62 protein-coding genes (1 of these 62 running past the window's edge) are annotated in these 57,671 nt (G+C 38.9%); 17 read left to right on the top strand and 45 right to left on the bottom strand.

What is annotated here, in order from left to right; translation table 11 throughout:
• From AAG807_RS15525 to AAG807_RS15505, 5 genes are all read right to left on the bottom strand, one after another.
• On the bottom strand, positions 1–1,436 hold the 5' portion of the coding sequence (locus AAG807_RS15525) for a PKD domain-containing protein (protein ID WP_341905867.1). Its footprint begins 1,987 nt before the window's first position; the window shows 1,436 of its 3,423 coding nt (coding positions 1–1,436); the start codon lies at positions 1,434–1,436; its stop codon lies off the left edge, out of view.
• Positions 1,437–1,632: 196 nt separating this feature from the next.
• Complete coding sequence (locus tag AAG807_RS15520; RefSeq protein ID WP_341905864.1) at positions 1,633–2,109, bottom strand: RNA methyltransferase; 477 nt, start codon at positions 2,107–2,109, stop codon at positions 1,633–1,635.
• Positions 2,106–3,083 (bottom strand): succinylglutamate desuccinylase/aspartoacylase family protein, encoded by a 978-nt coding sequence (locus AAG807_RS15515; protein WP_341905861.1) that lies wholly within the window; start codon positions 3,081–3,083, stop codon positions 2,106–2,108. Before AAG807_RS15515 ends, AAG807_RS15520 begins: the two co-directional genes overlap by 4 nt.
• 3 nt (positions 3,084–3,086) lie before the next feature.
• A complete protein-coding gene (gene rimK / locus AAG807_RS15510) occupies positions 3,087–3,965 on the bottom strand; it encodes a 30S ribosomal protein S6--L-glutamate ligase (RefSeq protein ID WP_341905858.1) in 879 nt (292 codons plus the stop codon).
• A 46-nt stretch (positions 3,966–4,011) separates the two neighbouring features.
• Positions 4,012–4,458 carry a RimK/LysX family protein gene (locus AAG807_RS15505; protein ID WP_341905854.1) on the bottom strand — a complete coding sequence of 149 codons (447 nt, stop codon included), beginning with the start codon at positions 4,456–4,458 and terminating at the stop codon, positions 4,012–4,014.
• 176 nt (positions 4,459–4,634) lie between these two features.
• On the opposite strand from AAG807_RS15505, the gene rplS reads away from it, so the two are divergent.
• The 11 genes from rplS (at position 4,635) to AAG807_RS15450 (ending at position 12,154) form a co-directional block, all read left to right on the top strand.
• Complete coding sequence (gene rplS / locus AAG807_RS15500; RefSeq protein ID WP_294858624.1) at positions 4,635–4,994, top strand: 50S ribosomal protein L19; 360 nt, start codon at positions 4,635–4,637, stop codon at positions 4,992–4,994.
• 101 nt (positions 4,995–5,095) lie between these two features.
• The gene (locus tag AAG807_RS15495; RefSeq protein WP_341905848.1) at positions 5,096–5,878 is read left to right on the top strand and encodes a hypothetical protein; all 783 of its coding nucleotides are present in this window, start codon (positions 5,096–5,098) and stop codon (positions 5,876–5,878) included.
• Positions 5,879–6,021: 143 nt separating this feature from the next.
• Complete coding sequence (locus AAG807_RS15490) at positions 6,022–6,924, top strand: M28 family peptidase (protein WP_341905846.1); 903 nt, start codon at positions 6,022–6,024, stop codon at positions 6,922–6,924.
• A gap of 11 nt (positions 6,925–6,935) precedes the next feature.
• Entirely contained in the window at positions 6,936–7,145 is a 210-nt protein-coding gene (locus AAG807_RS15485; protein WP_341905845.1) for a Kazal-type serine protease inhibitor, read from the top strand.
• 94 nt (positions 7,146–7,239) lie between these two features.
• Positions 7,240–7,641 carry a ketosteroid isomerase-related protein gene (locus AAG807_RS15480; RefSeq protein ID WP_341905841.1) on the top strand — a complete coding sequence of 134 codons (402 nt, stop codon included), beginning with the start codon at positions 7,240–7,242 and terminating at the stop codon, positions 7,639–7,641.
• A gap of 3 nt (positions 7,642–7,644) precedes the next feature.
• On the top strand, positions 7,645–8,235 hold the full coding sequence (locus tag AAG807_RS15475) for a GNAT family N-acetyltransferase (RefSeq protein WP_341905838.1): 591 nt from the start codon (positions 7,645–7,647) through the stop codon (positions 8,233–8,235).
• A complete protein-coding gene (locus tag AAG807_RS15470; protein WP_341905835.1) occupies positions 8,226–9,161 on the top strand; it encodes a carbon-nitrogen hydrolase family protein in 936 nt (311 codons plus the stop codon). Before AAG807_RS15475 ends, AAG807_RS15470 begins: the two co-directional genes overlap by 10 nt.
• Position 9,162: 1 nt before the next feature.
• Entirely contained in the window at positions 9,163–9,711 is a 549-nt protein-coding gene (locus AAG807_RS15465; protein ID WP_341905834.1) for an STM3941 family protein, read from the top strand.
• A gap of 60 nt (positions 9,712–9,771) precedes the next feature.
• Positions 9,772–10,257, top strand: a complete 486-nt coding sequence (locus tag AAG807_RS15460; protein ID WP_341905831.1) for an MCE family protein — start codon at positions 9,772–9,774, stop codon at positions 10,255–10,257.
• Positions 10,258–10,347: 90 nt separating this feature from the next.
• Positions 10,348–11,712, top strand: a complete 1,365-nt coding sequence (locus tag AAG807_RS15455) for an aldehyde dehydrogenase (RefSeq protein WP_341905828.1) — start codon at positions 10,348–10,350, stop codon at positions 11,710–11,712.
• A gap of 145 nt (positions 11,713–11,857) precedes the next feature.
• On the top strand, positions 11,858–12,154 hold the full coding sequence (locus tag AAG807_RS15450) for a hypothetical protein (protein WP_341905825.1): 297 nt from the start codon (positions 11,858–11,860) through the stop codon (positions 12,152–12,154).
• A 64-nt stretch (positions 12,155–12,218) separates the two neighbouring features.
• Here the strand turns inward: AAG807_RS15450 and AAG807_RS15445 are convergent, their stop codons facing one another.
• The 6 genes from AAG807_RS15445 to AAG807_RS15420 all read right to left on the bottom strand — a co-directional run bounded on the left by AAG807_RS15445 (position 12,219) and on the right by AAG807_RS15420 (position 16,265).
• Positions 12,219–12,776, bottom strand: a complete 558-nt coding sequence (locus tag AAG807_RS15445; RefSeq protein ID WP_341905822.1) for an AraC family transcriptional regulator — start codon at positions 12,774–12,776, stop codon at positions 12,219–12,221.
• Between the two features lie 320 nt (positions 12,777–13,096).
• The gene (locus AAG807_RS15440) at positions 13,097–13,210 is read right to left on the bottom strand and encodes a lmo0937 family membrane protein (protein WP_341905819.1); all 114 of its coding nucleotides are present in this window, start codon (positions 13,208–13,210) and stop codon (positions 13,097–13,099) included.
• 216 nt (positions 13,211–13,426) lie between these two features.
• Positions 13,427–13,864 (bottom strand): peptidase M23, encoded by a 438-nt coding sequence (locus AAG807_RS15435; protein ID WP_341905816.1) that lies wholly within the window; start codon positions 13,862–13,864, stop codon positions 13,427–13,429.
• Positions 13,865–14,129: 265 nt separating this feature from the next.
• Positions 14,130–14,480: a hypothetical protein gene (locus AAG807_RS15430; RefSeq protein ID WP_341905815.1), complete on the bottom strand. Its 351-nt coding sequence runs from the start codon at positions 14,478–14,480 to the stop codon at positions 14,130–14,132.
• Between the two features lie 133 nt (positions 14,481–14,613).
• A complete protein-coding gene (locus AAG807_RS15425) occupies positions 14,614–15,462 on the bottom strand; it encodes a thioredoxin family protein (protein ID WP_341905812.1) in 849 nt (282 codons plus the stop codon).
• A gap of 131 nt (positions 15,463–15,593) precedes the next feature.
• Positions 15,594–16,265, bottom strand: a complete 672-nt coding sequence (locus AAG807_RS15420; RefSeq protein WP_341905810.1) for a hypothetical protein — start codon at positions 16,263–16,265, stop codon at positions 15,594–15,596.
• Positions 16,266–16,409: 144 nt separating this feature from the next.
• Here AAG807_RS15420 and AAG807_RS15415 point away from each other — a divergent pair, with 144 nt between their 5' ends.
• A complete protein-coding gene (locus AAG807_RS15415) occupies positions 16,410–18,143 on the top strand; it encodes a VWA domain-containing protein (RefSeq protein WP_341905808.1) in 1,734 nt (577 codons plus the stop codon).
• A gap of 147 nt (positions 18,144–18,290) precedes the next feature.
• On the opposite strand, the gene AAG807_RS15410 is transcribed toward AAG807_RS15415, so the two are convergent.
• From AAG807_RS15410 to AAG807_RS15400, 3 genes are read right to left on the bottom strand one after another with little or no spacing between them, the layout of a single operon-like run.
• On the bottom strand, positions 18,291–18,998 hold the full coding sequence (locus AAG807_RS15410; RefSeq protein ID WP_341905806.1) for a hypothetical protein: 708 nt from the start codon (positions 18,996–18,998) through the stop codon (positions 18,291–18,293).
• Entirely contained in the window at positions 18,998–19,840 is an 843-nt protein-coding gene (locus AAG807_RS15405; RefSeq protein WP_341905803.1) for an ABC transporter permease subunit, read from the bottom strand. Before AAG807_RS15405 ends, AAG807_RS15410 begins: the two co-directional genes overlap by 1 nt.
• Positions 19,840–20,754 (bottom strand): ABC transporter ATP-binding protein, encoded by a 915-nt coding sequence (locus tag AAG807_RS15400; protein WP_341905801.1) that lies wholly within the window; start codon positions 20,752–20,754, stop codon positions 19,840–19,842. The genes AAG807_RS15405 and AAG807_RS15400 overlap by 1 nt, the downstream gene beginning before the upstream one ends.
• A 234-nt stretch (positions 20,755–20,988) precedes the next feature.
• Here AAG807_RS15400 and AAG807_RS15395 point away from each other — a divergent pair, with 234 nt between their 5' ends.
• Positions 20,989–23,166, top strand: a complete 2,178-nt coding sequence (locus AAG807_RS15395) for a T9SS type A sorting domain-containing protein (protein WP_341905798.1) — start codon at positions 20,989–20,991, stop codon at positions 23,164–23,166.
• A gap of 87 nt (positions 23,167–23,253) precedes the next feature.
• Here the strand turns inward: AAG807_RS15395 and AAG807_RS15390 are convergent, their stop codons facing one another.
• From AAG807_RS15390 to AAG807_RS15360, 7 genes are all read right to left on the bottom strand, one after another.
• Positions 23,254–23,652: a hypothetical protein gene (locus tag AAG807_RS15390; protein WP_341905797.1), complete on the bottom strand. Its 399-nt coding sequence runs from the start codon at positions 23,650–23,652 to the stop codon at positions 23,254–23,256.
• Between the two features lie 361 nt (positions 23,653–24,013).
• Positions 24,014–24,634: a response regulator transcription factor gene (locus AAG807_RS15385; RefSeq protein ID WP_341905794.1), complete on the bottom strand. Its 621-nt coding sequence runs from the start codon at positions 24,632–24,634 to the stop codon at positions 24,014–24,016.
• Positions 24,631–26,625, bottom strand: coding sequence for a tetratricopeptide repeat protein (locus tag AAG807_RS15380; RefSeq protein WP_341905791.1), 1,995 nt, complete (start codon positions 26,623–26,625; stop codon positions 24,631–24,633). Before AAG807_RS15380 ends, AAG807_RS15385 begins: the two co-directional genes overlap by 4 nt.
• 515 nt (positions 26,626–27,140) lie before the next feature.
• Positions 27,141–27,560 carry a hypothetical protein gene (locus tag AAG807_RS15375; protein WP_341905788.1) on the bottom strand — a complete coding sequence of 140 codons (420 nt, stop codon included), beginning with the start codon at positions 27,558–27,560 and terminating at the stop codon, positions 27,141–27,143.
• 275 nt (positions 27,561–27,835) lie between these two features.
• Entirely contained in the window at positions 27,836–28,582 is a 747-nt protein-coding gene (locus AAG807_RS15370; RefSeq protein ID WP_341905786.1) for a response regulator transcription factor, read from the bottom strand.
• A complete protein-coding gene (locus tag AAG807_RS15365; protein WP_341905783.1) occupies positions 28,569–30,293 on the bottom strand; it encodes a tetratricopeptide repeat-containing sensor histidine kinase in 1,725 nt (574 codons plus the stop codon). Before AAG807_RS15365 ends, AAG807_RS15370 begins: the two co-directional genes overlap by 14 nt.
• A gap of 47 nt (positions 30,294–30,340) precedes the next feature.
• On the bottom strand, positions 30,341–30,811 hold the full coding sequence (locus AAG807_RS15360) for a hypothetical protein (RefSeq protein WP_341905780.1): 471 nt from the start codon (positions 30,809–30,811) through the stop codon (positions 30,341–30,343).
• Between the two features lie 505 nt (positions 30,812–31,316).
• Between AAG807_RS15360 and AAG807_RS15355 the strand changes: the two genes are divergently transcribed.
• From AAG807_RS15355 to AAG807_RS15345, 3 genes are all read left to right on the top strand, one after another.
• Complete coding sequence (locus AAG807_RS15355; protein ID WP_341905777.1) at positions 31,317–32,117, top strand: tetratricopeptide repeat protein; 801 nt, start codon at positions 31,317–31,319, stop codon at positions 32,115–32,117.
• 81 nt (positions 32,118–32,198) lie between these two features.
• Positions 32,199–32,558 carry a hypothetical protein gene (locus AAG807_RS15350; RefSeq protein ID WP_341905774.1) on the top strand — a complete coding sequence of 120 codons (360 nt, stop codon included), beginning with the start codon at positions 32,199–32,201 and terminating at the stop codon, positions 32,556–32,558.
• 774 nt (positions 32,559–33,332) lie between these two features.
• Positions 33,333–33,923, top strand: coding sequence for an HD domain-containing protein (locus AAG807_RS15345; RefSeq protein ID WP_341905771.1), 591 nt, complete (start codon positions 33,333–33,335; stop codon positions 33,921–33,923).
• Positions 33,924–34,010: 87 nt separating this feature from the next.
• Here AAG807_RS15345 and AAG807_RS15340 read toward each other — a convergent pair whose 3' ends face one another.
• From AAG807_RS15340 to AAG807_RS15325, 4 genes are all read right to left on the bottom strand, one after another.
• A complete protein-coding gene (locus AAG807_RS15340; protein WP_341905770.1) occupies positions 34,011–34,835 on the bottom strand; it encodes an AraC family transcriptional regulator in 825 nt (274 codons plus the stop codon).
• Between the two features lie 23 nt (positions 34,836–34,858).
• Positions 34,859–35,860, bottom strand: a complete 1,002-nt coding sequence (locus AAG807_RS15335; protein WP_341905767.1) for an SDR family NAD(P)-dependent oxidoreductase — start codon at positions 35,858–35,860, stop codon at positions 34,859–34,861.
• Between the two features lie 134 nt (positions 35,861–35,994).
• Entirely contained in the window at positions 35,995–36,963 is a 969-nt protein-coding gene (locus tag AAG807_RS15330; protein ID WP_341905765.1) for an alpha/beta hydrolase, read from the bottom strand.
• Positions 36,964–36,971: 8 nt separating this feature from the next.
• A complete protein-coding gene (locus AAG807_RS15325; RefSeq protein WP_341905761.1) occupies positions 36,972–37,418 on the bottom strand; it encodes a nuclear transport factor 2 family protein in 447 nt (148 codons plus the stop codon).
• 155 nt (positions 37,419–37,573) lie between these two features.
• On the opposite strand from AAG807_RS15325, the gene AAG807_RS15320 reads away from it, so the two are divergent.
• Positions 37,574–37,714: an HD domain-containing protein gene (locus tag AAG807_RS15320; protein ID WP_341905756.1), complete on the top strand. Its 141-nt coding sequence runs from the start codon at positions 37,574–37,576 to the stop codon at positions 37,712–37,714.
• A gap of 210 nt (positions 37,715–37,924) precedes the next feature.
• On the opposite strand, the gene AAG807_RS15315 is transcribed toward AAG807_RS15320, so the two are convergent.
• The 20 genes from AAG807_RS15315 to AAG807_RS15220 form a co-directional block, all read right to left on the bottom strand.
• On the bottom strand, positions 37,925–38,596 hold the full coding sequence (locus tag AAG807_RS15315; protein WP_341905754.1) for a hypothetical protein: 672 nt from the start codon (positions 38,594–38,596) through the stop codon (positions 37,925–37,927).
• 153 nt (positions 38,597–38,749) lie between these two features.
• Complete coding sequence (locus AAG807_RS15310; RefSeq protein WP_341905752.1) at positions 38,750–38,941, bottom strand: cold shock domain-containing protein; 192 nt, start codon at positions 38,939–38,941, stop codon at positions 38,750–38,752.
• Between the two features lie 238 nt (positions 38,942–39,179).
• Positions 39,180–39,605 carry a DUF1801 domain-containing protein gene (locus AAG807_RS15305; RefSeq protein WP_341905749.1) on the bottom strand — a complete coding sequence of 142 codons (426 nt, stop codon included), beginning with the start codon at positions 39,603–39,605 and terminating at the stop codon, positions 39,180–39,182.
• A gap of 75 nt (positions 39,606–39,680) precedes the next feature.
• Positions 39,681–40,373 (bottom strand): hypothetical protein, encoded by a 693-nt coding sequence (locus AAG807_RS15300; protein WP_341905746.1) that lies wholly within the window; start codon positions 40,371–40,373, stop codon positions 39,681–39,683.
• A gap of 121 nt (positions 40,374–40,494) precedes the next feature.
• A complete protein-coding gene (locus tag AAG807_RS15295; protein ID WP_341905744.1) occupies positions 40,495–41,298 on the bottom strand; it encodes a LytTR family DNA-binding domain-containing protein in 804 nt (267 codons plus the stop codon).
• A 313-nt stretch (positions 41,299–41,611) separates the two neighbouring features.
• Positions 41,612–42,421 (bottom strand): DUF4249 family protein, encoded by an 810-nt coding sequence (locus AAG807_RS15290; protein ID WP_341905742.1) that lies wholly within the window; start codon positions 42,419–42,421, stop codon positions 41,612–41,614.
• Positions 42,421–45,426 carry a TonB-dependent receptor gene (locus AAG807_RS15285; RefSeq protein WP_341905739.1) on the bottom strand — a complete coding sequence of 1,002 codons (3,006 nt, stop codon included), beginning with the start codon at positions 45,424–45,426 and terminating at the stop codon, positions 42,421–42,423. Before AAG807_RS15285 ends, AAG807_RS15290 begins: the two co-directional genes overlap by 1 nt.
• 133 nt (positions 45,427–45,559) lie before the next feature.
• Positions 45,560–46,276 carry a response regulator transcription factor gene (locus AAG807_RS15280; RefSeq protein ID WP_341905737.1) on the bottom strand — a complete coding sequence of 239 codons (717 nt, stop codon included), beginning with the start codon at positions 46,274–46,276 and terminating at the stop codon, positions 45,560–45,562.
• Positions 46,273–47,382 carry a histidine kinase gene (locus AAG807_RS15275; RefSeq protein WP_341905736.1) on the bottom strand — a complete coding sequence of 370 codons (1,110 nt, stop codon included), beginning with the start codon at positions 47,380–47,382 and terminating at the stop codon, positions 46,273–46,275. The genes AAG807_RS15280 and AAG807_RS15275 overlap by 4 nt, the downstream gene beginning before the upstream one ends.
• A 233-nt stretch (positions 47,383–47,615) precedes the next feature.
• The gene (locus tag AAG807_RS15270) at positions 47,616–47,996 is read right to left on the bottom strand and encodes a Rid family detoxifying hydrolase (RefSeq protein WP_341905735.1); all 381 of its coding nucleotides are present in this window, start codon (positions 47,994–47,996) and stop codon (positions 47,616–47,618) included.
• Between the two features lie 122 nt (positions 47,997–48,118).
• Positions 48,119–49,024, bottom strand: a complete 906-nt coding sequence (locus tag AAG807_RS15265) for an alpha/beta hydrolase (RefSeq protein WP_341905733.1) — start codon at positions 49,022–49,024, stop codon at positions 48,119–48,121.
• 36 nt (positions 49,025–49,060) lie between these two features.
• Positions 49,061–49,882, bottom strand: coding sequence for an alpha/beta hydrolase (locus AAG807_RS15260; protein ID WP_341905730.1), 822 nt, complete (start codon positions 49,880–49,882; stop codon positions 49,061–49,063).
• Positions 49,883–49,996: 114 nt separating this feature from the next.
• On the bottom strand, positions 49,997–50,470 hold the full coding sequence (locus AAG807_RS15255) for a DNA starvation/stationary phase protection protein (protein ID WP_341905728.1): 474 nt from the start codon (positions 50,468–50,470) through the stop codon (positions 49,997–49,999).
• A 164-nt stretch (positions 50,471–50,634) separates the two neighbouring features.
• Entirely contained in the window at positions 50,635–51,465 is an 831-nt protein-coding gene (locus tag AAG807_RS15250) for a helix-turn-helix domain-containing protein (RefSeq protein WP_341905725.1), read from the bottom strand.
• Between the two features lie 168 nt (positions 51,466–51,633).
• The gene (locus AAG807_RS15245) at positions 51,634–52,758 is read right to left on the bottom strand and encodes a TlpA disulfide reductase family protein (RefSeq protein ID WP_341905723.1); all 1,125 of its coding nucleotides are present in this window, start codon (positions 52,756–52,758) and stop codon (positions 51,634–51,636) included.
• A gap of 101 nt (positions 52,759–52,859) precedes the next feature.
• A complete protein-coding gene (locus tag AAG807_RS15240) occupies positions 52,860–53,615 on the bottom strand; it encodes a LytTR family DNA-binding domain-containing protein (RefSeq protein ID WP_341905721.1) in 756 nt (251 codons plus the stop codon).
• Entirely contained in the window at positions 53,612–54,643 is a 1,032-nt protein-coding gene (locus AAG807_RS15235) for a histidine kinase (protein WP_341905719.1), read from the bottom strand. Before AAG807_RS15235 ends, AAG807_RS15240 begins: the two co-directional genes overlap by 4 nt.
• A gap of 39 nt (positions 54,644–54,682) precedes the next feature.
• Positions 54,683–55,567 (bottom strand): CPBP family intramembrane glutamic endopeptidase, encoded by an 885-nt coding sequence (locus tag AAG807_RS15230; protein ID WP_341905716.1) that lies wholly within the window; start codon positions 55,565–55,567, stop codon positions 54,683–54,685.
• 248 nt (positions 55,568–55,815) lie between these two features.
• Positions 55,816–56,706: an aspartyl protease family protein gene (locus AAG807_RS15225; protein ID WP_341905713.1), complete on the bottom strand. Its 891-nt coding sequence runs from the start codon at positions 56,704–56,706 to the stop codon at positions 55,816–55,818.
• Between the two features lie 67 nt (positions 56,707–56,773).
• Positions 56,774–57,671 (bottom strand): AraC family transcriptional regulator (locus AAG807_RS15220; RefSeq protein WP_341905711.1); only part of this gene is annotated, 898 nt, incomplete at its 5' end.

The following is a 57,671-nucleotide window of genomic DNA, read 5'->3' as shown; positions in this document are numbered from 1 at the left end:
GATCCGTACCCATTACTCGACCAAGCACCTGTCACTGCGCCACCTCCGACACCTCCATACAAGGTGTAACTTACGTTTGCACAAACAGTATCATCCAATCCTGCATTTGAATATGCCGTTGCATAAAAATCCGTGTTGAAAGCATAGGAAGCTCCAGAAGTTGTGCCGCCTCCGGTGATTGTCGCCATGGTAAAAATGTCCGACAAGTTCACAATCATATTGTGACTGTTAACAGGAATTTCAGCTGTACTGAAGAAAATCCGGGCAGCCGTATATTGTCCCATTGTACCAGGAACAGGTTGGAACATTCCGGGAGTAATGATACCCGAACTTCCATTCAAATAGAAATTTCCTTCGAAACCGGCGCGTGTTATTAAAACCACACCCAAACTATCGGCACTTGATCTCGAAAATGCCATGTTGTTATTTCCCTTACAGTTGATACTTGGAACAACAGCCGCACTTAATTCACAACCAAATCCGGAAACATGATACACATATACCGGTTTACTGGATTTGATGTATAGGATATCTTCCGTCATTGGAATCTCCAATGTTTCCGAAGAATTAATCAATGTCGTACTAGTGCCTACCCCCGTAACTTCAATCGTAGAAGCATTTTGAGTTGCCAGCACATAGATTCTGTCATGTGTCGAAGTTCCTTTGTAGATGGTATAATCCGTTCCAATCGATGGAGTCGGAATCAACTGGTCACCGATCATATCCGAACATGTGGATTGAATGAGTTGACCGTCAAACAGTGTTATTGCAATCGGTTTATTTGATGAGACAATGGATCCGGCAAGACTTGTCGCAGCAGAAACATCCACATCTCTGGCGCTGTAGGTTTGTCCGGCATTCAAGACAACTGAAAAACTCGCATTCGCCAAATGACCTGTAATGTCGGTACGTGGCGTGATCAAAACCGTTGTATTGTTCATCGAAGCAACAATCTCTATTCCGGAATAGGTTGCAGGAGTTGTCGCTGAATTATTCCAAAACTTTTGAAACGGAGTGTAGAAATTTGTTCCCAAGGCCTTACTTCCTTTGAGACTGAAGCTCTCTTTGTTATTGGGAGCATTCACTTCATAAGCTGCGTTAATCAGTCCTGTTGATGAAATCTTAATTCCATTATTTGAAACGGCATTTCCTGCAGGGCTCTCAATTTGAGCAATCAATGAACTCAAATTCAAGCTATCACTTGAAAATGTGGACATCGTCAGGGTCAATGGAACAAAAGCACCATTTGCAGGCTGTGAAACAGTAATGGTCGCGGGCTGGGCATACGTTTGGAAACGCAGCATCACAGGGGTCTGTCCTACTCCACTTGAAACATCAGGAGCAGCAAACCAAAAAACGGTATCCCTCTGAGCGTATGAACCCACAGCAGTAGTAAGCGAAAACGCAATTAGGAAAAGTTGTATAAATCTGAACATATTAGAGCTATCTCAGTTTAGAGTTTGCAAAGATAGGTTAACATGAACTATTTTTAACTAAAATTAAAAAAGTGAAACATGCCATTCACACAACCAAAGCTGAATTTTAAAAATAAAAACCAGTTAGTTACGAATTTAACACCTATTTGGTGTAACCAAAAAAAAACAACCTATTTAGCTAGTTCAAACTAAGATTTTACCGATGATTCGGAGGAAGATCCGGGTTCAATTTTGCCGCCCGATCATACATAACGATACTACCTGTTACGGCAACATTTAAAGATGAATTACCCGGAAGTTTGATCACTTTTCTGCATTTCGCCAAAACAGAGTCAGGAAGCCCTTGATCTTCTGATCCCAGCAGGTAAATTGCACGCTTCGGATGTTCGAAATCATGCAGGAATTCTGCATCGTCCGTTAATTCAATGGCAATCAGGTGGCAATCATACGGAATGTTTTCACACAAATCCTCCAGGGAATCGTAATGAAAATAAGGAATTCTCGCCCATGTGCGGAGCACATCAGACGATTGCTTCTTATAGCGCTTTCCTACTGTAAAAATATAGGCCGCTCCTAAAATATAGGCAGACCTCCAAAGCGTACCGATATTATGATCGGTTTTTGCATTAAATATACCGATTGCGCAGTACCCCTGAACATTTGAAGTTTTCATGATGCTGAAGCTGTGTTTTTATCCGGAACAAGTGCATTTCCGATGTGGAAAATCGCATCTCCCTTATTTACCAAAGGAGCTTCGTTGGTGCAGATAATGTAACCTTTCGAATTCGATTTGATCTTGCGCTCTGAAGAACCATAAGGATCACTTACAAACCCCAGGAGATCTCCCTTTTCAACATATTGTCCGTTTTTCACTTCCGAATGAAAAACTCCGGATTGGGGAGCTCTCAGCCATTTGGAAGATTTAATGATGATCGATTCATTTTCAGGTGGTTCCAGTTTGAAGTTTTTCATGTTAAAATGATTCAAAATACGCTGAATACCAAGCAATCCTTCTTCTACGATGGTTTCATCAATGGAGTTTGTTTTTCCACCTTCAAACAGGAGGATCTTCTTTCCCATCTTATTCAAAGCTTCCCGAACCGATTTCGAGATGTAACCTGAATGGACGATGAATGGCGGATTAAAAACAGTTGCCAGTTCCATACTGATCGGATCGGATACCAAACAGCGAACCTGTGCAATATTCGAACGCTGTGCAGAACCGGTATGAAAGTCAATGACAATATCCACATTCGGCGCAATCTGGTTCATGAATTGGTAGGCAAACTGACTTGCCAAGGAACCGTTCTTCGACCCCGGAAAACTGCGATTCAGGTCTCTTCCATCCGGCAACTCGCGTTTCAAGTTCAGGTATCCGAAAATATTGAAAACAGGCAGACAAATGATTGTTCCTGCAATTGGTTTATTCCATTTTTTGCGAATCACCCGGCGAATGATTTCCATTCCATTGATCTCGTCCCCATGCATTCCTGCCATCAGAAGGACAATTGGTCCATCCTTCAATGATCTTTCAACAAATACGGGAACCTGAACAGGTGTATGTGTGTGCAACTTCGCAACATCCATGCTTAGTTCAACACTCTGACCAGGCAGAATTTCCTTTCCTAGTATGTAGAACCTTGCCATTTTTTATCTTTTTACATTCTTTTCAATAAACGCAATAATCTTTCCGGCAATATCCACACCTGTAGCACGTTCAATCCCTTCCAATCCGGGAGATGAATTCACTTCCAACACCAAAGGTCCGCGGGAAGACTGTAACAAGTCAACTCCGGCAACTCCCAAGCCAACCGCATCTGCAGCCTTGATTGCCGTCATTTTTTCTTCTTCGGTCAATTCCAGGATGGTTGCCGTTCCACCCCGATGCAAATTGGAGCGGAATTCCCCCTCTTTTCCCTGGCGTTTCATCGCGCCAACCACTTCGCCGTCCACTACAAATGCGCGAATATCGGCACCTCCGGCCTCCTTAATGAATTCCTGAACGATCACACGTGCTTTCAAACCGTTAAACGCCTCCAAAACAGATTGGGCAGCATTCTGGTTTTCAGCCAAAACAACCCCTAACCCTTGCGTTCCCTCCAATAACTTCAATACAACGGGAGCTCCACCGGCAGATGAAACCACGTGTTCCACATTGCGGGAATAGTTGGTAAACACCGTTTTCGGAAGTCCGATCCCTTCTTTGGACAAAACCTGCAGACAACGCAGTTTATCCCTTGAATGGACAATTCCTCTGGAGCTGTTTACCGAAAAGACATTCATCATTTCAAACTGACGAACCACAGCGGTACCGTAGAAAGTGACCGATGCTCCTACACGGGGAATGACCGCGTCAAAACCCTCCAGGTATTCCGACCCGTAAAATAAGGAAGGTCCTTTTTGTTCAATTTCAATATTGCAACGCAAATGATCCACAATATGTGCTTCGTGTCCATGCTTTTCAGCTGCTTCAACCAACCGTCTGGTGGAATACAATTGTGGATTGCGTGATAAAATGGCAATTTTCATTCTTTTTCATGAAAGGCTCATCCCTTTCCTTCGATATAAACTATAGTTACTTATTCTCGTATTTGTAGGAACAATTTGTTTTGGACGTATCAATCAGGAAACGTCTGTTCAGCAATCTGCGGCCTAATAATATAGGATTTCTCAACCCTGTTCTTTCAGTTAGCGAAAATACGGTTTCATACGATTCTCCGAACAACTGAACAGTTCCTTTAACAAAAAAACGTTCTTGTGCCATTCCGTTGGAACTCTTGACGATTTTCTTTTTAAAATTACTAAAAATCACCTCCTTACCAGTGTAACCGGAAATTGCATTATCCAGGAAAACTACCCGAAGCTGCTCCTGATCATCGAATTCGATGATTTCAATGGATTGGCAATGCATCGAACTGGAATAGGCTCCCGAATCAATTTTTACGGGAACATTTTTCAATTCAAAACTGGGAAAGGAAACCAGATCTTTCCTTCCGATTATTCGCTTATTCGTCGATTCCATATTTCTCGTTATCTTTGTACAGAAGTTGTTATTCGCTAATCGAAATTAGAAAAAAAGCGATTGAGAAGAGAAAAATGGCTTCAAATAAAAAAAAGTTAGGGGAATAAATAATAAATTGAAAAATTATTCCTAATATTGCACCCCCAATTATGGGATAGTGAAAGAAAATTAGAGTCATGGATTTTATCAGAGAGCTTCAAAAAGAACTAGTAGAATTGAAAGAATTCCCAGCATTTGGCGCTGGAGATACAGTAACAGTATCATACAAAATTAAAGAGGGAAACAAAGAGCGTATTCAGCAGTTTCAAGGTGTTGTTTTACAACGTCGTGGACAAGGTACAACTGAAACGTTTACAGTTCGCAAAATGTCAGGAAACGTAGGAGTTGAGCGTATCTTCCCTATTTCTTCTCCTTTCATTGATACTATTACAGTTAACAAACGTGGAGCTGTACGTCGTGCACGTATCTTCTACTTCCGTGGTCTTACTGGTAAAGCAGCACGTATCAAGGAAAAAAGAAGCTTCTCTCACTCATAAGCCGAAGATTAAATCTCAATATATCGTCCCGACGCTCGCTCTGCGAAGTCGGGATTTTTTTATGCCCTATTCTCTGGCATTAACTTTGCTAAACCGGAATCATGAAAATAATTCCATTCATCTTACCTCTTCTTATCATTCAGGCTTGCGCGGGACAAACAGAATCCAACAAGGAACCTGTTAGAGACGCACACCAACCAAAAGCTGAACCCAATCCGATTCAGGAACTTTACGATCAATACGCGGAAAATAACGAACCAAGTGTTTCCAGCGGCACTGTGAGCAACGGTAGTCTGAAGAACGGAAAACTGTTTCCCTTTAAAGGTCCGAACTTCATTTATTTTGATTCCACAAGCTATTTGAGCAAACACGCTTTTACAAACGAAAAAGTTCATCGAACTGTTTTGTCGACATACAAGGAGTTTGAAACCATTCTCCCCCATTTTGAATTCGGACTCATGGAATGTTCCAATGAACACGGTGGTAAAATCTGGCCTCACAGAACGCATCAGAATGGATTGAGCGTTGATTTCATGTCTCCACTTCTTAAAAACGGGAGTTCTTCCATGGATTTCAACACGATCGGACTCCCGCATTACCTGATGGATTTTGATGAGAATGGAGTTTATACAGAAGACACCACCTATTCCATTGATTTCAATCTCCTGGCTAAACATCTCCTGGAATTAAATACTCAAGCGAAAAAGAACGGATTGAAAATTGAAAAAGTAATTCTGAAAATTGCCTTGAAAGACAACTTATTCGCTACTGAATACGGAAAGAAACTGAAGGCAAGTGGAATTTACTTCGCAACCAAGCTGAGTGATTTAATTGATTCGTTGCATGATGATCATTATCATGTGGACTTTACATTCGTAAACTAATTCCGAATGCCGAATTTGTAGATCAGAAGTAAAGCTTAAACCAATCACTCAATAAAACCCCAGCTTCAAGTTATTTTAGCTTCTCCTCCCATTAAACATTTTATCTTGTTGGGTGTACTTGCATCAACTCATTCAAACCCAATATGAAAATTATTCCTTTCCTTGTCCTTTTTCTTTTCGGAACCAGCTCTTACGGTCAGTCAGATACTGTCCGTATCAAAGACCTATTGACCGTGCTTACCAAAACTCCTAAACCGCGTAATCATCAGAACATTGACCAATTGAACCTGTGTGCGAAATTTATTTCCACCAATTTCAAGGAATATGCAGACACGGTTTTCTATCAAAACTATCAGATTGGCAGTCTGACGTACAAAAACGTCGTTGCACGTTTCAATCCGCAAGCGTCACAAAAGATGGTCATAGGTGCTCATTACGATGTTTGCGGCAATCAGGAAGGTGCAGACGATAATGCTTCCGGAATTGTTGGTCTACTGGAACTGGCAAGGCTTTTGAAAGGGCAACAACTCGATAAATGCATCGAATTGGTTGCATACACTTTGGAAGAACCGCCCTTTTTCAGAACGGAATACATGGGAAGTTTCATTCATGCCAAATCACTCAAAGATTCCCATGCGGATGTTGTTGGAATGATTTCTCTGGAAATGATCGGTTACTTCAATGAGGCCAAACATACCCAGGATTATCCCATTGGATTCCTGAAACTGTTTTATGGTTCCCGGGGGAATTACATCACGGTCGTCAATAAATTTGGCAAAGGAAAAGGAGCAAGGAAATTCACCAAACAAATGGACCGATTTGCCCAACTTCCCGTAAAGAAATTCAACGGTCCCAAATCCCTGACCGGTATTGATTTTTCCGACCACCTGAACTATTGGAAAATGGGCTTCAGCGCCTGTATGGTCACAGACACAGCATTTTACAGAAACAAGAATTACCATCAGAAAACAGATGAGATGGGAACCTTGAATATTTCCAAGATGGCACAAGTGATCGACGGAGTATTTTTGAGTATCTTAGCTTAAATTCATTGATTATGAAACTACTGATATTCACTTCCATTTTAGCAATGGGAACTGCTAAAAGTTGTACCAAAGAAGATTGTACTGAAAAAATCAAGGAAGATTGTATCTGCACGATGCAATACGATCCCGTTTGCGGATGCAATCAAAAAACCTATTCCAATGCTTGCACCGCTGAATGTCATGGCATTACAAAGTATGTGAAGGGGGAATGCCCAAACTAATTCAAAATGCAAAATTTTGAATTCAAAAAGAGTTAGTTGATCCAAATCACACTTCTGCTTTGTAATTTTGCATTTTTAATTTTGAATTATAAAAATGACTTCTCTAGAAACTGTTAAAGCTTATTATGACGCATTCAATTCCAGAAACTGGTCTGAGATGCTGTCCTTGGTGGACGAACACGTTATCCACGAACCTAATCAGGGGAAACCGCGCATTGGAAAAGCATTGTTTACGGATTTCATGCAAAACATGGATGCAAGTTATGCGGAAACCTTAAAGGATATCGTACTTTTTTCTTCTACTACAGAAGGACGAATTGCTGCGGAATTTGTGGTTCACGGAACGTATAAAAAAGCAGAGGAAGGTTTACCTCCTGCTCACGGACAAACATATATTCTTCCTGCAGCCGCTTTCCTGGAAGTGCAAGGGGGAAAAATAACCCGCGTTACCACTTATTATAACCTGGAATTGTGGATTGAATTAGTTTCTCAATAAAGCATGAATCAGCTGTCTCACAAATTAGCCCTTGGAGCTGAAATTGATGAATTGATCCCACAATTGGGTCAACTGCGCATTGCAGTTTTTCATGATTTCCCCTATTTATACGAAGGTTCTTTGGAATACGAACAGGATTACTTGTATGGCTACACCCAAAATCCACTGAGTATTGCTTTTGGTATTTTTGATGGTGCAAAACTCGTTGGTGCAACGATGGGAATACCCTTAAACTCGGTAGCCAAAACAACTCAACAACCTTTCATTGACAGAGGATTAAATACCGATGAGATTTTCTATTTCGGAGAAAGTATTCTTTTACCTGCCTACCGAGGTCAAGGATTAGGCCATTTGTTCTTCGATGTTCGTGAAAAACATGCATTGGAAAACGGATTCAAAGTCACGGCATTCTGTTCCGTTGTCCGACCGGAAGATCATCCTTTACACCCCGCAGATTACAGACCGAATACTGATTTTTGGAAGAAACGCGGTTATATCGAACAGAATTATTGCTGCAAGATGTCTTGGCTAGACCGAAACGAAACAGAAGAAACAGAAAAGGAACTCCTATTTTGGACCAAGGAATGGAAGTAACAATCGCCCTTGCCCAATATCCGATCACTTATCACAACTCGTTAGCAGATTGGAAAAATCACACGGAAAAGTGGATTTCCGATGCATGTAGTCAAGGCGCTCAGATTTTGACTTTTCCGGAATACGGCAGCATGGAATTGACTTCTTTGTTTTCGGAAGCTATTCAATCCGATTTGAAATTGCAGATTGTGCACCTGCAGGAACTTCTCCCCTTTTTTCTGGAAACTTTTCAGGAATTTGCACGGAAATACAGTTGTGTAATCGTTGCTCCGAGCTTTCCGGTGGCTTTAGAAGATCGAACTGTAAATCGATGTTTTGTCTTCACTGAAATGAGGCATTCGTACCAAGACAAGCATTTCATGACCCGTTTTGAAGATGAATCCTGGGGAATTTCCAGTTCGGATGGTGCTTTGCGTGTGTTCGAAACCTCTTTTGGGAAATTTGGAATACAAATCTGTTTCGATATAGAGTTTCCAATTGGCGGACATTTATTGGCCGAAGCCGGTACTGAATTCATTTTGGTTCCCTCTTGCACGGAAACACTCAAAGGCGCAACTCGGGTTCATATTGGAGCGCGCGCAAGAGCCATGGAACAACAAATCTACACAGGTGTTGCTCAAACCATTGGAGAAGCGCTTTGGTCGCCCGCAGTGGATATCAATTACGGTTACACTGCGTTCTACTCTTCTCCCGATGGCGAGTTCAACGACGAAGGAATTCTCTCAAAAGCAGAAGCACAACAAGCGGGTTGGCTCATTCAGACCTTGAATCTTACTGAAAACCAAGCAATCCGCGAAAACGGACAAGTGCTGAATTACAAACACAGTCAGCGTTTGGAGATCCGGGATGGAAATATTCATATTGAAAAAGTTAATTTGAAAGAACAAATTTTAGCTTCATTTTATCTGAAAAACGACCTAATCTAAGATGCTAGAAAATCAGGTAATTATCACGAAAAATGCTAGAAAGCAATTCTTACTTCTTTTGGGGAGTACTCTATTTGTAATTGTTTCTGTCTATATGATCAATGGGAATATTGAAAGCTCCCGTTATTCACCTGAATTCCTCTATATCATTGGAATAATCGGATTCCTGTTTTTCGGGTTAGCCGGAATTTCAATTCTTTTCAGCCTTGCAAAATTCAGTCCGGCATTAATTATTAATGAACAAGGAATCAAAAATCATTCTTCTGCCGGAAGCAGTTATTTCATTACTTGGGATAATATAAAATCTTTAAGAATCATTGCTATTAGCGGTAAGAAATTGATTGCAATCAAATTAAAAGATGATCAAAAAGTATTTGAGCAAGTAAATCTCATTACCCGTTTCTTAATGAAACTGAACAATCGTTTCTATGGTTCTCCAGCATATATCACCACTGCTATGATTGACATAAAAATCGAAACTGTATTAAAAACGATTCGAGATCAAAAACCTCGAAAGTCAGCTACTAAAAACGAGATACCATCTGATTGATCATGAAAGAACTCTTGATATCTTTTAAAACCGCTTAAATTCAGCTTAATCGATTAGTGCATGACAAAAATCCCCTACCTCCTTTTCCTATTTATCCTTTTCTCCTGCAGTTCCCCAAACAAAGAATTGACAATCACTTTTGAAAACGCTTCCGGAATAGTTGAAGGAGATCCTGTTGTATTGAATAATCAACCGATTGGAAAGGTAACCAAGGTCTCATTGGATGAACATTACAAAGTACTTGTCCATATTTACCTGAACAAAATCGACCATTTACCTCAAGATTCCAAATTTACCATTGGCGCTAAAGATCTCTTGGTACGTGCAATTGTGGTAACTCCGGGAAAATCCAAAAACCGGTTAACAAGCAGTGACCGGATTATAGGGATTCCACCCGCAAAGAACCAAATAGATTCATCGGGAACTGATTTTTTTGAGCAGTTCTTCGAGTCTAAACCTTCCGAAAATCAAGATACCATTCTGAAGGAATTGAAAGAGCTAAAACAAGAATTACGGGATCTCAAGAAACAAACCGGAATGCAGTGATTGAAACCATCTTTCTAAAAATGATTGATAATTAAGGAATTTTCCTTCAAACAGATTCCAACTTTCTCAATTTTCCATTAACTTACTCCCATGAAAGAAATCCTGGAGAAACAACGTGCATTTTTCAATTCCAACCAAACAAAGGATCTGAATTTTCGAATTGACCAGTTGCAGCGATTGAAGACGCTGTTATTGTCGAACCAGAACCGCTTGAATGAAGCTATTTATGCTGACTTCGGCAAATCTCCTTTCGAGACTTTTACCAACGAATTCGGTTTGGTTTACCTGGACATCGATGAAGCTTGCAGCAAATTGAAAAAGTGGGCAAAATGGAAGCGAGTGCGGACGAATTGGGTAAATTTTCCTGCCAAAAGCTACATCATCCCGGAACCATTGGGAGTTTCACTGGTAATTGGGGCATGGAATTATCCGTATCAGTTAGCATTGGCTCCTGTTGTTGCCGCAATCGCTGCCGGAAACACGGTCATTCTGAAACCGAGCGAACTGCCTTCCAATACGAGTAAGACGATGGCAGAACTCATCAATAACTTCTTCGATCCGGCTTTTTTTCATGTCGTAGAGGGAGGAATTGATGAAACAACGGCTTTATTGGAACAGCGTTTCGACAAGATTTTCTTTACCGGAAGTCCGAATGTAGGTCGTGTTGTCTATCAAGCCGCAGCAAAACACCTTACTCCTGTTACATTGGAACTGGGAGGGAAAAGTCCGGCGATATTCACAGAAGGTGCGAACCTGAAAATGGGAATCAAGCGTTTGATCTGGGCGAAGTTCCTAAATTCCGGTCAAACCTGTATCGCTCCCGATTATGTACTTCTTCCAAAGTCACTAAAAGCGGAATTTTTGCGTCTGGCTAAGGAAGAAATCGATGCAGCTTCCTATTCGCCTGAGAATGGAAATTACATCCGGATCATCAACGACCGGAATGTTCAGCGTCTGGCTCGTTTACTGGATCAGAACAAAGTTTATAGCGGAGGAAAGATTGATGAAGAAAGCCGGATCATTGAACCAACCCTGATACAGGATGTAACTTTTGATGATGCCATCATGCAGGAAGAGATCTTCGGTCCCTTGCTTCCGGTTCTCACCTATGATTCCATTGATGAAGCAATCCGGGAAATCAAGAAGCGGGAGAAACCTCTATCTTGCTATCTATTCACCAACGATTCGGTGCTCAAAAACAAACTTCTGAATGAACTTTCATTTGGCGGAGGCGCCGTGAATGAGTCACTCATGCACATTTCCAATAGCCGCTTGCCATTTGGCGGTGTTGGGAACAGTGGAATGGGTTCCTATCATGGTGAAGCAGGTTTCAGGGCCTTTTCACATTACAAAAGCATTATGGAGAAAAGCTCCTGGTTCGAAACTAAACTCAAATATTCGCCTTATTCCGAAGGGAAACTGAAGTGGATCAAACGGTTGATGGGAATGAAGTGAATTCAAAATTCAAAATTCAAAATAATGAATTCAAAATGGTCAAATCCGTAAATCATATAACAAATACGTCATTTCCCATAGTGCTTTTTGTTTGAATTTATGGTACCTTTCTAGGAGTGAGTCGATCAATTAAAAACGAACAGACATGAGCAAGGAAAAACCCAAAAAAACAAGCACGGAAACGGCAGAATCATTTCCCGGATACCCGGTTTATCCGGCTGGTGAAGACATTTACCGAACAGACAAGGAGGAAACGGATTTGGACCCGGAAGATCTCACTAAAAAGAAATCTTCAACCAATCCTTCGCTCGACAAGAACCTGGATGTTCCGGGCTCTGAATTGGATGATGAGATGGAAGACAACGGAAATGAAGATGAAGAGAACAATTATTACAGCTTAGGTGGTGACGATCACAATGATCTGGATGAGGACAACCAGTGAATTCAAAATGATGAATTCAAAAACTCTTAACTTTTGAATTTTGCATTCATCCTTTTGAATTTAATTAAATCATGTCCAATTCACATCTCTTGAATTTCAACTGCTTGTAAAAAGATGGGGAGAATCCAGTGATCTTTTTAAACTGATTGGATAAATGCGCTACACTACTGTAATTCATCTTATAGGAAATCTCCGTCAAATTCAGTTCATCGTATAACAGGAACTCTTTGACTCTCTCCACTCTATTCATGATGATGAATTGCTGAATGGTCATTCCTTTTTCCTTGGAGAATACATTGGACAGGTAGGTATAATCATAATTCAGTTTCTCACTGATATAATCCGAATAATTCATCTTGGGAGCTTCATCCGAATAATGAACCAGTTCAATCACCGCACCTATGATTTGTTCTATGAGGATACTTGTCCTATCTTCCAAAAGCTCCAAGCCGCAACTTGACAGATCGTTTTTCAACTTCTCACGGACATCTTCAGAAATGTTCTCACGAATCTCCACCATTCCCAACTCTATCTTTGTTGGGCGCAAGCCTAAGCCTGCCACTACCTCTTTCACGACCATCTTACACCGAAGACTTACCATGTGTTTTACAAATAACTTCAAACCCCTAAATTTTAATTAAACAATCTACTTACGCTATCGTTAAATCTTATTCCGGTTTCAAACAGTTTTTGGTAACTTATTTTTCTAAATGTATTTGCTATAAACTATGTACGCTAATGAATTAGATGTAAGATAAAGCGAATTATCCTCCCCTCAAAACTCTTTAGTTATATTTTATACTTATTTCACACTTTTCAAATTACCTATTAAAATACCGTTTAAACACAAAAAAAAAGACCATTCAACAGGGTAAACTGTCAAATGGTCTTAGCTGTAACTCGCTTATTTATTCGGAACGAATGGTTTATTCCTCGTTCCATTTATCCCCTTCTACCGGGAATAAATTGAAGGACAAGTGCTATTAATGCAATCACTAATATCAAATGAAATAAACCTCCCGTGTGGTAACCAAAGTATCCGATGGCCCAACCCAACCTATAATAACAACAATTGCTATCGTGCTTAATATTGCTCTCATGATTTCTCTTTATTACGGGTAAATACTAATTGATGATGTGTTCGTTGATCCGACATTTGATTTTTATTCCGCTTTAGTAAAAAAAGGAGTGCGCCTCGGCGGACTCCTCCAAAACCAATTTTTTAGAATAATCTATTCCAATCAATTGTCTATTGTCTATTGTCTATTTGTATTATTTCACATTGTCTTTTCCGATATCACGGAATGCCTGTCCGAGTTCACTCATATCGTTCTTGAACTCCCGTTTGAATTCCTGCCAGTTTTCCTTGTTCGTATTTTTCATCTCTTGCATACGGGCTTCCATTTCATTGTTGCGTTTTTCAAGCTCTGCGATCCGTTCATTTCTTGCACGAATGACATCTGCCCGCGCATCTATTTTTTCAGCCCGCATTTCTGCAATCTTCGCCTTATTGTCGTTGATGGTTTCCTGAATCGACTCGCGGTAACTATTGAGCTCTTCTCTATATTCCCGCTCTGCCTGATCCAGGTCTTTCTGTGCATCCTGAACATCTTCCTTGGCATTGTCCACTTTTTCTGATTTTGTTTCAGTACAGCTGGCAAGAGCGACTACTAAAACGGATAAAATCAAACGGGCTATTCTCTTTTTCATAACTATCTAGATTAACGAATGGATTTGTTTCCACTTATCACAAATATGCATGAACAGGACATATAATATCTTACATGATTTATCGAAATTGTTACATAAATCACTCAAAAAAAAACTTAACTGGAAAACTGTTATTCGGGAACAGTGGGATTCGGTTCGAGAAAAAGAGCGTCCGTTTGTAGCGAACGCTCTTCTCTTGATAGAATCTAACAGTTACTATTAATCTTGTTAACAGTAGCTATTCTGCAATCTAAACAGGAACTTTTTAAACTTCGAATCTGTTGATGATGTCAATGACCTCATCGCGCGATTTGTTCAATTTCGTTCCAATTTTGTCCAGTAATTCGTTCTCCTTACCTGGTTCGAATTTCAAATCAGTGTCGGTCAATTCCGGATGTTGTTGTTTCAATTGAGTGGATTGCTTTCCCCAATTACCCGTAATTTCGAACGGCTTCCCTTCTCTATTGGAATTGGAATCGGCGTTTGAATTTGTGTTTGAATTCATACCCGGAGTCTGATTGGAATTCGATTCGGAGTTCTGATTGCGATTTTGATCCTGATTTTGATTCGCTTCCCGATTTTCATTCGGGTTTGTGTTTTTTTCTGTTGCTGACATGACTTCTCTATTTTAATGATGATTACTCATTTGTTTCTATCACAAATGTCACCCATTAAAAGTCAAAAGGCTTTACAAAAAAACGAACGTTTTTTACACAAATCTCACCTTCAATCCGTTCAAAACAAGTAGGTTATTTTGAAAACTGAGCTTTCACATATTCCAGATAATCTGCTTGTGAAGGTAAATCGGGAACGTTGCATTTTTGAAGGTAAGGGAATACCTCCACAACCATTTTCTCCATGATTGCGAAATCATTCGCGATCTTAGCTTCCTGATAAGTTGTCATGAAATAATCATTGATCTTTCCTAAATAAGCATCCTGATTTTTCACATTTTCATCATCGCTGAGGAATTGTTTGCTCAAAGGTGATTTGTAATCATGAACCGCACTTTTAAACACCTCCAATTCCACCGGATCCTTTAAATTGAGGTTGGGGTATTTCTGATAATATTCAGCAGCGTATTTCTCCAATGAATCGTGTTCGTTTTCCTGCAAAACTTTCACGTAAGCCTTCAGGTCTTCCTGTTTCTTTTTAGATTTTTGGTAGGTCTTATTTGCTGCGAACACAGGATTCGATTCCGGATTCACAACGTCCTTTCCTTTGGATAGCAATTGTTTTGCCTGCTGACCTCCAACAACCTTTGCTACCAACTCCCCATTCGAATTAAAATACAATAAGGTCGGATATGCGCTGATGCCATATTTCCGCATCACTCCGGGACCATCATTCTTTTCTCCATCCAACTTCAGGGAAATGAAATTTGCATTGTAGTATTTAGTCACTTCCGGGTCTACGAAAGCAGTTGCAGCCATTTGTTTACAAGGTCCGCACCAAGTTGCATATACATCTACGAACAATGGCTTTTTAGCTTGTTTTGCTTTTGCCAATGCTTCTTCCAAGGTTCCGTGTTCAAAAGTGATTTGCCCGAATGAGTAAGTACTAATTAGCGCTATTATGGCAAGGAATGTCAGTTTCATCTTCTAGATTTTTTGTTGAAGTTACGAAAAGACAAATATCAAGCCAAAGAAATTTAAAATAAAGATGAAAGACCAGATACATAAGACGAAAGACCGAATCTGTCTTTCGTCTGCTGTCTTTCGTCTTAAAATTATCCCAACAAATGAACTTCCAGATCAACCAGGCGAGGTAACAGCACTTCATCTTCCAGAATTGCATGAATTGCCAAATCCTTTTCAAAGTGCTCTAATTGAGTCAAGAAAATCCGGAACGCTAAAGGTGTTTTCAATCCTTTGATGTTCTCCGTAATCTTGTTTCGAACCTTGTTCAAGTCTTCTTCCAAATTGGAATGATTCTCGAAAAACTGTTTCAAAGTGAAATTTCCGAAACGCTCCCGGTCGATGGGTTTTCCTGTTTTTTGAAATTCAAGCACCGATTCAATGTAAGGGAACAGAAATACTTCCTCGTACTGAATATGCGCAACCAGCTTCTTTTGGTAAGAAATGAAAAAGCCGCACAACATCAGCAACACATTATCCGAATTGGTTTGTTTACTGTACAAGTTATAAATGGATTGCTCGATCTCCGGAAGTTTGCTATTCAGATAAACACCGTGGGAAGTTTTGAGAGCCTGCAACAAATCCTGAATTGCTACCTGATGCAACAAGTCCTTCGGGAAATCAGTCACCCCTTCTTTTGCCAGATCAATCAACCCCTTCAACACGTCTTCTGAAGAGTTGAAAACAGGCATGTTATTCAACCGTTCTTCTAACAAACGGTCTGTCAAACTAGCTCCTGATTTCGTATTTTGCTCTTCTTTCATATCCCTTGTGAATTGTGATATTCCACTGAAACAAAAGTACAAACATGAATCGGCTGTATCAATACCGTAAATGTGGTAAAGCTCTTTTCGAATGTTAAATTTTCACTATCAGAAGTTGTATCTTAGCACTCAGTTTTTGCACAAATGAAAATCAGTATCCTTGTTCTCTTCTTTCTTCATTCTCACTGGTTATTTTCTCAGGGAAGGAATCAGCATGTGCGGGAAATGAATCACGTGGTGGAGTTGATGAATGTCTTCAGTCGCTGCAACCAAACCTGGTATTACGATGCGGTACAATTACAACATGCGCTTCATGTCAGTACTGAAAAGATCAATGAGAATTACTTTTATTGCAGTAAAACCCAACACAACGGAACGCTTTATTATTCCGGAATTGAAGTGGCTTTTCGGTTTAAAGAAATCACTCCCGATGCAAAAAATCAAATTCCAGCTTATCAATCGGATTACCTTCCCTGGCTGGAGGCAAAAGAACGGGTGCTGAATAAACTGCATCAATCCAAAAGCAGTTATGCTCCAATTGGATCCGTATTAACCAAGTACATTGCCTCTACAGATAGCTTATTCGCCACCCATACGGATTTGAACGAGTACGTTTCAGACAAGAAATTCCACTCCGACGATCAATTTCAGGAAGCAAAACGAATTTTAAGAAGCCACGACCGTTGGTTCAAGCAATGCTATCTGAACTCGCAACAACTTGATAGCGCCTTAGTGGATTATTGCAATGCCCATTATCCTCCTTTCCAAACGCATAAGGAACTGCAGCAAGGATTGCAGGAATTGAATCTCACCATGAATCTATTAACCAAGTGGGAAAGGGAATTATACCAGGAGAATCTTTCAAACAACCTGAAATATGACGCCCAACTCCGGATCTTAACTACTGAGGGACTAAAAAACGATTCGCTTTATCTTTACAAAACACGAGGATATGGTAGACCTAACAGCGGTTTCTGGTTGCATACCCGCTATCGGACATTTTACACTTCCATGCAAAGCACCATCTTTTGGTTCGCCTCCTCCAAACATGCTACCGAATCCTTTTTGAAGAAATCACAGCAAGCTTATAATGACTTTGTCAACAGTTATAATTCAATTGTGGAGGATTACAATGATTACATTGAAATTGCTGATGGATTGACTTTCAAAGAAACTTCCTCTTGCTGCCTTTCCCCTTCCGAAATAGATACCAATCAGAATGTGTTATTGATGGCTCCAAACCTACTTTGTAAATTTGAGTATGTGGAACAGGTAATTAAATCAACAGCTGCAGATTCAATGGTTTCTGACCTGAGTCCGGATGCACTTTTGATCAGTAAGGCAAAACCTCATCATCTGATCTATCTATTGGATGCTTCCTCTTCCATGAACGAATCCGGAAAATTGGCACATCTGAAGAAAAACGCCACAGATCTGGTGCAGATTCAGCGGGAATCAGACCGCATTTCCATTGTCACTTTTTCAGGTAAATCAGATGTCTTACTGCAATCCGTTTCCTGTAATCAGAAAAAGCACATTGAAGAAAAAATCGAGCGGATCCATGCTTTCGGACAGACCAACATTCAAAACGGATTTGAAACAGTAAAAACAGTTTTGGCATCCAATAAATTGGAAAAAGGAGTGAATTCGGTGTTGCTTTTGACGGACGGTGAGTTTCCTTTAAGCGATGAAACGAAAACAGTTATCAAGGAATTGAAAGCAAACGAAATCGGTATCTGCTTTGTTTACCTTGGAAAGGTATTGAACAAGAAGAACGCGAAATCAATGGAACGCATGTATGCTGAATTGGGAATCCTTTTTTACGATACAAACAAGATTGATTTGAAAGAAGCGCTGTTGAAGATAGCTACTGAATAAACCTAGACCTTATTTTTTACCGCTAAGAATGAAAAAGCGCAAAGATGTCGGTTAAACTTTTCACTCTCTGCGGTTATTATTCAACGCAAAGAAGCAACGCTTGCGCTAAAAGCTTTCGCAAAGAAGCAGAGAACGCAAAGTATTTAACTACTTCGTTTCCTTTTTCTTTTCCTTGAAGATACTATCGCTTAACCCTGTATTCACCGCATAATCCGTCAAAGTAATGGTAATCGTTCCTTTGGTTTTCGGTTTGGATTTGGTCTTTTTCTTGTCAGTAGATGTTTTATTGATATCAGCAGCAACGCTTTTGGGCATTTTGAACTTTTTCACATCAATTTCAAATTTCAACTCACTCGGCAAACCATAACTCAATTGATTTCCATACTTGAAATCCGTTTTAACGGTTCCATTGCTCTGTGTCGTAACTTGAGAACGCATAATGACCGAATTTTTCTGATCCACCCATATTTTTGCCAGGATGATCTCACCTGAACTCGAATTCGGAATGATGTTGATCAATCGGGTATCTACATCCCGAATCTTTAATGAATCTCCGAAAACTGCCGTATACTTGGATTTTTCCGATAGAAAAAGATTCAATTCGGTAAATCCTTGTTTGGGCAGAATGTTGATTCCTTTGGATTCGATCTTGAATTTATCCTTTTGCTTGAAATAGATCTTCGCCTTGGAAGGCATGATCTGGATCATCGGAATATCTGCATCGATGTATGCATTGACCGTGTAATCCTTTGCACTCGCAATTTTCGCATTGATTTTCTCGATGAGATCTTCCGGCTTTTGTCCAAAAGTGGCAAAACTCAGAGAAAACAGACTGAAAAGAAGTATTTTTTTCATTAGGATGTAATGTCTTTCTTATTAAACTTGATAATCGTAATCCCTACTAAAAGCACAATGTGAGTGAGCAGGATCACAACCGAATTCATGATCTGGTCAAAAGGAACGGGTTGTTCGAAGAAACTGCGCCAGGAAGCCATGTGGGTCGTAAACAAATACGGTTTGATGGAATCAAAAACAGATACATCCAAACTCCCGATAATCGTAAAGATGATAATGATAGCCATCGTTGCAACAATGGGTCCGATGGAATTTTCAGCAAAGGCAGACAAACAGATCGAAAGCGTTGCAACTGTCAATAAGGATAAAAAAGCTACACAGAAAGCCAATCCGAATCGCCATAGTATATCCGATTCAGGTAAAATGACCAATCCATCACTATTCAACACCATCAAATCTCCTGTTCCAAAGACCCAATGCGAAACCAATACAGATAAAATTCCAAGCCAGATGGTAATGACGAATGTATAGATTGCCCCGGCAAAGAATTTCGAAAGCACGATGTTAGTTCTTGAAATAGGTTTACTCGCCAACATGCGAATGGTTCCCATTGCCGCTTCTCCTGAAATCAAATCACCCGTCACCAACGCAATCAATAATGGAATGTGCACCACCAACATTTGCAGAATGATGAAGGCTATCAGGTTTCCGTTGACCAATTTTCCATTGAATGAAAGCGTTTGTTCAAAAGAGGCAGTCACAAAGGAAACGATGGATTCACCATCTGCTTTCATGGCAAAGATGATGATTCCAATTAAGATCGTTAAGGCTCCCAATCCCAAATAACTTCTTGGTTTCGAAAGAATTTTGATCAGCTCGTTGTATGTATTTTTTAAAAGCATCAGGACTGAATGGTTTTGATGAAATAATCTTCCAACTTCCGTTTCGGCTCAATGGAATGAAGTGCAAATCCGGCCAACACCAATTCTTTGGTCAGTTCCGGAACACGATTTTTCGATATGAATACTTCCAATTCCCTGGAAGAGATCTGGGTTATTTCCTGCGGATTAAATTTCGCCTGAAGCAATCGAACAGCTGATTCCGCTTCATCCACCTCAATCCGGACAAGTGTTTCTTCACTGTTCAGTAGTTCAGCTACCGTTCCTTCAACGATTGCTTTTCCCTGATTGATAATGACCATCCTGTTGGCAATCAATTCGATTTCGGACAATTGATGTGAAGACAACAAGATCGTCTTGTTCTGTTCATTCTTCAAGCGGAGGATCAGATTTCGTATTTCGATGATTCCTTGCGGGTCCAATCCGGTAGTAGGTTCATCCAGGATAATCAGTTCCGGATTATGCAAAAGCGTCTGTGCTATTCCCAAGCGTTGTTTCATTCCATGGGAGAATCCTTTTACCTTGTGTTTCGCCCGATCACCCAATCCAACGAAATCCAGCATTTCTAAAATCTCTTTCCTGGATACTTTCGCACCTGAAATCCGTGCAAATATCTCCAGGTTCTTTTGGGCGGAAAGGTATTTGTAGAAATCGGGTTTCTCGATGATACTTCCCACATTGGAAAGAATTTCCGATCGGTTTTTATTCAATGACTTCCCGAATAGCTCGATTTCTCCGCTATCCGGACTGATCAGTGATAACAAGCAACGGATGGTGGTACTTTTCCCTGCTCCGTTCGGTCCTAAAAACCCGAATACATCCCCTTTATTAACAGTGAAAGAGACATTTTTGACTGCTTCGAAGGAACCGAATTTCTTAGATAAATTCCGAACTTTGATAACGGTTTGTTGTTCCATAAACCTTAAACAGATTAGCTTCTTTTTCGTTCAGATCCTTACTTGAAAAAGACGTTTTAAAATTACGCATTATCCCGATTCAGAGAACAGCTATTGGTGAAAATTCGGTGAACGGTACCTTTGAAATTTCACTACTAAGGATTAACCCTTGTTTACTACCTAGGGTTACCCCCTGATCTATCCTTTCCCGCTATTTGCGCCCTTCAAAGACCTAGCTTTGTACAAAATCTAAATATGAGAAAAAATTACTTTATTTTCAGTTTGCTCGCAAGCATGCTGATCACATTCAACGGTTATTCCCAAACCTATTCGAGTTATGGAAGTACGCCATCAAATGATGACTATAACCCTATAGACTACTCCAACGACACGATGTATTACACCTTCAACTCCCTTATCAATGGAGCATACGAAGATGCAACACTGACTATTGATGGTAGCGGTTATTTTTATCAGGGGAGTTCGTACAAGGTTTTCGGTCCGGGATCTGTTTTACTTGGTACTTTTACTAATCCGAATAATTCCAATTGTAATCCATTCACATCTAGCATCACCATCCCAATGGCGGATATTAATTCGTACACCGGAAGTGTAGTCTATAAATTTGTGAAGCAAGGAACTGTATATCCTTATTGCAATGAGAATAGATTACGTGCTAAACTTCAATACAACTACTGTACGACAGGTATCCCTGCTCAACATGCCAATTTCTCATTTACAGACAATGTGTTTTGTCAATCACAAACGCCAATGAACTTGGTTGGTTCACCAACAGGAGGAGTTTTTTCAGGTAGTGGTGTAACAGGTGGTGTGCTTGATCCATCCACCCTATCTTATGGAATCTACTATATTACATACACACTTACCGAGGCAAACGGATGTTATACTCAAGACAGTGCAAGCTTTACCATTTTTGAAAACCCTGCCGACGAATCCATGATTACCTGTCAGAATATGGGTACAACAATCAATACGGGGAACATTTCAACCGTATACGCAAACGATTTAAGTCTATCCAATATGATTGGAATCGGAACAAATGTGACCTTGAATCCGTTTACATCCAGCCCAACGGATGTATACAGTGCTGTGGTATCTAACCCGTTCTATTATGTGATCAATTCATTTGACACAACGAATCATCAGGTGGTAGATCACGATTTAATCAGTGGTGATGACCGCGGAGGAATTGCCGTTACAGCAAACTACGTTTACATTGTCGGAGATAATGCAACTGCCCGATTTGATCTGGATTTGCAAGATGGTATCGACTTACCTAAACGCGATGGAATCTTTACTGACCTGGCACAATTGAAAATCTACACCCTTTACAATACAATGGCTCCACATACGCCTAACAGTGACAACCTAGATGGATTCACGATGAATTCCTTACGTGCATTGAACGAAGATTTATCATTAGGTACTGAAATTATCATGTTATCACAACCTGTTACAGTTGGAGTTCAGGATCAAGCTGTTATACTTGCCGGATACAATGAATTGATTGTTGGAACTGCTTATGGAAATTACGACTTTTACCACATCTCTATTTTGAACGGATTGGTTACACCACTGGGACAAGATAGTTTAAGCGTGAGTGGCTCTGAGAATTGGGCTGATTGGGGTATGTCAGGTTTTGACGGTACTGATCGTCATGCATATTACAGAGATGATAACGATTCCATTGTTGATTATAATTTCACTACTGATACTGCAATAACCATCTTTGGAATTTCAGATTTTTCAGATATGGCTAGTTTTATCACTCACCCGGTAAACCACCGTTTTTACGGACATTATGAAGGTGGAACTACTACTTTTGGTGGAGATGAGGAAACCTTATTTTACTTCCAAATTTCGGACTCAGCAGCACGATTAGCTGCAACCCCGACAAACTATGCTTGTCCGAATAAAATCACTTTTACATTCAACACACTTGATTTAGGAGCAGATACAACGGTTTGTTCCGGAGATGGATTGTATATCATTCCGGGAGGTTTTGGTTATAGTTCATATACCTGGAATGGTGTAAACAACAATTTCAATTCCTATGCAGTACAAAGTTCCGGTGAAGTTGTACTATCAGTAGTAGACAATGCAAATTGTACGCTTACGGATAGTGTGAACGTAACTATTGCACCGTGTACGACAGGATTGGATGAATTGGATGCTACTTCCATGATGATCTACCCGGTTCCGAATAACGGAACGTTCCAAATTTCATTTGGTACATTAAGCAGTGAAGCGCAAATCACGATTGTGGATGCTCAAGGAAAACAAATTGCAGCAAGAACAGTTGCTCAAGGAGAAACAACTGTTGACATGAACCTGGAGGTTCAACCTGGAATTTACTTCGTTCGTTTGGTTTCTGAAAACGGAACTTCTCAGCGCGCAGTAAGTATCCAATAAAAATATATATTTCCAAAAAAGGCTGGTTTGAATCTTCAAACCAGCCTTTTTTTTGCTTATCCAAGTGTCAATTGCTCCCTTGATTGATCACTTGGTGATATATAGTGTTTCGCGCTTGGTACCACACAGGAAATAATAGGTTCCTGCAGGCCACGATTCTGTTTCAATCAATTGGGTTCCGAGGATGGATCCTGAATAGACTTCTTCTCCTTGAGTATTGACCAATTGAAATGGCATTACCCTGGAGGCACCCAGAATCTCCACCATCAGGTAATTCGAATTTGCATTATTATAGAGATGCATGGTAACTGCACTTTCCCGATCTGCTTCAGCTGTTCTGAGAAGTCCTTCATCTTCGTAAACGAACGGAGTAACCAATCCTGTTTCCTGAACCAACATCCGCATCGGAATGAGCCCGTATTTTTGAGCGAAAATAAACGTGTTACTGATTATTAAGACCAAACTGATTGAAATAAAACGTGCCATACTACTTGATTTTAAATGATGAACTATTCCAGCTTCGGTATTTCGGATAGACAACAACTATACCATGCCAAAAGAAGTTTCATTTTGGAGATGGGAGATCACTACTAAATCCGTTTTTTATTCCTCCGCCCCCTTACAATGGAATAAGTGAAAACCTTGTATTTGTTACACTTATGGATTCCAAAAACACTTTTTTGATCATTCATGCAGCTCAAGGAAAAGGCGCTTGATTGAACCGGATAATTGGTGAGAGACACCAAATAACATTCAAAATGAAATCCATTCTTTTCAATTTGAAAATATCATCACAAAAAAAGCCCAACCATTCGATTGGACTTCCTTTTTTTACTAATGATTTTTTTTATTCCACCCCATTCATCATCGCCCATTTGAGCAAGACGTTCTTTTCTTTCGGTAATCCTAATTTTTCGATGATATTGGTCCGATGACCCTCGATGGTTTTTTCGGATAAAAACAGCATTTCAGCAATCTGCTTACTCGTTTTTTGCTGAGCAATCAATTCGATGATCTTACGCTCGGAAAAGGTCAATTTATCCAATTCACTTGTTCCTGTTTCACGCACAGTGATCAAATCATTCAATAAGGAATCGCTTACATATTGGTTTCCTTTTGCCACTTCAGCCAGACAGTTTTTCAGTTCAACCTGTGCGTGTTCTTTCAAAATGTAGCCATACACTCCGTATTCTTTGGATTTGTTGTAAATGGTCATTTCGTTGTGCATTGTCAGGAGAATAACCTTTGTTTTCAACTTCAATTCCTGCACTTTTTTAGCAACATCCAATCCATCCAATGCGGGCATATTGATGTCCAAAACTGCGATATCCGGCAAACGAAGCTGGATGATATTCAAAGCAGAAACCCCATTCGCGCAGGTTGCTATTACCTTATAACCATAAGATTCAACGAAACTTTGGGTTCCCTGAAGCGTAAAAGGGTGATCGTCTGCAATTACAATAGTCATTTTGTTTTCTTTATGTCAATAGTGATAATGGTTCCATTCTTGTCGGAATGAATCTTTGCCAAGCCTCCGATAGCTTTGCTTCTTTCGATGATATTATATAACCCGAAGGCATCCTTTCCGGATAGTATCTCACTCACGTTAAAACCTTGTCCGTTGTCTTTGATCTGGATCATCAAACCTTCTGCATTCTCCCGGATGATGATTTTCGCGGCTACGGCTTTTGCATATTTGATGATATTCGAAAGGGCTTCCTGTATGATCCGATAAACCTGCAATTCATCTGAAACAGATAAGCCCCCGTTATAATCGATATCGGAAGTCACCATCAATTGATTGACGGATTGCGCCCGATCCAGGAGTTGGTTAACACTCGCTGACAATCCCACTTTTTCAAACATTACCGGATGCAGGTTTCTGCTGATACTGCGGATATCCTTGATAATCGAATCGATCTTCTCTCCAGCGGAAATCGGGTTTCCACTCATCGAATGTTTCAGGTTCAATAATTCATGACTCACACTGTCGTGCAAATCACTGGCAATACGTCTGCGCTCTTCTTCCGTTTTATCTAGTAATTGCTTGGTATACCGACGTGCGCGTTTACTTTCCGACCTTGCTTTTTTCTGTTTTTGTCTTGAAAAAACAATAAACAGGACCAAAATAAATCCCATTAAGAGAGCCATCAACAGGGCAATGGTTATTCTTCCATTTGAAATCGTTTCTTTCTGAAGAGCAATTTGTTGTTCCTTGCGTTTTGTTTCATAAAGTTTATTCAACTCCATGGTTTTTGTAATTATCTTCTGATCGCTGATCTTATTTTCAGCGCGTTTCAGTTTTTCCGAAAACAGATATGCTTTTTGGTAATCCTTACTCATCACCGCATTATCTTTCAATACCTGAGCAAAGGCTATCTGATTTTGATAATCTTCCTGTTCTTCAACTGCATAAAATGCTTTTTCAATCAACCCGATATCCTTGATCCCTTCTCCTGCTTTAATCTCGTAATTTGCCAAAGCAATGTTGTAATCGGCATCTGAAGCAACGGAATTCAAGGTATCCACAAGCTGCTTCATATCAAAAAGAACTGCTTTTGCTTCCGAATTACGGCCTTCATGCACTAATAAATCGACATAAAAAGAGGAAAGTCCTACTTCAAGCGATTCATCCGGAACCTTACTTTTAATAAACAAATGATAGGTCGAATCGATCAGGTCATATTGTTTGGGATGATTCATTTCCTGATAAAGGATGATCTTATTGTGCAATGAGATCATCATATTTCCTGTATCCTTTGCGTGTTTGTAATCCGACATTGCTTTGTCAAAATACCCCTCCGCTTCCGTGTAATTTTTAGAGTACAGGCTCACCAAAGCCATGTTGTCGTAGATTCCACCCCGACCGGTATAATTATCTGTCTGATTGAACAATGCCAATGCTTTCGAATTGTATCGAAGAGCTTGTTCATGCTCCCCCATTGCAAAATAGCAAAAAGCCATATCGCCATATCCGTGGGCAACTTCCACACAGGTATTGTAATCAAATGGCTTGTATGCAACTAATTTCCGGAAGTATTGAATGGCCTTCCGGTAGTTCGTTTGATTGATATAATAATTCCCTATGTAGGATTCAACAAACAAGGTTTTATCCCAGGGAAGTTTTTGTTCATAGCGTTTTTGAAAGGAGTGAATGGTATCCAATGTACTTTTCTGAAAAAAGGAGAAATACATTTCAAGTTCCGTCAATTCTCCGAGTGCTATTGCCGCTTTGTCATAGCGTTTGAGCTTTAATTGTTCGGCATAATAATTTTGGAAGGTTGGATAGTACTTTTTGTCGTGGAAGTGTGTTCTTTCCAAAAGCCATGCACATTTCTCATCCAATTTTTCAGTAGAAGGTTTATGATAAACAATCTTAGTGGTCAGTTTCTTGCAGGCTCCAACTAGAAACGCAAACAGAAACAATCCAGTAAAAAGCTTTATCAACCGATTATTCATTCAATGAGAATTTGAACTATAAAAATACCTGTTTGAAATGGATCATTAACTGTTTCTACAAAAAAACGAGGGTTTCCCCTTAGAGATTAAAATCGTCGAATAACAGACATTTGTGATTCGAATTCGCAGTATTGAAAAATGACACTAAGAAATTCGTAATAATTTGATTTACAAAGAAATAAACTGATAACCCAAATAACTACTCTACTACTTTTAGCGTAAGAGAAAAACCTCCGTCGGCCGACGGAGGTTTTTTTATTTCTGGAAAAAATGGGTGTCCTAAAAAATCCCCTATCTGATGATAGGGGATTCATTTTGCTTTACACACATCCTTTATTGTAGAACTATTTTTTCTGATGGATGCACTCTTACGCTAGAGAAAGCAAAATATTCTAATTTCTTCGAGTCTTAAAAAAGCAGAGGCCGCTACTGCCTCTGCTCTGTCAAGTTACGATTAGGCGCTGTTTCAGTGTTTGTTTCAGTGAATAGAGGTATTTGTGTATAGTGGGGAATTTTCACATTGTGGCTTTTTCATTATTTATTTCAAGTTGTAACATGTTAATAGCACTTTTCAACTGGTGGATATATGTTCTGCTGGGGAATAAATCTATAATGGATTCCGGAAAATCCGCAGGTATGTCCATCCCATTGGCGTAGTGTAAATACAATACGTAATAGTTCTTTAAATATTCATTTTGAATCGCGATACACGTATTTATCGTATTCATCCGGTTCGCTATTTCAGTCATCAGCAACTGTTTATATGACCTATCCGGAAACTGATCCAAATGCTTTTGCGGAAAATCGAACCGCAATATTTCTCCTTGTGAAAAATGCCAGTACAACTCAAAATAACAACCCAAAACACGAATTTCAGAAAGAACCATTTTGGATTCCGGAATTGGTGAAAGGCTTATATCTGCGAATTTTTCCATCTTTTCTTCCTTTTAGTCAGCATCAATTAACAACCCTGCTGTTGACTTATACAAGTATAGGGGTCTTGACTAAAGGATTTCGACCGAATGTTATGAAATCCGGTTTTGATGTCATGAAAAAGTAAAAATGAAGCATGAGATAACATTTCAACAATTAAAGCACATTCCTATTTACCACAAACCCCTACGAATTCTTGTCCGGACAAGTGCGCATATGTGGGAAAGCAGAAAGTATTCTATCGTAAGAATAACTTAGATGCAGAGAATGGAACTACTTATTTGATAATCTTGAATTGGTTCAGAACGTCCTTGTAATGGTCGCTGATAGGAACGATTGATTTATTACTCATGACCAATAATCCATCCGAAGGCTGGATCTCTTCGATCTCATGGGCATTTACGATGTGATTCCGGTGTACACGATGAAACCTGGATGAATCCAGCAGGTTGGTGATCTTGGCCAATGAAATTTGAATGACAAACTTTTCAGGGCCTGCAAAAATGGAGCAATAGCGCTCTTCCACTTCAATATGGATGATATCTGAGACTGCAACTTTCTTCAGTGCATCCTTTTTCTTGATGAACAGGAAATCCGAACTGATCACCGTGTCCTCCTCGTCGCCTTGAAAAATATCCGGTTGGTCGTAGAATTTCTCAATGGCCATTTCCAAGGCATAGAGCACTTCCAAAGGATTGAAAGGTTTCAATAAAAAACTATACGGTTTGGTCAGTCTTGCCCGCTCGAAGATGGTTCTATCCGTGGAACTGGTCAGAAACACAAAAGGTCTGGCAGATTCCGGAACGTTGTTCAGGGTTTCGGCAAAGGTTATTCCTTCCGGGATTCCATTCAGGAAAATATCAATGACCACGATATCCACTTTGTTTGCATAAAACAGTTGCAATGCTTCCTGATGAGACCGGGCAACACCAACCACTTCGAATTGACTGGAGGTTAATGTACCGATCAATTTATCACTTTCAGCAACTGTATCTTCAACAATGAGTATCTTAATTTTTTCCATCACCAACTTTCTTCAGGGTGACAATCATTCTTGTCCCTTCCTCTTTCCGACTCCAAATATCCAACTTCCCATCGTTTTTTGCTAACATTGACTTGCATAAATTCATTCCCAATCCGGATCCAATCTCCTTTTCGTGGTCTTTTTTGGTTAATTGAGGTGAATCACTTAGCAACTTGAGTCGTGTTTCTTCGGACATTCCTTTCCCGTTATCCTCCCAATTGAAACAAACCGATTGCTCATCCTCCTTTTCCAGGCTTGCGGTGATCTTTGATCCGGGATTTGAAAACTTGATGCTGTTATCCATGAAATTCCGCAGTACGATCTTGAGTGATTCCGCATCCACAAATACTTTTACCGATCTGGGAACCGTGTTTTCAAATGTCATCTCTTTCTGATTCAAGACTCCTTTAAAATTGTACGCCACCTGATCGATCAACATACTCAAGCGGTGTTCTTCCGGTTTGAAATAGCCCCCTTCTGTTTGTAACAAAGCCCAATTCAACAAATTGTCGAGCATGTTGTAGGTATTGGTTGCAATCACGCTATTTTCTTCCAATTGCATTTCCAAACTTCCATATTCCTGCTTTTCAACACTGTCTTTCAACTTGTTATTACTCGCGCTCAATGCATGAACAGAAGACCTCAAATCATGACTGACAATCGAGAACAACTGATCCTTCGTTGCATTTAACAGATCCAGTTCCTGTTTTTGATGCAGGATCACGCGTGAACGCAGCACATTTTGGCGGTAAAAGTAAATTCCAAAAATCAAGATCACACCAAGCAAGATTGCTGCTATGAGATAGGTCGTTACCTTTGCTTGTTCCAGTTTGTTTTCGGTTTCCAATAAATCTACCTGTTGCTGTTTATTTGCAACTGCAAGTCTTTTTTCAATCTGCGCAACTTCGTAGATTTTGTTTTGGTCGCTCAATGAGTCGTTCCAACTTTCGTATTCCTTCCGATAGGCTAATGCTACATCAAACCGTTTTCTATTTTCTTCAATCACAGCCATATTTTGCGCGGTGAGAAGTTTTAAATCATAGGAACCGAATTTCTTCGAAAGAAGGTACGCTTTCTCGTAGTAGGCAATTGCTTTTTCGTCCTGGTATTGCTCGTAATAAACACTCCCCAAATCCATGTAAGAACCAATAAGTCCGACGCTGTCTTTTCTTTCAGTAATCTTTTTAACAGCATTGATAAGGTACTTTTCAGCATTCAGATAATTCCCTAAATGCAAATAGCAAACCCCCGTATTATGCACTAAAGCATCGAGTCGGATCATTCGAATGTTTTTCTGATTGGTTGTATCAATGCTCTTAAACAAGGATAGCGACTGCTCGTATTTTTCATTTGAGAGCATGATTCCACCTTTATTGAACCGAACCATCGTATAAAACTCAAAGTCTTTTCGAACCCGATCAAATTCTTTTAATGCATATTTGAGAATTCCCTTTTTATGGAATGCTTCTGCCCGGTAATAATGAACATAATCGAGCAGTGGCTGTTTCTTTAGCTGTTGCAACAATTTCCCGGTATTCACCAAAACAGAATCCCATTTTTCCTTCCGAACAAACTGAACGGTTCTTTCAAAAGATTCCGAATCAAAGGCTTTCGCTAAGCGCTCTGCTTTGGAGTCGAGTAATTCATTGCTTTTATCTCTTAATGCAAATACGTTCGAAGCAATCAAAAAAAGTGTCCCGAATAGAGACACTTTTTTCAGGTTTATAACTATTTTTAAAATGTTCATTCGTTCAAACCTCACGACCCTGTTACTCTAACACTATTCAATGTTCCTCGTGAAGTTTTCGGACCAGCTGTATTAACCACCATGGTCATTACATTTAAAATCGCTCCTAATTCGATCGGGGTACCACTGGCATCCGTCGCACACGCTTTAAACTTAGCATTCACTTGTTTTGTCTGACTGCTGGACTCGGAACTATAAACTGCATAAAACTGCAACTCATATGGTTCATGATCATCAAAGTACTGCTTGATGGATACCTGACTAGCAGTTAAATCTGCCGGAATCATGAATGACATTAACACGGTTAATTGCGTTGTAGACGCTGAATAAGCCGCATCAACATTGAATGTATCTGCCAAATACGGTCCTGAAGCAGGAAGAATCGGTAGCATAACAGGTTGAACTGTGTAATTCTGGATTGCTCCTAGTGAATTTTCAGCTTCTTTCGTTTCTTTGGTTTCCTTCGGTTCTTTCGCATCCATAAAAAGTTGTATTTAGTTTAAACAAAGAGTTAGTTCCTCAAATATCCTTTTTTTTAAGCAAAGAAGAAAGAAGTTCTTTTGAAAAGATGGAATATTTAAATTTCTGTTCATTTGAAACAAAAGCTTTCTAAATAGCTAAATATATTTCGTTAAGTCATTGACACCTGAATTTATCCTATTCACTCAAATTTCAGTATCGTTAAACACTTTTTGTTACCATGGAGGATTAAAAGTAGGTAATTTAGCAGCCTCGAAAGGGTTTATAGCGTTAACAGACTCCTTCTAGATTACAACTTATCCAAACAAATTCTTGTTCGGTTAAAGCAAAAAGTCACGATTCCCCATCGAATTGTGGCTTTTTCTTTTTGACAGTGCTTCCAAAAAATGAATCTTCCTGATGTAAAAACTATTTTCTCAGAATCGTGAAATCGAATACCAATTTTCACTATTTTCAAGGTCTGATTCCCATCAAGATTGACAGAAACCATCAAACCAACTTTGCAACATGAACCCGATTCCCTTTTTAATCCTTTTCTTGTTTTCTTTCACCCTTCATGCTCAGCCTGAGTTTTCGAAGAAGGCCTTGGATTCTTATTGGAAAGACGCGTATCCGGAAGCGATCAAATTGGCTACGCAGGCTATCGAATTAAACAAAAACGATTGTGAGGCTTTTTTTGTACGGGGCGCTTCCTACAAGGAATTGGATGACCTTGCTTTGGCGATGAACGATTTACTCGTTGCCGTGAAGTGCGATTCAAGCAATTACAAAGGGGTTTCTGCCCTTGCAGAAGTATACGCTCTCTATGGTGATTTGGAGATGGCGATCCGAACTTACTCCAAGTCAATCGAACTGAACAAGAGCTATTATGTCAATTACCTCGATCGGGCGCTTTGCAAAAAGGAATCGGGTAAATACGATGAAGCTGCGCAGGATCTGCGAATAGCTCTGAGTCTCGATTCAACGGACCAGGAAGTGTTTGGTCTGATGGGAGAAGTTCATGTGCTCCTGAAAAAGTATGAGGAAGCGGTGATCTATTTGAAAAAATCGGTCGAATTGTCTCCAAACAGCATCAATAATTCGATGTTGGGGATCGCCCAGGCAAATTTCGGCAAGTACACGGATGCAATTGATTCGTTTACAAGAGCGCTCGAATTCAAGGAAGCGAATAAGGCCGGACTTCATGTGTATATCGGTCAGATGTACATGTATTTAGAAAAAAAGACGGAAGCATGTCAGGAATTTGAGACAGGATTTAAGCTGGGAGATATGGAAGGCTTGGAATTTCAGAAGAAGTATTGTAAGTGACGAATAACAGGCACATGCGAATACTCACGACAGCTGCGGAAAAATAGACTAATGCTAAAAAACAGTAATCAATAAAAAAATATGTCTTCAATAGCAAAAAGTATTTTACTGATCTTAATGACATTGTTAGTTTCATGTTGGCAACAAAAGGAACAGAAAGAACAAAAATTTAACAAAGAAATTTGGAACGAGATAGATGGAAGCTATAACATTAGAGAGCCAATGGTGAATGATGTCATGGAAAATCACCTTTACATTGGAATGAAATATGCTGATGTTATAAACTTGCTGGGAGATTCAACTACGAAAATGGACAAAAATCACAAAATTTATTACGAGGTGTATTATGACTTCCATACTGAATTGAATAAAGGTTTAAGTATTCAATTTACAAAGGACTCCTTGGTGAAATCATTTAAAAAAGTGGAATGGACTAATTAAGGGTGCTGTCTCAATTTCAATGATCCCTCTCTAAAAGAATCGGGACAAGCACTGGCGCTAACTTTGTTGAATATCCAATTAAAGCAGCAAAAAATTGATCTTAAAAAGTGAACGATTGATAACCATGGAGACAGAAAAAAAAGAGCTAAAGGAAAAACTTCCGGTTAAAAGGAAAAGGTTCACTTATTTGGGTATCCTGATAGTGCTTTCATTTTTGTCTATTCGGATTAGCGGATATAATGTTAGTTCTTCAGACTCCCTATTCTTCTTAGTAGCTCAAACAATTAAGAATTCAATCGTGAATAAGGAATTTTTTTTAATAGAGATTGCACTACTGATTCTATTCGAAATACTTGTTTTTGTTTTATTGATCCTAAAAAAAAGGAGGGGATTTGCTTTAATAACGATTCTATTACTCTGGGCTTATATTTACATTCATTTCAACTGGGTGTTCGACAATCAGTTGTTTCTATTAAGTTCATTACCTTTTCTTTTGTTTTCGTTGGCTTTTTTAGTTTTGGTGTTGCATACTATCTGGCAACAGTCGCGCTAGCTGTGTGAGGAATAACCGGCATGAGCTTTAAGCAGGCTTCAGCTTTGGGGATCTAGTATTCAGAGGGTGTCTTATTAAAAGCCACACCAACTGTTCATATTCAATATCGGTAGGATTGAAAACAGTGTGAGTTTGGGCGCGAGTATTGAGAAGAAAAACTCCTCTTCCCTACCAATTCCTCCAATTGAATTACCTTTGTCCCAATACAAAATTCATCCGATATGACTCCGGAAAACTTATTGAAACAGATCGATTTCATCAAAGAAATTGACAAGCTCAAATACATTCAGCGAAAAACAAAACTGTTCAATAGCGACCGGAATGAAAACGATGCGGAACACAGCTGGCACCTGGCCTTGATGGCAATTGTACTGACGGAACATTCCAATAAATCCATCGACCTGTTGAAAGTGATCAAAATGGTGCTGATCCACGACATCGTGGAAATTGACGCCGGAGACACCTTTATCTACGATACTCAAAAGAACCATTCCAACACGGATGAGGAACGCCTGGCTGCAAAGCGTATTTTCGGCTTACTTCCAACTGCCCAGGCAGAAGAGTTGATCGCAATCTGGGAGGAATTCGAAGCCGGAGAAACGGACGAAGCGAAATTCGCCAAAGCCATGGACCGATTGGAACCCTTGCTTCAAAACACCTCGAACGAAGGTGGTACCTGGACCGAATTTGATGTCAGCTATGAAAAAGTCCATCAAAAAAAGAGTGTCATTAAAGAAGGCTCCGCACAAATCTGGGATTTTGCCGAACAACTGATCAATGAAAGTGTGGAGAACGGGATTTTGAAGAAATAATAATCAGCTGCCAGCATAAAAAAAGAGGCTACCTAAATTAGACAGCCTCTTCAAGAAATTATTGGGATTCTTAGTCTTGTATAAAGACTAGCGTCCGGTAGATCGTTGTTCAATTAATACCGAAGGTGAGTAACCGTATTGCTTTTTAAATGCAAAAGAGAAGTGGGACAGATTTTCAAAACCAACTTCAAAATAAACATCAACAGGTTTCTTTTTCTTCTCAACAAATTGATAATATGCAAGCTCCAATCGTTTTTCCGTAAGCCACTTCTGAGGGGTGAGATTAAAAGCTTTCTGGAAATCACGCTTGAAGGTTGTTAAACTCCTGCCTGTCAAATAAGCAAACTTTTCCAATGGCATGTTGAACATGTAGTTTTTTTCCATGAAAGTACCAAGGTCAATCTTGCCAGGCTCTTCAAAGTTTGCCAATAGGCCATCTACACTTTTGTCAATCACTCTAAGAATGCTAATTGCTTCAGTGATTTTCAAAGACGCAATATCTTCCGGAAATGTTCCCTCCAAATCAAAATATGGGATGAGGGAAGTAAGACAACTTTCGAGCAAGGGATGATTGTTGAAGCGAAGAATTTTCCTGATTGAAACACCTTTTTGGTCAACATTCAGATCGGAATAAAAATTCTTTAATCTACTCGTTGACAGGTGCATTGCTACCGATTTATGGGGCAACCCATCCTTTGGATCCAGAATGATTGTTGCCATCTGATTCCTGGGGATTAAAAAAATGTCTCCCGGATTAAACAAATAGGTCGCCTCCGCTTTTACAATTTTTGTTTCCCCTGATATAAACCAAATCAACATGTGATGATCAAACAGGACCTCGGTTGTGCAGAGCTTTTCGCTATAAGAGGATAATTTAATCTCAGGTGTAATATATTTTGTTTGAAAGCCCATTCTGTATATGTTTAATAAAAATACTAATTAACCTTGAATGTAACACCTGTCATTTTCTCACTCAACTCCCATAATTTTTTTGCATTGCTCTGCTCCAATGAATAGGATAAAACACCGTTGTAAGATTCGGAATCCTCAAGTAAATTCAGCGTCGCAATATCTGCATCTTCGCAGTAAACTCCCCCAAGGTCATTCAGTTTAGGACTAGTAGCACACCAAACGGTAGTAGCTGCGCCTTGTGAAATGGTTTTGAGCGTTGCCTCCACTTCCGGACGAATAGAATTATCTTCTCCCAAGATTCCCATTTGTTTAAATAGCTCTTGGGAAGCCTCCCTTGCCAAATCAGTACCTCCAACCGAACCAGGATGAACAGAATACGAGCGAACATGAAACTCCTTTGAAAGGTTGTCCAATTCCACAGTAAATAAATTAATAGCTGTTTTTGATTGACCATAACCAAGCAGTGTTTCATATTCACGATGATTAAAGTTCGGATCCTCGAAATGAAAAGCTGAATAGTGGTGACCGTAAGAAGATACATTTATAATGCGTGCACCCTTCGCCACTTTTAAAGCAGGCCAGAGACGCGCCGTTAATTGAAAATGCCCTAGGTAATTGGTTGCTAATTGCGACTCAAAACCGCGATCATCCTTCCTGTAAGGCACCCACATGATGCCCGCATTGTTAATCAGAAAATGCAGTGGATTCCCTGTTGAAATGAATTTTTCCGCAAACGAGTCAATAGATATCGGATCCATAAGGTCCATTTGATCAATTTGTACGTTTTCAATACCATTCAGGCTCTTCCGTGCTTTTTCTATGTCTCTTGCAAGTACGATAACAGTTGCACCCGCCTTTGCCAATACTCTGGTGGTTTCCAAACCGACACCGGAGTTCCCTCCGGTTATGATAGCAATCTTACCTGTCAGATCGATTCCTTTGATTACTTCACTCGCAGTAGATTTTCCATTAAATCCTGAACCTATTGGTTTCTGCAATGCACCCTGATAGTTATTTGTTTCCATTTATTTATTTTTTTAAAAGAATTTTTAGTTGATATCAGATAATGACTGTACCACCGATAACCGGTATCCATACTTCGTATTTGGACCTTTTCCATAATCTTTATAGAAATAACATCAATAGTACAGTCATCGAATTATTTTGAGTAAATGTATCTGTCGACATGCTCTCGATACGAGTTCAATAGGAATGACCAAGCCTCTTTGCTAATCTCCAACTTAGGAAAGACTACATCAAAGGCATGGAAGCATCCTTTAAAAAGTCTAAATGTGACAGGAATATTAGCCTTATTTAGATTGTCAACATATTGAATTGTTTCATCCCTGAAAGGTTCCAGATCCCCGACAAACGTAATTGTTGGCGGTAAATGTGAAAAGTCTTTTGCTCTCGCTGGTGAAGCATAGGGAGGAATAACCGCACGTTGTTTGATTAAATCACTTAGATATGCGGACCATCCCAAATTGTTTGATTTTGAGCTCCAACCGGGAGAGTCATTGTCCCTGGCTGATTCGGTATTTTGACGATCATCTAACATGGGATAAATGGGCATTTGAAACGCAATTTTCACCTCATTGGTATCAGTGGCTTTTAAACTCACGGCAGCGGCTAAACCACCTCCTGCACTGTGACCGGCAACAATCAGTTTGTCTGGAACAATCCCCAACTCTTTCACATTCTCATTCATCCACAACAGGCTATCATAACAATCATTAAAAGCTGCCGGGTACGGTGCTGAAAGGGCTTTTCTGTAGTCTGGCGCTACAATAACACAAGGTTTTGCATCAATGAAATTTTTAATAATTGCTAAGTAATCTTCGGGATTTCCCATCAACATCCCACCTCCATGTATATAAAGCATTCCCGGTAAATTTTCAACGGAATTTAAAGGTTTGAATATCCGGACCCTGATATCCGGACCGCCATTTCCACTTTGGATAAATTTTTCTTCACAGTGCAAACCATCGATCTTTTTCCCTCTTGATCTGGCACTATTCGAATTGAGCAATCGCACTCCTGTTTTATTCATTAGTAATCTTGCCGAAAACTTCAACATCCAATAGCTTGGTTGAAGTTCTTTGTTTAACATATCTTTTCTTACTTGCATGATTTCTGTTATTTAGAGCTTATTAAATCTGATAATCCATTTGGAAAAAATGCTTGTACAAATGGTATTGTATTTAGGAACTCTTTATGGCAAAGTATTTTCCCGTCTCTGGAAGTCAGATGTCCCATGTAATGTTGTTTGTAGGCTCTCTCATTTACTAAAATTGCTTCGCTTTCGTACTCTGCTACAACTTCTGTTGGGGTTTCTAAAACCACCTTGATATTGGTAAAATGAAAGTTTGGTGCATTTTGAATAAGGTTAGCCATGGTAGCTTCTATTGCTGATTTACCTACAATTTTTGAAGACATACCAAATGACTCCACATACGGTGCATCGATATATCCATTCTCTTCAAAAAATGAAGCCGTGACTTTTGGATCGCCCGCACTTACGCTGCTTAAATACTCTTTTAATAAGATCGACGCTGTTTTTGTATTTTCAATTGTTGTTTCCATTTTGATTTGTTTTAACTGATAATTAATTAAAATTGTTTTAGTTGATTCCGGTAATCTTCTGAGACAAAGGTAAAGGGCAAAAATCCGTTTAACTTTGTTTTAAAGTCCGAATTTGCTTTGTTCAAAAGACCAAATACATTCAGTGAAAAACAAAATTGTTTAACAGCAACCGGAATGAAAACGATGCGGAACACAGCTGGCATATGGCTTTGATGTCAGCTATGAAAAAGTCCATCAAAAAAAGAGCATTATTAAAGAAGGCTCCGCACAAATCTGGGATTTTGCCGAACAACTGATCAATGAAAGTGTGGAGAACGGGATTTTGAAGAAAGAGTGATTGTAACAAATTGTCGTTTCGTAGTATTATAGTTCAATCCATTGCTCCCACTGCTTCACAAAGACAAACGCTGGAAGAAATACGTAAAGATATTGGATGAAAACACGAAAAAAGGATGGGAATAAGGTGAGAAATCAAACATATCCTGAACTTCTATCAAATGAACGGATCAATGACAAATTTTAGTTTTTAATACTCCTTCCTCATAGGTTTCTGTACAGGTTACATTCCCGGAAGTATCATAATACACCCATTTTCCGTCTTTTTTACCATTAATCCAAGATTCAACTCGTTTCTTCCTGAAATTGTTTCCACTCACACACTGATTCTTTATCTCATCAATGGTGTAATAGTAGGTTGCAAACTTAAATTCACCCAGACTATCATACAACTCAGCGGCAGTGCCAAAATATTCCATATCCTGATCATGACTTGGATCAATGATCACTAAACCATTTCTTTCGACATATAGTGTGTCACTTCTCTGACTGTTTTCCTTTTTTCTATAATACTTGTCCATGCACGAACGAAAAAGTGTGTTTGCCAAAACCTGATCTTTGTTATCAGCCAGACTTTTATGATAAACATCCATGCATTCATCCGGAAATTCTGCTACGAACCAACTTAATTCCGTGCTATCATCGCAGCTGAGAAGTATCATTTGTCGTTTACGATCGAGCACATATTCTTCTTTGAAAAGACACTCTTTTGCAGAAAGAGTCATGGCAGGTCTTATGAAGGATTCCCTTTTTGCTACTGAATCGATAATGCCACGCCTTAAGATTTGTGTAAATCCTACAGTGCCTGTAAATGCAAAATAAAGAAAAATCAGGGTTTTCATAATTGGTTCTAACTATCCGTCTATCAATAAGGATTTCTCTCAAATGTAGCATTTTCCGTCAGACATGAAATTCGATTGGTTGAATTCAAGCTAGTTGCTAAAAAAAAGAGGCTGCCTAAATTAGACAGCCTCTTCAAGAAATTATTGGGATTCTTAGTTCGCTACGGATACATTGATCGCGTTCAAACCATTTCTTCCGTTTTCTGTGTCGTAAGTTACGTTGTCATTTTCACGGATATCTTCATTCAAACCTGTAGCATGTACAAAAATGTCCTGATCGTTTTCTCCTTTGATAAATCCGAAGCCTTTTGCGTCGTTGAAGAATTTTACTGTTCCTTTATTCATATTCTTAGTCTTGTGTCCCTTATTAATTTGGAACTATTTATTATAATCAATTCTGATCCGCACGTACTTCGTTCGGATTTTTTTAAGGAAAACGTTTAAATTAATTGGAGTGTAAAAATGACTTTACAGTCTGATTGAGATAACAATCTTCTATTGAATTACGTGCAAGGTACAACTAATTTCCTTTGTTTCAGCAATTTATTTTATTTATTATGGATTCTCCACCAATAAAAGCAGTTTAGGAGCTTGCCTCCACCCCGTAGCAAATTGCGGCTTCAAGTACATCCAGGTTGATATCACTCATCTTTTTGAATTTGATGCAGTATCCGGTTACACTCGCCTTCCCTATTTCCTTTCCATACGTTTCAGCCAGGTATTTCTTATCCTCGATCCCCAAAATATAAACCGAGATTCCGGTAGTATTTGCGCTCAACCCAATCTGATAAAATTCCCTGGTCTTGCCGTCCGAATAAGTGATCGTTTGAAGTCCGTATCCGATATTGGGATTGGAAACCACTTTCCCACTGCTGTCCTTGCCATCCATAAACCAGGTCTTACATCCCGGCATCACTCCCAGAATGAAACGGTGCAATGTTTCCATGTCAGTCCGTTTCTGTTCCGATTGACTGTTGATATAGTCTGTGATCTGTTCTTCTACGTTCATATAGCGAATGTTGTTATCTATAGTATCAAACCGGAAGTTCATTCCATTCGACAGGCTGAACTAAATTATAAAAATTCAGTAAGAAATCGCAATCCGCTCACCCTGCTTATTCAATAGCTTGATCTTCGGATCGGCGGCAGCATTTGTAATCTGATCCCGTGGACCAATGTGGTAAATTGCAAACATCTTACTGATCCCTCCCAGGTTGATTTTCTTTTCCATTGCATCCACCAACAACCAAACGGGAACAAAGGCCCAATCAAGATCTTTTTGTGTTGCTATTGTATCCGAAGTTTCAGTATCTCCTGAAATAAAGATCTTCTTGTTGTGCCAAGTAATCAGGTAAGAGTAATGATTAAATGAAAAATGGTGCTTCGTATGAATGGGTTCAATAGTAAAATCTTTTAATTCCTTGTTGAGATTTTTCAGCTTTTCAGCATTCCTCGGAGTAAAGATCTGACCATCCAACTTTTTCGATAATTTCCGTACCAATCTTCCTGAAAAATGATCTGAATGCCGGTGCGTATAGATGAAAACAGGGTGATTCTTTACACTGTCCAACTCAGATAAATTGTATTCCGAATAATGGTGTGCTCCCGATTTATACGGGAAATCAAAGTAGATATTTGAAGTTCCATCCGTCATATAGAGACCACAGTTTCCGATAAACCGAACGGTTATGTTATTGGTTTGGCCATAACCGAAATTCAAGAATAAAATCAGTGCGAAATTCAGAACGACGAATTTCAATTTGTTGTTGTTTTGCATATATCTAGTGCTTTAAATGAGGTTTCAAAATAAATGCTAAATCCGGCGTCATTCAATTAAAAGTGATGAAATGCATCCTTTTTTTGACCACTCGATAAGCTACTACCACCCGATTCTGATTCTACAACTGAACCAACCTGTTTTTTATCTGCTTGTAATATGTTTTGGATAGCGGAATCGTCTTTTCACCATGGATAAAAGAGATTTTCGCACTTTGTGAATTCCCGATGATTTCCTTAACGGAAGTCATGTTGACCAAGTAGGATCGGTGGCATTTCTCCAAAAAAGGAATTTGCTGGTAAACATTGGAAAGCGTCTGACGGAATGTCCTGGAAACAACTTGGTCCTGCTCATCCAAAAAATGAATCTCGACATAGTTCTCGAACGCTTTGATGAATAGCAGGTTCCCTTTTTCCAAACTCAGAACTTCATTCTTATTTTCTCCTGTCAGAAGAACCGAATTGATGGGAAGTGGAACGATGCGCTCGCCAAATTGCTGTCTCAGATAAAGCATCACAGGAGCAAAAACCGGAATCATCAGTAGTACGATGTTCTTCAAATAAAGCAAATGAGATGTGATGGAATAGGTTCCTTGATTGATCATTAGTCCGTTGTATAGGTAAAGAACCGATCCTGCAACGATGAAAAATAAAATGGTAGAAGCGATTTCATGAGAAACCAACCAAACTTTCCGGACCTTGAGATACCACAGGTTTTCAAAGCTGCTAAAAATGACAAAAACAAAGAAGATCAGGATCCCGAAACCGGAAAGTACCAGTATTTTATGATCCGAATGGTATTGATCGGTATCGAAAGGCTCCACAAAAATAATGACGAAGGACAAAAAAAGGAATAAGATAAACCCAACCAGCACTTTCCGTTTCGGAGCTGCCGTGAAATGTATTTGTCGGTTTAAAAATGTCACTCTGCTTGGAGTTTGCGGTGGCAAAAATAATCATTTTCTCTTCTATCGAAGATTGTTCAAGTGATTCTTTGTGAAAAACGCCATGGCTTGCACAAGATTGGAGTGATTTACCCCTTCTGAGGTATTCTGACACTCATATTAAAGAAAAAGAGCATTCAACTTGCGTCAAATACTCTTTTCCTTTTTTGGACCTACCACCATAAAACTCGAACCAATTCGAAGGGACAAAATCAATTAGTCAACCTACATCTTAAAATAATTGTAACAAATTTCAATCCTATCTAAAAACGGTTTTATTCGAGCAGATCCTTATTTACTCGGTCACTTCTACGTATAATGTGTCTGAATTCAATCCGGTAAAAATTCCATAGCCATTGATTATACTGGTGGAAGGATTCGATAAATTCTGAGAACTTGTACTATTGCTGTCGTATAATGTGGCATAGTCAGGGAGCACATGATAAAGGATAATGCGATGCGTTCCGTAATACTGAAATTCCATTGCCCTGATTTCCTCCACGCCCAGTTTTGTAGGGGATTTACGGAATAGGTTTCCCGGCGGATCATTGTCTCCGAAATCTCGGATCGGATCAAGAACTGATTCAATATTTTCGACCAGAATGAGATAATAAGATCCATCGGTATTCGACCAATTGATCTGGATCGGATCGGGTTGTGAACCTTGTGAGGGAGGACCTGATGTGGTGTCCAACTTCGCAATGGCGATTTCCGTAGCAGATTGAGTCATGTTCTGTGGCTTTGAAGGAATGTAGGTGTAAGCAGAAACGAATTTCGAATTGAAATGGAACGAAACACTGTAATTTTCTCCTTCGTTAACAATAATCGAACTATCGATATATACCCCATTTCCCAATGCAGTAAGCAGATGGGTACCTCCGTTATAGCTAACGGTCAGAATCAGATTATTAATATCATCCGCTGAATATTGGACATTTCCGGCAAACGGAATCTGTCTTTTAACCTTTACCGTAAGGTAATCACCCGGTTCAAGATATGCTTCTATGATTGGAGTATCGGTAAATTCGGATACTTCCGACTTTTCACAGGAAACCTGAGACAGAAGTGCCAGGCAAGAGAAAATAACAAAAAACAGTTTTTTCATTAGCGAAGTTTTAGTGAAAGCGTAACATTTGGAGTAAATCCGAGGTAATTGACATTGGTTTCAATGACCTCCCCGTCTTCTATGGAGTATTGTTTGTACCAGGTATTTATCCGGTTATAAAGATTGAAAACTGAAAAACCAACGTACCCGATCTCTCTTCGTTTCTTATCCCCTTTTGTACCACCCAATAATTTGTAATTGACCGCAATATCACAACGATGGTAATCGGGAAGACGCAAACCGTTTTTGGAAGTAACCGTAAAGAAATCCTGTGTCGACCCATCCAGCAGCGAAACGGTGTAGGCTCCTGATGGCGCAGTATAAGGTCTTCCTGTGGCATAGATCCAGGTGACCGAAAAATCCCATCGTTTGTATTTGTACAGAAGCACGGCTTTAAACTCATGGGTCACATCCTGATTTGCCGAATAATACGAGTCTGAATAGACATCAAACTTATTCCGGGCTTGTCCTAGTGTATAACTAACCCAACCGTTTAATTTTCCTGATTTCTTTTGCACCAGGAATTCCATTCCCTTTGAATATCCGCTCCCCGTGAAAAAATTCTCATCATAACTCACCCCACCCGGACTGGCATTGAATCGAAGGGAGTATTCCGTGATGTCGCTGATCTGCTTGTAGTAAGCTTCCGTGCTGAAAAGGTAATTGGGCGTTTCATAAGACAACCCTCCGATGTAGTGGATTGCGGAACTTACCGGAACTGTATTTCCATCCGACAACAACCAGAAATCCTTACTTCCGGAAAGAATATCCTCACGCGTTACCCGGTTGGCAAACTGGTAGTATTTCCCGGTTGCTCCTTTGAGTGTCAACTTATCCGTAAGACTGACAGTAATTGTAGCCCGTGGCTCATAGTAGAATTGTTTGGTCGTTTCAAAATAGCTCGCACGGATTCCGGGAACAAACTGGATGCGCTCCTTCCAAAATTTGAACTTGTTCTGAAGATAAGTACCGCCTAAAAAAGCCTTATTGTGTTTATCCAATACCGTTGTCGTGTCGTTTTCCGCATAAGTGTAATCGATATCGAAATACGTTCCGAATACACCAAATTGTAGTTGACTGAAATTAAACAAGTTCCATTCATAATCTGATTTGAAGCTATAATCCTTCAGATCGTTATTTTCGAAAATCCCACTGCTGGTAGTTGTTTCCTCACCACTTGAATTCGTCGTAGTTCGTTCCTGGGATCTGTCTCTGTCGCTGTAATAATTGGAATAACTCACAACCGTATTGCCATAAAGTTTCTCACTCCATTTTCTTGACCACTTCAAACTGCTTCCGATATTTCCATATTTGGTAAGATCCGTGGAACTCATACTGAAATTGGAGTTACTACTCCCAAAAGAAGGAGCATCAAAAGAAGAACTGTTATCCAATTTATCAGTCCCATTGAAAATACTCAGGGAAATAATGTCCTTAGTAGTCGGTTTATAGGTGAATTTTCCGTTCAGATCGTAAAAAAAGGAAGTAACTTTTGTTTCCTGCATGCGATTCCCTCCTGGTCCTCCTCCTGTGGCGGATTGTTCACTCGAAGAACTGCTTGAGCTTTTATTGAATTTTTCAAAGATTTTATCGTAAATCGGACCTTTGTAAGATCTTCGGAACGCAATCACCGATGAGAATTTAGTACCCACCGGAATTTCTACAAACACATTCATGCTCAACAAACTGAAATCTCCTCCCAGGTTGAACTTTTTCTGATTCCCCTCCTTTCCTGTGATTTCTGTTACACTGGATAATCTTCCACCAAAACGGGATTCAAACCCGCCTTTAAATAATTGCACATCTTTTAATGCATTGGAGTTGAAAGCACTGAAGAAACCGTATAAATGATCTACGTGATAAACGGTGAACCCATCATAAAGCACCAGATTCTGGTCCGGAGTTCCGCCACGCACATATAAACCCGAAGAAGATTCGTTGGAAGCGCTGACACCGGGCATCAACTGAAAGGAGCGCATCACATCCCGCTCTCCGAGATTAGGAAGTTGCTCCAGTTTTTTAGGAGTCATCTTGATAACACTTACATCTTCTTTATTAGAGAGCACCACATCTTGTCTAACCCCGGTAATGGTCACATTTTGCAACTCCTGAGTAGTTGGCAGAAGCTCAATAACGAAATGCTTTTTGTCGATTACAGGTGACAGAAACAGTTCTGTTTTCTCATATCCGACATAAGTGACAATCAATGTAGACGTATCTGTTGGAATCTGTCGAATGGTAAAGTATCCATCCGCATTGGATGACCCACCGCGTGATGTATTTTTAATTTGAATTGTCGCAAAAGGGAGTGCTTCACCGGTAGAACGGTCTTTGATAATTCCTGAAAGTGTGAAATCAGTTTCACTTGGAGGTCCGAAATAAGTCTTTTTAGCTTTTTGCAAGATTACCATCTCGTCCTTTTTCTCTTCTTCGACATAGAATGTACCATATTTATCTCCTTCATCTGTTTTTACAACTCCGTATGCTTCCTTATCTTCTGTAAAGTTTTCTGTGATTTCGGCATTCGGTGAGAGCGTATTGGTCCGCTCAAAAAGTTGAACGCTTTTGAAGGTTGTGTTTAATCCCAGAGCATCAATATCTGCTTGCCTGATCGCAGGGTCCTGAACCCGCAGGAAAACATTGGAATGACCGTAGGTAAAACCAAAAGTGATCAGGCTTCCAAGTGATTCGAGACATTTCAGCTTATCAAAGCTGTTGCCATCGCGATTCGGCACATATACAAACAGGTAATTGTAGAACTGTGGCAGATCTTTTATACTGTCAACCACAAATAAATCCTGAGGATCTTCGTATTCATCTCCAAGTAAGAAAATGAAAGGACGTCTTACATTCGTGTAGTTATTGTTCGGTGCATAACAAACATAGTTGAAATGGCAGGCATTCCCATCTGAATTAAATGTAAACTCCCGTTGAGCAACCAAAGGTGTTGATCCCACTAAAAGAAAGAATAACAATAAGTGTTTTTTGAGAGTCTGTGCCTGCATTCCTGAATGAGCGTTATTTCAATGAAGGCTCAAAAGTATGATCAAGCTGTTCTTTATCGGTTCAAGAATAGATGTTGAAGTGGAATGTATCGAAGAACCGGCTTAAAATGCCGTCCGGTTTTTGTAAGAACGATCAACTCACCGATTTCCCATTGATAAATTCCTGGAATTTCGCCTTGTATTGCTCTGCGATCGTAATATAAACTCCATTACTCATCAAAACAGCACCTCGTTCTACAGCCCGGATATTCTCTAATGAGACGGTAAAGGATCGATGTACGCGCATGAACAATTTCGGATCAAGTTCGGATTCCAGTAATTTAAGACTTAACAAGGTGAGTATCGGTTTGCGTTCATCTTTGACCCAGATCTTGATATAATCTTTCAATCCTTCAAAATAGATGATGTCTTTCAAGTCAATCCGCAATTGTTTGTATTCCGATTTCACAAATATGAAGCCGTCATTCTTGTTTGAACCGGCATCTGCATGCATTTCAAACCATTCTTTAGCTTTGAGTGCTGCAGAATAAAATTCATTGTAGCTAAAAGGCTTGAGCAAATAGTCAAGTGCATTCACCTTATAGCCTTCCAGCGCATATTTGTCAAACGCGGTCGTAAAGATGATACGTGTTTCCTTCGGTGTATTCTTTGAAAACTCCAATCCCGACAATTCCGGCATCTGAATATCCAGGAAGAGCAGATCAACCTTGTTTTTATTCATAAACACCAATGCTTCAATAGCATTATTGCATACTCCCACACATTCAAGAAAAGGTGTGTTTTGAACGTATCTCCCGATCAGCTCTTGCGCCAAGGGCTCATCATCGATTATAAGACAGCTAATGATCATAATCCTTTTAAGTCAATGCGTAAACGTACCCAGAACAAATCGTTTTCAAAACCTTCAATCTCTTTGTTTTCAAACGGATCCATCATTTTGTTTTCGGTCATAATAGTGAGTTTGTGATGTCCCGGATACGATAACTCCAATCTTTTTCGAAGATTGTCCAAGCCGATCCCGGAACCACTGATATCAGATTCGTTTTTGGGAAAGTTCGTATTCCCACTGATAAATAACAAATGATCCTCCATTAGCTCAAGGCTGAAATAGATTTTAGAAGGACGTGTGGCCGATACTCCATGCTTGTAAGCATTTTCAATCATCGATATAAACAGAAGCGGGGCAATAAAGTACCTTTTTTCTTCTACTTCAGGGAAAGAGAAGGTCGTGATTGTTTTATCCGACTGACGAATCTCCATCAGTTTGATATAATTTATCAAAAATGAAATTTCATGAGCAAGATCGACTTCTTTGTGATTGGTCTCATAAAGCAGGTAACGCATTAACTTGCTTAATCCAAGTACGGTATCTTGTGCTTTCTCCGGCGAGATTTCAATGAGCGAATAGATATTATTGAGCGAATTGAAAAAGAAATGCGGCTGCAATTGATAGCGTAGATGTTCCAATTCCGATTCCAGGGTTTTATTCTCGATTTCCTTTTTTTCACCCTCTGTTCTGATCCAGCGTTCCGTAGCTCTGAGTGCTATTGCGAAGATAATCGGGATGAAAAATGAAAAGAGATCCTTGATTACAAAAAAAAGGCTGGGATGCATCTGTTCATCGGAAAATAGCTTCCTGACATTTTCCAACCCCGGTAGTTTTGGTCTGAACCAGTAATGCATTACCCAATTGACACCTAGAAAAAAAAGAATCAGACCCAGGTTGATCAGGCAATATAAAACAAACCGTCTTTCAAACAATAGTTTATCAGTCAGGACGATGTAATTACTGTAGAAAATAATCGCATAACAGATCAATGGAATAAGGTGACTCAATCCCGGCTGGAATTCATTGCCTATTCGTGGAAACATCATATAAGGAAGAAAAAACAACAGGAACCAGATCAGAATATGAATTCCTGTCCGGATCGATTTGCTTCTCGGATTTAGCCACATTTCACAAAGGTTGAATTTTAATTTCAAACTTTCGGGAAGAAATAGAAGATTGCGTTTTTTTTATAGATGAACAGTCTTATTTTCCTTTGAATGTCCATTCCTAAAAAAAAGCACGCAACTCCGTGAGGTTTTATCAAAGCATTTAGATCTCAGTTTAGAGGTGGTTGCTATCAAACCGTCATGGATAAATTTCAAACAGGAAATCACACATTTTTCCGAATAAAATTGATTAGTTACCTGCTTTTAACAGCAATACATTCTATTTCAAGCAGGGCATTTTTGGGTAAGGCAACTACTACAATAGTACTTCGGGCTGGAAATTGGTGGTAAAAATAACTGCTATAGATGTCGTTAACTTGTTCAAAATGGTTGATATCAGTAAGAAAAATGGTTGTTTTAATGATGTTATCTACATCGGAATCATTGTTTTTAAGAATCACTTTTAAATTTTCAAAAATCTGCTTCGTTTGTTCTTCAACTCCCTTTTTTAAAGTCTCTGTAAGTGGATCTATTCCAATTTGACCTGAGAGAAAAATTAAATCCCCATCGTTTCTGGCGTAGCTGTATGGTCCTATGGGTTTCGGCAAATTAGCTTGGCGGTTACTTGCTAACATATCAGTGCTTTTGCAAGAAAACAGTAAGCCAAGACTAAGTATCGCTATTCTATATATCATATGCTTGGTATTAAAAACCGAAAAGGCTGATTAAAAATCAGCCTTTTCGGTTCATGTTATCACTATTTAATAAAATTCAATAATTCAGTATTAAATTTTCCCAGCTCTTCAATAAACAAGGCATGACCGCTTTTTTCAAAAGGCACTAATTTTGAGTTTTTAATACCTAGGTGCATTTGTTCAGCCAATTCGTATGAACAAATTTTGTCTAATTTACCGTGAAGTATCAGTGTTGGGATTGTAATTTTCTTCAAATCTTCACGCAAATCACTATCTCTTAGCGTTTTTAAGCACTCGCCCATTGCATAAGGGGAAGCTTGAGCTTGAATTGTTCCTAACCAAGCCCCGTGACCAGCTGAAACACTTGTTTCATTGGCAGGAAAGATCGCTCCAAAAGTTGCAAACAACTGAGGTCTGTTGGTATTGTTTAGTCCTATTAAGCCGTCAACATCTTCTTTTGTCCAAAAGCCATAGTTAAAGTCGGCTCTTTTTGTCCAAATAGGCGCAGCTGCACCAAATAATGCCATTTTAGAAACGTGTGCTGCATGATACTTTGCCACATAATGAATTACCGTTGCACCGCCCATTGAAAATCCGCCAATAGTTGCATTTTCTATTTTAAGTTTGTCTAAAATCACCTTAATGTCGTCTGCAAAAACATCGTAATTGTAACTTCCTCCTGGTTTGTCAGATAAGCCGAAACCTCTTAATGTAATGCCAATTACCCGGTAACCTTTTTCTACGAAATAAGCGTACTGATACTCATACATGGCATCGCTCAATGGCCAGCCGTGGATCAAAACAACGGGGGCTCCTTCCCCAAGGTCGGTTACATGAAGTTTTACATTTTTTTCAACTTCTATATATTCTTCTCTACCTAAAGAGCCTGCTTTTCTATTGTTTTGTGCCAAAAGGCTATTAGTAAATAGAGAAACTAAAATTGCGATTGCTACTAGTGACTTTTTCATGTTATTTGATTTTTAAGAATTTGAAATATGGATGAATTATTGATTGATGAATTTTAAAATATCGTTATTGATAGTTGCTGCTTCTGTGGTAGGCATACCGTGTGGGAAACCCGGGTATAAAATAAGTGAGCTATTTTGCAGCAATTCGTGTGCTTTTACGGCTGTGGTAGCGTAAGGTACAATCTGGTCGTCTTCGCCGTGCAATACCAGCACCGGAATGGTTACGGTTTTTAAATCTTCGGTAAAATCGGTTTCAGAAAACACTTTCACACAATCATACTGAGCTTTAATACCACCCATCATGCCTTGTCTGTACCAATTGTCTTGTATTCCTTTTTTTACATCGGCACCTTCCCGGTTATATCCAAAAAACGGAATGGTAATATCTTGGTAGAACTGAGCTCTATTGTGTTGTGTATTGTGACGAATGTCGTCAAAAACTGCTAATGGTACACCGTTTGGATTTCTGTCATCGGCAATCATATAAGGTGTGATGGCACTAATCAAAACCACTTTGGCTACTCTGTCTTTGCCATATTTTGCAGCATATCTGATGGCTTCCCCACCGCCTGTTGAGTGTCCAACGTGTATCGCATTTTTGAGGTCGAGATGAGCGGTAAGTTCGGCTACGTCTGCTGCATAAGTATCCATGTCATTGCCTTGGTAAGTTTGGGTTGAGCGACCATGTCCGCGGCGGTCGTGTGCTATTACTCTGAATCCTTTTTCGAGAAAAAACATCATTTGAGCATCCCAATCGTCAGATGATAGCGGCCATCCGTGGTGGAAGAAAATGGGTTGGCCCTGGCCTAAATCTTTGTAATAGATTTCTGTTCCGTCTTTTACTGTTAACTTGTTCATTTTTCTTTTATTTAAATTGTTTATAATTAATTTGATAGGACAAAGTTGAGGCTATTTTTCGTGGGCAACAATGGACGCTTTTCGCTTTGAATTGCACTTTTTCCCCCGACTGATTTATTTCAAAAGTGTTCTTAAAATCCAAGCCGTCTTTTCATGGTCTTGCAGAAGGCTTGTGATAAGATCACTGCTGCCAAAGTCACCATACGCATCAGCAAAAAGGCTGATGTTATTTCGTAATTGAATGATGACCGTTTCGTGGGCTGATAATAAATCATTGATAAATTCGACACTCTTATTCGAGGTGAGGTCTGTTTCTTGCAAACTTGTCAATTCAAGAAATGCCTTTAAACTCGCAGGTGCAGTGAAACCCAAGGTTCTGATTCTTTCGGCAATACGGTCAATTGTTGAAGCCAATTGATTGGCCTGACTGTCAAATAATTGATGCTTGTCGTAAAAGTCAAGCCCTGCTACATTCCAATGAGCGTTTTTAGTTTTTGTAAAAAGTACATACTCATTGGCGAGTAATGTTGATAGCTCATCGGCTAGTTTCTTGCGATTGATTTCTGATATTCCGATATTCATTTTCATTTTGATTAATTTGTTGATGCAAACTTCCGCCAAATGGAGAAGGAACTCAATGGACGTATTTCGCCATGAATTGCACTTTTTGCTCTAATCTTTAAAAATGAAGCTACAGGAATAAAAAAAGCATGAATTTGGGTTCATGCTTGCAGAATAATTACAGTAAAAAATCAGAATAGTTTTCGAAATGAAGTTGGAGATGTGCCGGTATTTTTTGTAAAGAAACGGACAAAATAAGCATCATCATCATAGTTCAAACTGTACGCAATTTCTTTCACCGAAAGTGTTGTATGAGCCAATAGACGTTTGCTTTCTAAGATGATCCGATTTTTAATGATATCATTTGGAGTATCCTTGCTGAGTAAGCCTATTTTTTTACTCAGACTTTTGGGAGTGATCGCAAGCATATCTGCGTAATCGGCTACCGCATGGTGTGTTTTGTAATTTTCTTCCACCAATTTGCTGAACTTTCTTAAAAACTGAACATCCGAATATTGTTCATTTTCAGCCAGATGGTGTTGCTCTTTCCAAATCCGTGTGGACTTGAGAATTATTAGTTTCAACAAAATCCGGAGCATTTCCTCGGTACTGGCATCTTGCGACTCCATTTCAGATTTTATATCCGTAATGATTTTTTGAATATCCGCAGACTGGTTTTCATCCAATTCAATAAAGGGTACTTCAAAAACATTATTATACAAAATACCATCGCAAGCTACTTCCTGGTCGTGGATTTCGATACAATAAAAATCTCGGTTGAAATGGATTAGTTCAGCACCTGATAGGTCCTTGTCTAATGGCTGCACTACCACTTTGGGATTTACAAACAATAAAGCGTCGTGTGGCAAGATAAACTCCTGAAAGTCAATCTTTATCCCATAATGCTGCGGAATAAAGATGATTTTTATGTGATCTTCTATGGTATTTGTTGACTTGGTGGTATTGTTGTAAAAGGCCAAGTCGATGTTCCCAAATTGCTTGTAATTGAATTGCTTAATCATGTTTCATACCAATCAGCAACGAAGCTATGAAAAATAAAATTCTCAAAGATTATAAAAAGAATAAGAAATTCATGAAACAAAAAAAGGGAACTATTTCTGTTTACCTTTTGGAGTTAATATCAGCTATTTCGAACTAGTTGATTGCACAACCCTTGTTACCAGTTGGCATTATTTGTTCAACGCTTTTTCAATTTGTCCGGAAAAATCTTCGGAAAATCCGTCAAATTTTTGGACTAAATTTCCGTTGGAATTGAACAAATAAAAAGTAGGTGTTCCAAACACTTTATATTTGGCATAAGTATCACTCAACCTGCCTTCTTTATCCCAAAGAACATTCCAGTTTTCGCTGTGTTTTTCTGATAATCCGTCAAAACCTTTTTGGCTTTCATCCACATAAAATGTGATGATTTCCAATTTATCGTTTTGCATTTTTTTGATTTTCTCGAGTTCAGGTATTGCTTGTTGACAAAATCCACAAAACAAAGTTGAGAAATCCAACAAAACGTATTTCCCGTCAAAATAATCGGAAAAATTCACTTTTTTATTTTTTGAATTTAAAGCTGAAAAATCATAGAATCTGTCGCCGATTTTCAAATCCGGATTTTTAATATGCGTATTGATTGATTTTGCATAAACCGTTTTTTTGAAATCCGGTTTTAGTTGAGAAATTAGATTGGAAAGTTCGGTTTCAGAATATTGAGTTTTTGACATTTCCAAAAGACAAAGACCGTAGTAAGAATTTAAATTTTCCACAATAAAGTCTTTTTGAATTTTGTCTAATTTTTGATCAATAATTGTGATTTTTCCAAAAGGCTCAGATTTTCCCCAATATTCCCTTTGCAAACTGTCATTCCATTTTTTTTGGTCTCGAAGCGTAAACATTTCTTTTAAATACTTACTCCTTTCAATATTTAAATCTTTTCCAACGCTTACAAATTTGTATCTCAAATCATCATATTTTGAACCTTTGGTTTTTACGCTATGTGGAAAATCCTCGATTTTCGCATCGATTGTAATGTTTTCATTTCCAATAAAAAAAGAACTGTAAATCCAATCTTTTCCGTTTTCAATAAACAAATAAACAGAAGAAGGCGATTGCTCAAAATTTCCCTTGAGTTCAAATTTCCCGTTTTTTAGACGACAACTGTCCAAAGTAATATTTTCTCTGTCAATTTTCACAAGAGAATTTTCTTCAAACCCACTTAAATTACCCGAAATTTTGAAGTTGTTTTGTGCATTTGCCAGAAAGCAAAAAAGCGTCAGTGCTAAAGTTAGTATTTTGTTTATGTTCATTTTTTTCTGCGTTTTATTTATGCTTGCTGGTAAGCTAAGTCTAGAATACATTACTCTCCAATTTTCCAAATATAGTTAATTGAATCTGTTCTCAATAGTCGTTATTTGTCCATCCAGGCTTTAAATTTGGTGGCGCCTTCCCTACTCACAAAAACAGGTTTATCAAATTCCGGAATCAGCCGTAATTTTAGTTTCCCCTTGAACCACAACGAAATTTTAGATATGGCATCTATACTAACAATCAGTTGACGATTGATTCTGTAGAATTGAGCGGGGTCTAATACATGAATGAGCTCATCTAACGTGAATTTGACAGCATAGCGATCGCCATTTTTTAATACGATGTAAGTTTCGCTATCCTTAAAGAAATAAGAGATATTTGCGGTTGAAACGATTAATAATTCATCTGCTTTGTTGACCAAAAAGCGCTCTTTATAGGATGGATTGATCGAAACGGACTTTAAATCCTGAATGAAGCTATTGTAAGATTTAGGAAGACGATTTATACTCGACTTGTACTTCGTAATTGACTTTTCGATACTGTTCCTTGAGATGGGCTTTAGAATATAATCGATACTGTTTAATTCGAAAGCTTTGATCGCATATTCATCGAAAGCAGTTGTAAATACAATTGGTGAGGTGACTTCTACCGTTTCAAAGATTTTAAAGCTCACATCGTCGCTCAATTGAATGTCTAAAAAGATGAGATCAGGAGAATCATTTGTTTTAAACCAATGAATGGATTGCTCAACACTCTGCAACCATGAAATGATCTGAATCGTTGGATCAATTTCCAATAAGATGCGTTTCAGGTTCTCAAAAGCGCTTTCTTCATCTTCTATGATTAATACATTCATCCTATTATTTTCAGTAAAGGTAATTTAACCGAGAACAAGTTGTTTTCTTCGCGGATCTCGATGGTTTTGTTTGTAAGAAAGGTGTATTGTTCGGTTAATAGCTGCAGTCCTTTTTTTGTAGAATCCACGTTGTTCTTTAGGCTGATTGTATTCTCAACAACCAATGCATTGTCCTTTTGTTTAATCGTAAAGTGCATCGGACATTCGGCATCAATCCGATTGTGTTTGACAATATTCTCTAACAATAAATGCAGGGAAATTGGTGGAAGGACATAATCGAAATCGGTAACTTCTATAGAGTAGTTGAAGTTTTTACCGAAGCGTTTTTTTAGCAAGCGGGTGTAGCTTTCGGCAAATTGTACCTCTTCCATCAATGGAACAACCTCCGTTTCAGTTGTTTTTAAAATATAGCGATACATGTCTGACATTTCTTTTAAAAACTCAGTTGCAATCGCCGGATCCTGTCGGATTAATCCGGACAATGTATTCAGATTATTGAATAGGAAATGTGGATTTAGTTGACTTTTTAATGCTCTATTCTGAAGCTCCAATTCGTTTCGTTTTAATCGTTCATTTTCTTCGCTTTCAAGCCTCCATCGTTTGAAAAAATGGAGACTGAACAAAATACTCATAACGATCATTCCTTTTAACAGACCATCAAGTGAGATAATTGTAAGCAACGCCCAATTGAACAATGAAAATTCCGGATACCTGATTGAAACGTAAATACTCCTTAATGTAAAGAAGATACAATCGTTTAACAGGACAATTGCTATCACACCAAAGAGGAACAATTGAATATTCATCCGCCATCCTCTTTTCAGCAGTTTATTTAGTGTAAATTGGGTGAGCCACCAAATAACCCCAAATTGAGTTGAAATGATGAGTGCCGCGATCCAATCGAAACCGTAATCAGCATCTCGCCCCATAGTCATCATGAAAAGTGTAGTGTAGTAAATCAACCCAAATAATGGGATGAATACCCAAGGGTAAATGCGAAAGCTGTTATTTTGGGTTGTGTTTGTCATTTAATGAGCGGAGCAGTAAAGATAAATTTTGTTTCTTTCCTACTTGCAGATTTTTTTGAATAGCCCTTTTTTACTGGCACTCCTCACAAGCAAGAATACACAAATCCCAATGAATGGACGTGTAACATCCATAATCCATGTTGGGAGATCATAAAATTCAATTCGGACCAATGCTCCCAATTTCCAATTTTCGCCAGCAAAGGAAAAACCAAACCAATTGATGCCGGTATGAACTCCTATAGCCAACCAAATGGAACCGGAATAATAGTAAACCCCTGACAAGGCATAGGAGGTTATAAACAAGCTTATCGCATAAGAGATGCTGAAATCGCGAACAACAAAATGAGCGAGTGTAAAAAGAACTCCCATTAGAATGAAAATGATGTGAGGATTAAGGTGTTTCCGAAGTGCTTCAATAGGATAAGCCCGACAGCCCAGTTCCTCAATGAGCGAGTTCCAAATTAACACCCCGAAGAAGAAATAGCTATAATAACCAATATACGCAGGTATGGAAATCTTGTTGGGAATTACAGATACAAATTTGACCTCACCTGCACTTATTCCCAGTACCAGGTATTCCAATCCAAACATAAACACGCCTACCATAAAACCAATGAAGAAATCCGCCGTGGTGGATAAACCGTTGGTTCTAAAGCCGAGATCAGCGAGTGTTCTTTTGTGCAGATATTTCTGTGCAAGGCCAATAATTGCAATCGAGCAAGCGCCAAAAAGAAAGAAGAAAAAGACGTTACCAAATTCAACCTTCATTCGAACATCATGTTCTTTCATCAGATCTACTCCAAACAGCAGAGCGAGCTGAACGATGGGAATCAGTATAGCTAATGAAGACAAAACAACCAGAAAAACCGTTATTAGTTTAAGGTAGAGTTTCCCTTCGCAAAGTGTTCTGAATTTTTCCAGCATATTGTTGAATTTGATCCAACAATGCTAATGCAATCTTCCGGTTTGACAGAGATAAAAGCAGCTTAAGCCGCAGGATTTTAATGTGAAGCAGGATTAAATGCCACTGAAAGAATGATGTATTGCGCTTTACAGTTTTGGGGACATCCATCTATGCGCAACCCAACAAAGGGAAGAGATAAATTGAAGCTTTAATTGAAGTCATTCAGTAACATCTTTGGCAACACCTTGCTAGCTATTCGACCGTGTTCTTATTCTACCAGTGATTCTAAATAATAGGAATGAACCAAATTATTTACTTTCAAATAAATTGTATTATTCCCAAAATCCATAAATAAATGAAATCTCTTTAAAAAGTTATTTCCAATAATATCATTGTTTTCAACTGAACTTTCGGTAGTTGCCAAATCAATTGGAATTCTATAGAACCGATAGTTTTTTATTCTTAGCTCATCCAACAGCACCAAATCATTCTCTATCAAATTGTTATCAGAACCTCTGGACACTGAATTGCCAATTTGAATCATTTCACCGAATAAATGACGTTTTCTACCTAATAGATTACTGATCATTAATGAACCGTCAGAACCTGTATCCAGTTCGTACCAATCACTCATTTTTTTACCCTTCACAACCAGGGTTAATTTTACAAAAAACAGGTTATCAATCTTTTTGCATTTCAATTTCATGTATTCCTTCGGAATTTCAGGGAGCTTATCGTGAATGATCATTTTTTTAATTCCGTAATTGATATTAACCACCTTGTTCTCAAAGTAGGTCCAACCAATTATGCCATCTTCCAGATCATCTTCATAGTCCAGGACAAGCAACTTGTGTTCTTTTTTGTGAAAGGTGCTGATGTTTATTTCATTTTTTGAAGATGTTTCAACCAATGATACTCCGCCAACACCAACATTTTCCTCTGTTCCATCAATTTTTACAGCTGCTTTATCTAAAATCGATTTTTTTATGGCACAAACATCTGCTCCCGTATCGTACATGAAATTTAATTCATCCGAATTATTGACCCGTACTTTTAGATAGATTTTATTGTTTTTACCAATGGTAAAAGGTATGGTATCCTGTGCCGATAAACTTGTTTGAAACAAAATGAACACAAGGAATAATTTAGTTCTCATCATTTTAATGCTATTTTCTTAGCAAAGAACGGAATATTAGTATGGATAAAATAGAACAGAATTAGCCTCATTAAAGTTTTTGAAAATATTTAGGATTTAACCCGGTGAAGGTTTTAAAAACTCTGATGAAATGACTTTGGTCTGCAAAGCCACAAAGAAGAGCAATTTCTGTTAAAGAACAGTTGGTGTTTTTTATCAAAGTAAGGCTTCTGTCTATTCTTAATTTTCTGACGTAATCTCCATAGGAACACCCGAAATACTTACTGAAGTTCTTAGAGATGGTAACAGGATGTATGCCTAAACGGACGGATAATTCAGACAAGCTGTGATTGATGTTCCATTCATCATTCAAAATATCCCTGAGTTCATAAAGCCATTTAACCACTTGATAATTAGTTGTTTTAACATTGTTTAAAAAGTCCAGCAATACTACCTGAATGGCTTTTTCTGTTATTGTATCATTTAATTGAAGTTCGGAATGAACTTTAAGCATAAATAACCGACTGTTAAAACTATTGTCAACTACATTTTTTAATGCCGCTTCTGACAAATCATTTTCTTTCAGGAAATGAGTGTCAATTTCTAAGTTTAAGTTCTTTGTCTGTTCGTTTGTCGGAATTGTTTTATGTAGTTCTCCTGAATGATAGAACAATACATCTCCACTACTTTTTACGGATTTCTGAGATTTTTTATATTCATAGTTTCCACCATGAAGGATAAAACTCAAATGAGGATTTTCGTGATAATGAAACTCCGAATTATAATTGTCGGTATAAGTTGTTTTGCTAGTTATAAAACCTGCGTATTCCTTCAAGTTTTGGATCATTCTCAAAAGTTGGGGAGGAATTTGAATAGAATTTAGAACTTTGGAAAAAAAAGCGATTGGATCCACAAATTGAACTATTGAAACTGGTACTTCCAGAGTTATTGGTTGATTTCTTTGACTTAATGAAAGTTGAAAAGCAAAA

It is taken from the genome of Fluviicola taffensis DSM 16823, assembly GCF_943372375.1.
Classification (GTDB): domain Bacteria; phylum Bacteroidota; class Bacteroidia; order Flavobacteriales_D; family Crocinitomicaceae; genus Fluviicola; species Fluviicola taffensis_A.
This window is presented reverse-complemented; position numbering and strand designations above follow the sequence as displayed.

Coding starts and splice junctions, on each gene's coding strand:
- AAG807_RS15350 (WP_341905774.1), top strand. CDS start 32,199: ATGTCTTCAATAGCAAAAAGTATTTTACTGATCTTAATGACATTGTTA.
- AAG807_RS15515 (WP_341905861.1), bottom strand. CDS start 3,083: ATGGCAAGGTTCTACATACTAGGAAAGGAAATTCTGCCTGGTCAGAGT.
- AAG807_RS15310 (WP_341905752.1), bottom strand. CDS start 38,941: ATGAATAAAGGAACAGTAAAATTCTTCAACGACGCAAAAGGCTTCGGA.
- AAG807_RS15245 (WP_341905723.1), bottom strand. CDS start 52,758: ATGAACATAAACAAAATACTAACTTTAGCACTGACGCTTTTTTGCTTT.
- AAG807_RS15225 (WP_341905713.1), bottom strand. CDS start 56,706: ATGATGAGAACTAAATTATTCCTTGTGTTCATTTTGTTTCAAACAAGT.
- AAG807_RS15235 (WP_341905719.1), bottom strand. CDS start 54,643: ATGACAAACACAACCCAAAATAACAGCTTTCGCATTTACCCTTGGGTA.
- AAG807_RS15380 (WP_341905791.1), bottom strand. CDS start 26,625: ATGAATAATCGGTTGATAAAGCTTTTTACTGGATTGTTTCTGTTTGCG.
- AAG807_RS15335 (WP_341905767.1), bottom strand. CDS start 35,860: ATGGAAACAAATAACTATCAGGGTGCATTGCAGAAACCAATAGGTTCA.
- AAG807_RS15400 (WP_341905801.1), bottom strand. CDS start 20,754: ATGGAACAACAAACCGTTATCAAAGTTCGGAATTTATCTAAGAAATTC.
- AAG807_RS15435 (WP_341905816.1), bottom strand. CDS start 13,864: ATGAAAAAGAGAATAGCCCGTTTGATTTTATCCGTTTTAGTAGTCGCT.
- AAG807_RS15340 (WP_341905770.1), bottom strand. CDS start 34,835: ATGGGCTTTCAAACAAAATATATTACACCTGAGATTAAATTATCCTCT.
- AAG807_RS15490 (WP_341905846.1), top strand. CDS start 6,022: ATGAAAATTATTCCTTTCCTTGTCCTTTTTCTTTTCGGAACCAGCTCT.
- rimK (WP_341905858.1), bottom strand. CDS start 3,965: ATGAAAATTGCCATTTTATCACGCAATCCACAATTGTATTCCACCAGA.
- AAG807_RS15395 (WP_341905798.1), top strand. CDS start 20,989: ATGAGAAAAAATTACTTTATTTTCAGTTTGCTCGCAAGCATGCTGATC.
- AAG807_RS15455 (WP_341905828.1), top strand. CDS start 10,348: ATGAAAGAAATCCTGGAGAAACAACGTGCATTTTTCAATTCCAACCAA.
- AAG807_RS15385 (WP_341905794.1), bottom strand. CDS start 24,634: ATGACTATTGTAATTGCAGACGATCACCCTTTTACGCTTCAGGGAACC.
- AAG807_RS15475 (WP_341905838.1), top strand. CDS start 7,645: ATGAATCAGCTGTCTCACAAATTAGCCCTTGGAGCTGAAATTGATGAA.
- AAG807_RS15250 (WP_341905725.1), bottom strand. CDS start 51,465: ATGATTAAGCAATTCAATTACAAGCAATTTGGGAACATCGACTTGGCC.
- AAG807_RS15330 (WP_341905765.1), bottom strand. CDS start 36,963: ATGCAAGTAAGAAAAGATATGTTAAACAAAGAACTTCAACCAAGCTAT.
- AAG807_RS15300 (WP_341905746.1), bottom strand. CDS start 40,373: ATGCAAAACAACAACAAATTGAAATTCGTCGTTCTGAATTTCGCACTG.
- AAG807_RS15505 (WP_341905854.1), bottom strand. CDS start 4,458: ATGGAATCGACGAATAAGCGAATAATCGGAAGGAAAGATCTGGTTTCC.
- AAG807_RS15465 (WP_341905834.1), top strand. CDS start 9,163: ATGCTAGAAAATCAGGTAATTATCACGAAAAATGCTAGAAAGCAATTC.
- AAG807_RS15275 (WP_341905736.1), bottom strand. CDS start 47,382: ATGTGGCTAAATCCGAGAAGCAAATCGATCCGGACAGGAATTCATATT.
- AAG807_RS15425 (WP_341905812.1), bottom strand. CDS start 15,462: ATGAAACTGACATTCCTTGCCATAATAGCGCTAATTAGTACTTACTCA.
- AAG807_RS15240 (WP_341905721.1), bottom strand. CDS start 53,615: ATGAATGTATTAATCATAGAAGATGAAGAAAGCGCTTTTGAGAACCTG.
- AAG807_RS15305 (WP_341905749.1), bottom strand. CDS start 39,605: ATGAACGTAGAAGAACAGATCACAGACTATATCAACAGTCAATCGGAA.
- AAG807_RS15420 (WP_341905810.1), bottom strand. CDS start 16,265: ATGAAAGAAGAGCAAAATACGAAATCAGGAGCTAGTTTGACAGACCGT.
- AAG807_RS15355 (WP_341905777.1), top strand. CDS start 31,317: ATGAACCCGATTCCCTTTTTAATCCTTTTCTTGTTTTCTTTCACCCTT.
- AAG807_RS15430 (WP_341905815.1), bottom strand. CDS start 14,480: ATGTCAGCAACAGAAAAAAACACAAACCCGAATGAAAATCGGGAAGCG.
- AAG807_RS15370 (WP_341905786.1), bottom strand. CDS start 28,582: ATGGAAAAAATTAAGATACTCATTGTTGAAGATACAGTTGCTGAAAGT.
- AAG807_RS15285 (WP_341905739.1), bottom strand. CDS start 45,426: ATGCAGGCACAGACTCTCAAAAAACACTTATTGTTATTCTTTCTTTTA.
- AAG807_RS15270 (WP_341905735.1), bottom strand. CDS start 47,996: ATGTTAGCAAGTAACCGCCAAGCTAATTTGCCGAAACCCATAGGACCA.
- AAG807_RS15325 (WP_341905761.1), bottom strand. CDS start 37,418: ATGGAAACAACAATTGAAAATACAAAAACAGCGTCGATCTTATTAAAA.
- AAG807_RS15360 (WP_341905780.1), bottom strand. CDS start 30,811: ATGGATGCGAAAGAACCGAAGGAAACCAAAGAAACGAAAGAAGCTGAA.
- AAG807_RS15485 (WP_341905845.1), top strand. CDS start 6,936: ATGAAACTACTGATATTCACTTCCATTTTAGCAATGGGAACTGCTAAA.
- AAG807_RS15405 (WP_341905803.1), bottom strand. CDS start 19,840: ATGCTTTTAAAAAATACATACAACGAGCTGATCAAAATTCTTTCGAAA.
- AAG807_RS15255 (WP_341905728.1), bottom strand. CDS start 50,470: ATGAAAATGAATATCGGAATATCAGAAATCAATCGCAAGAAACTAGCC.
- rplS (WP_294858624.1), top strand. CDS start 4,635: ATGGATTTTATCAGAGAGCTTCAAAAAGAACTAGTAGAATTGAAAGAA.
- AAG807_RS15450 (WP_341905825.1), top strand. CDS start 11,858: ATGAGCAAGGAAAAACCCAAAAAAACAAGCACGGAAACGGCAGAATCA.
- AAG807_RS15480 (WP_341905841.1), top strand. CDS start 7,240: ATGACTTCTCTAGAAACTGTTAAAGCTTATTATGACGCATTCAATTCC.
- AAG807_RS15520 (WP_341905864.1), bottom strand. CDS start 2,109: ATGAAAACTTCAAATGTTCAGGGGTACTGCGCAATCGGTATATTTAAT.
- AAG807_RS15495 (WP_341905848.1), top strand. CDS start 5,096: ATGAAAATAATTCCATTCATCTTACCTCTTCTTATCATTCAGGCTTGC.
- AAG807_RS15265 (WP_341905733.1), bottom strand. CDS start 49,024: ATGAAAAAGTCACTAGTAGCAATCGCAATTTTAGTTTCTCTATTTACT.
- AAG807_RS15460 (WP_341905831.1), top strand. CDS start 9,772: ATGACAAAAATCCCCTACCTCCTTTTCCTATTTATCCTTTTCTCCTGC.
- AAG807_RS15410 (WP_341905806.1), bottom strand. CDS start 18,998: ATGAAAAAAATACTTCTTTTCAGTCTGTTTTCTCTGAGTTTTGCCACT.
- AAG807_RS15260 (WP_341905730.1), bottom strand. CDS start 49,882: ATGAACAAGTTAACAGTAAAAGACGGAACAGAAATCTATTACAAAGAT.
- AAG807_RS15390 (WP_341905797.1), bottom strand. CDS start 23,652: ATGGCACGTTTTATTTCAATCAGTTTGGTCTTAATAATCAGTAACACG.
- AAG807_RS15415 (WP_341905808.1), top strand. CDS start 16,410: ATGAAAATCAGTATCCTTGTTCTCTTCTTTCTTCATTCTCACTGGTTA.
- AAG807_RS15230 (WP_341905716.1), bottom strand. CDS start 55,567: ATGCTGGAAAAATTCAGAACACTTTGCGAAGGGAAACTCTACCTTAAA.
- AAG807_RS15345 (WP_341905771.1), top strand. CDS start 33,333: ATGACTCCGGAAAACTTATTGAAACAGATCGATTTCATCAAAGAAATT.
- AAG807_RS15290 (WP_341905742.1), bottom strand. CDS start 42,421: ATGAAAAAACTGTTTTTTGTTATTTTCTCTTGCCTGGCACTTCTGTCT.
- AAG807_RS15315 (WP_341905754.1), bottom strand. CDS start 38,596: ATGAAAACCCTGATTTTTCTTTATTTTGCATTTACAGGCACTGTAGGA.
- AAG807_RS15470 (WP_341905835.1), top strand. CDS start 8,226: ATGGAAGTAACAATCGCCCTTGCCCAATATCCGATCACTTATCACAAC.
- AAG807_RS15375 (WP_341905788.1), bottom strand. CDS start 27,560: ATGGAAAAATTCGCAGATATAAGCCTTTCACCAATTCCGGAATCCAAA.
- AAG807_RS15280 (WP_341905737.1), bottom strand. CDS start 46,276: ATGATCATTAGCTGTCTTATAATCGATGATGAGCCCTTGGCGCAAGAG.